This window comes from Vibrio ezurae NBRC 102218 (assembly GCF_000467185.1).
Taxonomy (GTDB): Bacteria; Pseudomonadota; Gammaproteobacteria; order Enterobacterales; family Vibrionaceae; genus Vibrio; species Vibrio ezurae.
In genome coordinates this window covers 57,672-104,940 of sequence record NZ_BATM01000009.1, presented here as the reverse complement: position 1 = coordinate 104,940, position 47,269 = coordinate 57,672, and the positions used below count along the sequence as shown (strand labels likewise).

Below are 47,269 nucleotides of genomic sequence, written 5' to 3'. Positions count from 1 at the left end.
GAGTGCGATGGGTATAACTCGATTTTCTAATTTAATTTGAAAGTGTATTGCCGAAAAGGTTCTTTATTCAAAAAGTCTATTCACGTAACCTAACATGGACTTGAACAACATCGCTAACAAGCCACCCTCTGCGAGTGGCAACACTGTATAAGGATTTATCATGACTCACGCTATCATTACCGATTTAGCAAATCGATATACCGCTAAACGTTACGATGCTACAAAACGTATTTCTCAAGACGATCTCGATGTTATTTACGAAGCCATTCGTTTATCCGCTTCTTCTATCAACTCCCAACCTTGGAAATTTATTGTTATCGAAAGCGATGCCGCTAAACAGCGTATGCATGATACTTTTGCCAACAAATTTCAGTTTAATCAGCCTCATATCAAATCGGCGTCGCACATTGTTCTATTTGCTCACAACCCTCATTACACAAGAGACGATTACGCCAAAGTAGTCGATAAAGGAATTGAAGACGGACGTACTCCTAAAGAACAACGTGAAGCGGCGTTTGGTGGATTTGCGTTTGTTGATCTCAATACTGATGAAACGGGTGACAACTCTAAGTGGACGAAATCTCAAACCTATCTGGCACTGGGCAATACCCTGCACGTGCTCGCTCGACTGGGCATTGACTCTACGACAATGGAAGGCATAGATAGCGAACTTATTGGCGAGATCTTCAAAGATGAGCTAGACGGCTATGAATGCAATGTGGCGTTAGCGATGGGTTATCACCATCAAGAAGAAGACTACAATGCTAGCCTACCGAAATCACGCTTAGCGTTAGAAGACGTATTGAAAGTACTGTAATGACTTGAAAGCAGTTACTTGCGCATGGCTCACCACTTTTGGTGGGCCATTTTTATTTGGACGGTATAAAGGTTCGTTATCAGATTACTGGCTTGCAAAACGTCGCTGATCTAAGTAATTCACAATTAAGTCCGTCACGAGTGGATCACTACGCAGGCTATCATGAGTAATATTCACCGCGATAAAGTCCTGCATCCCTTCTAATTGAGTCGACTCCACCGACACTAAGCCATCATTTGAATTATCAAACATGTACTTCAAAATAGGATAACTGTCTGTGCCTGCAATCACGCCGAACGCATAATTAGGTTCGGGTAAGGAATTAGGTAAACTCTCCGAACTAGTTGTTAATGAGGCCGCCGTGCCCCCTGCTAACGGTAATAACCATAAGTTAGAAAAAAAGTCTGCGACATCACTGCCTTTATTCGGGGTTCCGACAAATACCACCTCCCCAAAATGCGGTGAATGAGTCATGCTATTGTTTTGAGCCAAATAATTACGGATCACCAGTCCACCCAGAGAGTGGCCAACAAAATGTACCTTACTCCCCTTCGTTTGTGACAATTCGCGATTAAATTTATCAATACACTGGTCGATTTGCGCACTACTTTCATGCAGTGTTGTGTCTACTGCTCGCCCCAACGTAGAATAATCAACCACACATACTTGATAACCACTAGACGATACTCGGTCCGACATTTTTTCCATTGAAGAGGCACTGCGCGCAAGGCCATGCACAATAATAACTTGCTGTTTTTGATGCGTTGAATAATTGCTATCGTTGATGGGTAATTCTGATTGGCTACAACCGAATAATAACGGTGCCGATAGCAGTGCTAGGCCGATTTTGTTTTTCATAAACAATGTTGTTCGTTGTACTTCTTTGGTCATTATCTATTGCATCGCCTATCACCCTTAAACCATAACATCATGATAACAAAGCAAGACCCTTGTCTCATCTGCTTTTCATCAATAAATACAATTCTCCACAAATATACACAAAACAACTCAAGTTCAATGTCAGCCAATTGCGTTTGTACGCATTATTCACAACTTTACCGATCAACATTGGAATAATAGTTTTAATTATAAGACTCGATTTCTGCTACTTATTCATAGGCGCTTCAGTATAATTTTGCACCTTTCGAGCGGCTTAACTCTATCAAGTCTTTTATTAAGATTTGTAGCCTGTTTAAGTCAGACATTTTGACGGTATTATACGGTCGATAAATCGGTTTTAATAAACATGAATAAAACAAATTCAGTGGGCCTCATTGGCTTAATTGCCATCGTATTTGGCTCAATGATTGGAAGTGGCATATTCAGTATCCCACAAAACATGGCGGAACAAGCCTCAATTGGTGCGGTCGCTCTTGCGTGGGTGATTACCGGTTTCGGTATGCTGTTGCTGGTGAAAACCTTCAAACTGCTAGCTGAACACAAGCCCCACCTAAACTCAGGTATCTTTACTTACGCCAAAGACGGTTTCGGCGAATACATTGGTTTTCAGTCCGCTTGGGGCTATTGGCTAATGAGTTGTATGGGAAATGTCGCACTCTGCGTGATGATCAACGACTCACTTGGTCTGTTTTTCCCTGTATTATTACAACACGGTATTGAAACGGTTATTCTTTGCTCCGCTCTATTGTGGGGAATGAACAGCATTGCGCTAAAAGGTGCGGCCAGTTCATCATTCATTAATGTCATCTCAACCGCAGGTAAACTACTTGGCTTAGTGGTAATCATTGGCATCATTCTATACAGCTTCGAGCCAGAAAAACTGTCTATCGATGTATGGGGTCAACAACAGCACTTAGGTTCTGTCATGGGACAAATCCAAAGTACAATGATGGTGACCTTATGGTGCTTTGTCGGTATTGAAGGTGCTGTCGTACTTTCCGGTCGTGCAAGAAACCGTTCCGATGTAGAAAAAGCCACACTTATTGGCTTTTTAGTTGCTCTTAGCATGTACACTCTCATTGCCGTATTGTCGTTTGGTATTCTTCCTCAGCAAGAACTGGCGCAATTGTCTAACCCTTCAACAGCGTCGCTACTTGAAGTTGCCATTGGCCCATTTGGTCAAATCATTGTTAACATTTGTGTGTTGGTGTCTGTTTTTGGGGCATTAATTGCTTGGACTATGCTGGTTGCAGAAGTCCCTTATGAAGCAGGTAAAACCGGAGAGTTCCCTAAATTCTTTAGCCGAACCAATAGCAATGGCGCACCAATCATTGCATTGCGCATTTCAACTATTTTCATGCAGCTGTGTGTATTGCTGGTTGTGATGTTTGAAAACGTCTACTTGGCTGCAATTAACATTGCCTCAGTGATGGTGCTACCTTGCTACCTACTGAGCTGCTTGTATTTATTGAAGCTATCATGGAACTACAAAGCACTAGGTCAAGAAAAACGTAACAACGGTCATGTTTTATTGGCTACGGTTGCTGCACTGTTTTGTGCATGGTTAATTACAGCCGCAGGTCTAGAGTATCAACTTATGGCCACTATCTTGTACACAATCGGTATTCCCTTTTTCCGCTACACCCACGCCGCGCGCATTAAAGCCGGTGAGAAAGTGTATTCAACAGCGGATAAATGGATTGAACGCATCCTGATTGTGCTAGCAATTGTCTCTATCTATCTAATGGTGACAGGTCAATTGCAGGCTTGATAAATCGCGTCGAAGTGTATTCATAGCCATCGTAGTCAATCAATGACGCGCTAGCTTGTTAAAGCACTCGATAACTGCGTTAGAGTTTTTGATTGTAAAATAAAACAAAAAAGCCGAGCTATGATTAGCTCGGCTTTGTGTTTATTGAAGCAAATTATACGTTATCGATGATCTGATTTAGAGTTGCACTTGGACGCATCAGTTTCGAGGCAATTGCATCAACTGGCGCATAGTAACCTCCTAGCTCCCCTGCTACGCCCTGCGCTTCATTAAGCTCAGCAACAATGCGTGCTTCATTTTCCGCTAGAGCGTTAGCGATTGGCGCAAACTGCTCAGCCAATTCAGCACTCTTGTTTTGGCTTGCTAATGCTTCAGCCCAATAACGCGCTAGGAAATAATGACTGCCACGGTTATCCAGTTCACCGACGCGACGCGATGGTGATTTGTTTTCGTCTAAGAATTGACCTGTTGCAGCATCCAACGTCTGCGCTAGTACGCGTGCATTTTGGTTGCCAGTCACTTCGCTTAAGTGCTCTAGTGAAGCAGACAGTGCCAAGAACTCACCTAAAGAATCCCAACGTAGGTGGTTTTCTTTTTCTACTTGCTGAACGTGTTTTGGCGCAGAGCCGCCGGCACCAGTTTCAAATAAGCCGCCGCCGTTCATAAGAGGAACAATAGACAACATCTTAGCGGAAGTACCTAGCTCTAGAATTGGGAACAAGTCCGTTAGGTAATCACGCAGTACGTTACCTGTGACTGAAATGGTATCTTCGCCTTTAGCAATGCGCTCTAGAGTAAACAAAGTCGCCGCCACAGGAGACAGGATGCGCAGATCCAAACCTTGCGTATCGTGCTGTGGTAAATACGCTTCTACCTTCTTAATAAGCTCTGCATCGTGCGCACGGTTCGCATCTAGCCAGAATACCGCTGGAGTATTCGATAAACGAGAGCGGTTTACCGCAAGTTTCACCCAATCTTGAATTGGCGCATCTTTTACCTGACACATGCGGAAGATATCGCCTTGTTCGACGTCTTGCTCAAGAAGCACTTTGTCGTCGGCATCAACCACTACCACACTGCCCGCTTGAGCAAGAATAAAGGTTTTATCGTGTGAACCGTATTCTTCTGCTTTTTGCGCCATTAGGCCAACGTTTGGCACGCTACCCATAGTGGTAGGATCAAACGCGCCATTTTCTTTACAAAATTCAATCACCGCTTGATAAACACCCGCATAACAACGATCAGGAATCATCGCTTTGCTGTCTTTTGGCTTGCCATCCGGTCCCCACATTTGACCGGAAGTACGAATCATTGCAGGCATAGACGCATCAACAATGACGTCTGATGGTACGTGTAAGTTAGTGATCCCGCGATCAGAATCGACCATTGCCAGCTCAGGACGTGTCTCATAGACCGCATTTAAATCCGCGATAATTTCCGCTTTTTGCGCTTCTGGCAAAGATTCAATCTTGGCATACACATCACCAAGACCGTTATTCACATCCACCCCTAACTCATCAAACAGCGCACCGTGTTTAGCAAACACATCTTTGTAGTACACTTTAACTGCATGCCCAAAGATCACCGGATCGGATACTTTCATCATGGTGGCTTTTAGGTGTAACGAGAGCAATACATCTTGCTCTTTTGCTTCTGCAATTTCTTTTTCAAAGAAAGCCACAAGTGCATTTTTGTTCAACACTGAGGTATCAATAATTTCTTTATCTTGCAGAGCAAACGCCGATTTTAGCTCAGTAACACTGCCATCTTGCCCGCGCAATTCAATGCGTACTTGCGTTGCTTTGTCTAACGTCAGTGATTTTTCACTACCAAAGAAATCATTGCCGTCCATGCTCGCCACATGCGATTTAGACTCTTTTGACCAAGCCCCCATTGAATGTGGGTTTTTCTTAGCGTAGTTTTTCACTGATGCAGGGGCACGGCGATCGGAGTTACCTTCACGCAATACAGGGTTTACTGCGCTGCCTTTAATTTTGCCGTAGATAGATTGAATGGCTTTTTCTTCATCGGTGGTTGCGTCTTCTGGATAGTCAGGAAGATCGTACCCTTTATCTTGCAACTCTTTAATCACGGCCTTTAGCTGAGGTATTGATGCTGAGATGTTCGGTAATTTAATGATATTTGCTTCTGGCGTCTTAGCCAATTCACCAAGCTCGGAAAGTGCATCGTTAATGCGTTGCTCTGGCTTTAAATATTCTGCGAAATTGGCAATGACGCGCCCGGCCAATGAAATATCTCTTGTGTCTACTGCGATATCAGAAGATGCAGTAAATGCTTGAACCATCGGCAAAAATGAGTAAGTTGCCAATGCTGGAGCTTCATCGGTAATTGTATAAATAATGGTGGGCTTTTGTGCAGACATGAAATTTCCCTATCGTTATTTGGTTTCACTGGCGATTCAGCGACAGTGTCCATCAAGATGATTACATTCGCTTCGTGCGAATCTGTGGTCGTTAATCTGTTTTGAACGGTTCTTAGTTGCCTCGTTTGGCCTAAAACGCCATTAATCATACAAGGCATACTGACTAACCTATCAAATAAATGGCGGTGATCGCAATCGTGTTATTGTTGCCCTAACGTGTTTGCTGCGCGTATCATAAAGCAAATGTTGTTTATAGAGAACGAACTCACACAGTTTGTTTACAAAAATGCAAGGTAGTTAACATGTCTAGCGACAATCGTCGACCAAGGAACTCTTCAAGAACGTCAGGTAGAGATTCTACATCCAATAGTCAGCCAAATAAAAAACGTTCAAATGCGCCTATTCGAAAAAAAACCAGCAGACAGGTTAAACGCGTATCAGCAAAAGACCGAAAAATAGTGTTGTTTAACAAGCCATTCGACGTTTTAAGCCAATTTACCGATGGTGATGGAAGACAAACTTTAGCCGACTTTATCACTATCAAAGAAGTCTATGCTGCGGGACGTTTAGATAGAGACAGTGAAGGACTGCTACTGCTGACCAATGATGGTATTTTACAAGCCAAGCTCACTCAGCCAGATTCCAAATCACCGAAAACGTATTGGGTGCAAGTTGAGGGGGCTCCGAGCGAAGAAGACCTAGATAAACTACGTCAAGGCGTTGCGCTTAAAGATGGCATGACATTGCCTGCAAAAGTTGAGGTCATGGCAGAGCCAAACGTGTGGGAGCGCAACCCTCCTGTACGATTTCGCGCTGCCATTCCAACCACATGGTTGTCCATTACCATCATCGAAGGGCGTAACCGTCAAGTACGTCGTATGACCGCCAATATCGGCTTTCCTACCTTGCGCTTAATTCGTTATTCTATCGGTGAATACCGCTTAGGCGATCTTGGCAATGGACAGTGGAAACTGGCCGATTAACGTAAAAATCGCTCATTACATCAATAAAAACCCCAGTGAAAGACTCACTCGGTCTAGTTCACACTGGGGTTCATCACGTTATTGGTATTACTCGCCTTCCATAAAGCCTAAATCAGGTAAGCGCTCAAGATGCTCAGCATAACGCTTTTCGTTGAACGTAGCGCCGTTATTCACCACATCAAATACTTCGATTGCCACCGCACACCCCATCATTGCGATAGAATCTTCTCGGCTGTTACCTGTCATCATCAAACGCATTAAGGTTTCTTTTACTTTTTTAGGTTCGCCTGATTCAATTTGGTTTTCAACGATCTCCAAGAGTTGATCTTGCATTTCTTGTTCGTCTTGCATGCCTATAGCCTTTTATCTGAAACTGAAAATAATTGCGCACAGTATGCCAGAATTTGTTTACATTTTTCAGTCAATTTAAAGTGTGATTGATATCGCTGAACTGTCACACTCGCTTTGTTTCTGGTAGAATGTGCGACCGTGTTTATTTAGTGGTATTTTTGAATGTCTGACAACAGCCAAAAGAAAGTCATCGTCGGCATGTCCGGTGGCGTTGACTCATCTGTCTCTGCGTATCTTCTTCAACAACAAGGCTATCAAGTTGAAGGCCTGTTTATGAAAAACTGGGAAGAAGACGACAACGAAGAGTATTGTACAGCCGCAGAAGATCTTGCCGATGCGCAAGCGGTCTGTGACAAACTAGGCATTCATCTGCATACCATTAACTTTGCTGCCGAATACTGGGACAATGTTTTTGAGTACTTCTTAGAAGAATACAAAGCCGGTCGCACCCCTAATCCAGACATCCTTTGTAATAAAGAAATCAAATTTAAAGCTTTCTTGGAATTTGCCGATGAAGTGCTCGATGCTGATTACATTGCAATGGGTCACTATGTGCGTCGCACGTTCCCAAGCGCCGAAGAAATCGCAGCCGGTGAAAAACCTCGCATGCTACGTGGACTTGATGGCAACAAAGACCAAAGCTATTTCCTCTACACGTTAAGCCATGAGCAAGTGGGTCGTAGCCTATTCCCTGTGGGCGATATCGAAAAACCAGAAGTTCGCCGCATCGCGGAAGAGCAAGGGTTAGTCACTGCCAAGAAGAAAGACTCAACCGGTATCTGCTTTATTGGTGAGCGCAAATTTACCGACTTCCTATCTCGCTATTTGCCAGCACAGCCGGGCAACATTGAAACGCCGGAAGGTAAAGTCATTGGCGAACACATGGGCTTGATGTACCACACTCTTGGTCAACGTAAAGGCCTACACATTGGCGGCCAAAAAGGCGGCGGTGGTAACGAAGACCCGTGGTATGTTGCTGAAAAAGATCTAAAACGTAATGTGTTGATTGCGGTGCAAGGTGCTGATCATCCACTATTGAAGTCTGAAGGGCTATTTGCTTCGCAACTTCACTGGGTAAATCGCCAGCCAATTAGTGAACCTATGACCTGTACGGTAAAAACAAGATATCGCCAAACCGATATTCCATGTACCATTATTCCTGTGGACGATGAAAACATTAAAGTGATTTTTGATGAGCCACAAGTCGCTGTTACACCAGGACAATCTGCGGTCTTTTATTTAGGAGACGACTGTCTAGGTGGCGGTATTATTGAGAAAAGAATCAAAGCATAAGATAAAGGAGTTCTTAAGTGGCAAACACAAATTATGACCGTACCATCGCTTTTGCTGGCATTTGCCAAGCTGTCGCTTTAGTTCAACAAGTGGCAAAAGACGGACATTGTAATTCTGCTGCTTTTGAAACATCTATAGCAGCAATCACTAACACCAGCCCTGCGGACACTATCGGTGTCTTTGGTCATGAGCGAGATCTTAAACTCGGTCTTGAATGCTTAGCCAAAGGGTTGGATAGCTCAGTCACTGGCAACGAATTAACTCGCTATATCATTAGCCTTATGGCACTAGAGCGTAAGCTAAGTCAACGTCGTGATGCCATGTCTCAGCTAGGTGACCGCATTCATCAAATTGAGCGACAATCAGAGCACTTTGATCTTTTTGAAGAGCAAATGATCAGTAACCTTGCCAGCGTATATTTGGATGTCATTAGCCCGATTGGACCTCGCATTCAAGTCACTGGCAACCCAGCTATGCTTCAACAACCTGCAGTACAAAGCAAAGTGCGCGCCCTACTTCTTTCTGGTATTCGTAGCGCAGTACTTTGGCGTCAAGTCGGTGGTAAACGTCGCCACTTAGTCTTCGGTCGCAAGAAAATGGTACAGCAAGCCGAAATACTTTTAGCACGAATTTAATGATGAGCTCGCGCATTGTCGCGAGCTCATTTTTTTGATTAAAGAAAATTAACGCAAACGTTTGCGCAATACTAGTGACAATTCGGTTTGTTACTGGTATAAACCTCACAAAATTTAGAAACTCAACTCGGGAGAACAACATGGATCTGTCAGCATTGACTGCTGTTTCACCAGTAGACGGCCGTTACGGAAGTAAAACCATTGCACTACGTAGCATCTTTAGTGAATATGGCCTCCTAAAGTACCGTACTATCGTTGAAATTCGCTGGCTACAAAAGCTTGCAGCAACTGATGCAATTGCAGAAGTACCTGCGTTTAGCGCAGAAGCGAACCAATTCCTTGATGATGTAGCGGCAAACTTTAATGAAGAAGACGCACAGCGCATCAAAGATATCGAGCGCACCACCAACCACGACGTTAAAGCGGTTGAATACTTCCTTAAAGAGAAAGTAGCGGGTGTACCTGAGCTTCACGCTGTAAACGAGTTCATCCACTTCGCTTGTACTTCAGAAGATATCAACAACACTTCTCACGCTCTAATGCTTAAAGAAGCACGTGAAACTGTGATTCTTCCTGAAATCAAAAACATCATCGATGCCATCAAAGCACTTGCTGTTGAATACCGCGACATCCCTCTTCTATCTCGTACACACGGTCAGCCAGCTTCTCCATCTACTATGGGTAAAGAAATGGCCAACGTGGCGTACCGTATGGAGCGTCAATACAAGCAAATCGAAAGCGTTGAAATTTTAGGTAAAGTAAATGGCGCAGTAGGTAACTACAATGCTCACCTTTCTGCTTACCCAAGTGTTGATTGGCATCAGTTCGCACAAGAGTTCATCACTGAATCTCTAGGCGTAACTTGGAACCCATACACCACACAAATCGAACCTCATGATTACATCGCTGAGTTGTTTGACGCGATTGCTCGTTTTAACACCATTTTGATCGACTTTGATCGTGACGTTTGGGGCTACATCGCGCTAGGTCACTTTAAGCAAAAAACCATTGCTGGCGAAATTGGTTCTTCAACCATGCCGCATAAAGTGAACCCTATCGACTTTGAAAACTCTGAAGGTAACCTTGGTCTTGCCAACGCTGTGTTCGGTCACTTAGCACAAAAACTGCCTGTCTCTCGCTGGCAGCGCGATCTAACAGACTCAACTGTACTTCGTAACCTAGGTGTGGGTGTTGGCTATGCAATCATCGCTTATACGTCTACCCTAAAAGGTATTAGCAAACTAGAAATTAACGCTGATGCACTGCTGACTGAGCTAGACAAGAACTGGGAAGTATTAGCAGAACCTGTACAAACGGTGATGCGTCGTTACGGCATCGAAAAGCCATACGAGAAGCTAAAAGAGCTGACTCGTGGTAAACGTGTTGATGGCGAAGCTATGCGCAACTTTATTGACGGTCTTGAACTTCCAGAAGAAGAAAAAGCACGCCTTAAAGAGATGACGCCAGCGAACTACATCGGTCAAGCTGTAGAGCTAACGGACAAGCTATAATTTAATTTGTTATAGCCTCTAAAAACAAAAAACCTGAATCTTTTACAGATTCAGGTTTTTTTTCATCTATTGAAATGACGCCTAAAAAGCGCTCTTGAACATCTCAATATATTTACCTGCTGCAATATCCCAACCAAAATCTTGATTCATTGCGCGCAGTTGTACTTCAGCAAACTCTTTTGGCTGTTGCAGATACATGATCAATGCACGCTGCATACAAATCAGTAGCTCTTCAGCTGTTGGTTCGCGGAAGGCAAAACCAGTACCGGTACTTGGATCAGTGTCGTAATCGTTCACGGTATCTTTTAGTCCGCCGACGCTACGTACAATCGGTAGTGTGCCGTATGCCATCGAGTAGATCTGATTCAAGCCACAGGCTTCAAATTCAGACGGCATTAGGAAGAAGTCCGAACCTGCTTCAACCAAGTGAGCCAAACGGTTGTCGTACGCTTCAATAAAGGCAAATTTATCGCGGTATTGCTCAGACACTTCACGAAGCTGAGCGGCAATTGACGGATCACCCGTACCGATAATGACCAACTGTACGTCATTTCTTAAGAAACGCTCAAGAATCGGCAGAATATAGTGGAAGCCCTTTTGATGAGTTAAGCGACACACCATACCAAACATCGGCAGTTTTGCTTCAGGAAGGCTAAACTCTTGCTGTAGTGCCAATTTATTGGCCGCTTTACCCGCTTTAAAACTGGCTTTAGTTGGTTTGAACTTCTTAACCAAATATTGATCAGTGGCAGGATCCCACTCACTGTAATCACAGCCATTAACGATGCCACAAAAATCAGCCGAACGGGAGACAAAATCATTGACCAGTCCGTGTGAGCCTAGCGGAGTCTTTAGCTCTTCTGCGTAATTAGGGCTCACCGCATTGACTTTGTCAGCGTATTGAATGCCGGCACGTAGCATACTGATGCAATCGTCACCGTAGTTCACAGAACTGCTATCCACTTGAGTCAATTCAGGAATAATGCTCACTTCATTGTACGAGTAGATACCTTTAAACAACGCATTGTGCACAGTAAGCGCACTCTTAATGTCTTTATAAAACTCGTTATTCGCAAAACGCGTTTTTAACAGAAAAGGGACTAAACCCGTGTGCCAATCGTTGGCATGAATGACATCAGGTTTGATGTTTAACTTTGGCAGCGCATCTAAACTGGCCGCAGCAAAGAAAGCAAAGCGCTCACCATTGTCGGCATACGCTTCGTTGCGCTCAGCGTATAATTCGGGACGATCGTAATATTTCGCACATTCAAACGCATAGACAGGAACGCCATCTAATTCAAGTTGGCGAACTTGATACGGTGTGTGCGGGAAGTGATCTAATGTCGTGGAAAGTACCACTGGGCTCTGCTCAAAGTTAGGCAACTTTGTATAACCCGGAATCGCAATCGCGATGTCCGAACCTAAATTTTGTAGCGCTTTGGGTAGCGCCTTACCTACGTCAGCCAAGCCTCCGCTTTTTACTAATCCTTCAGCTTCGGAGACGGTAAACCAAACTTTTAATTGTGACATTGTGGGGGAAATCCTATTCTTCATTTGAGCTGTTCACAGCTTCTGGTTTTGGTCGATTTGATTCGCATCATTTCTAGGCAACTTTAACATAAAAAACAATCGATTGCGCGAATATGAAGGACTATTGGAGGGTGAATTTTACTCAAATTATTATTGAATAGTTAAATAATGAAAAACCTTTAAGTCATTGAATTTTATTAAATAAATAATAATAAAACCGATAAACCTACCACGCGACCAACAATATGGAACACCTTGATACAAAAATGCCCAGCACTAGGCTGGGCATTGGAAATAAAGTGTTTTGCTACTAGTGATTACCAGTAGAAACGAGCACCGATAGCGAAGTTGCTAGCGCCGTCAGCTTGAGTTGCTGCAACAGTAGTGTTTGAACCTTGGTTGTTGTAGCCAAGAGTTGTGCCGTCGCCGTAACCGTACTCAGCGTATACGCGAGACCAAGAGTTGAACTTGTGCTCAACACCAGCGTAGATAACAGTACCGCTTTCATCGAAGTCAGCTACGTCAGCTTCTTGCATTGTGTATTCGTAACCAGCGTATAGTGCTGTTTTCTCAACTAGTTGGTACTTAGCAGCCAAAGAGATTGAGTTCTCGTTGATTTTCTCAGAACCTTGCTCAGCTTTAAGTTGAGCCCAGTAGTACGTACCACCTAGTAACAAGTCGCCAAGAGTGTATTCTGCTGTGAATTCAGCGTACGTGTTTGAAAGGTCTGTATCAGTACCATCTACGTCATGGTTGCGGTCACGGTTGTAACCAGCACCTGCGTGTAGAGCTAGGTCGCCAAACGCTGTACCAGCAAATACTTCGTATAGATCTTGGTTAGAGTCACTCTCGTTTAGACCCCAAGCAGCTTTAAACCAAACTGCGTCGCCGTCGAACTTGTATTGGATTTGAGAATCGTGTCCTGCACCAGAAAGAGTACCGTAACGAAGACCAGAACCACCGAAGAAGTAAGAGTAATCAGCACCGTATACATCATCAGAGATAGTCCACTGCTTACCAAATTCTAATGTACCGAAGTCACCAGAAAGACCAACATAGTGTTGACGGTTAGTGATATCGCTATCGCCCACACCTAGCTCAACTAGACCAATAACGTCTAGTGAATCAGTTACAGCGTAGTGACCTTGAACACCAGCGCGTGAAGAGCCTGAGCTTAGAGTTGCGTCGTGATCATTGCCATCTAGGAACTTAAGCTCTTGACGAAGTTGACCGTAAAAGTCTACAGCGCCATCTTCAGACTTATAGATTTCTGCAGCGTTAACAGAAGTTGCAGCTAGAGAAGCAACTGTTAGTGCTAATAGTGTTTTTTTCATGTTAATTTACGTCCTTATTCCTTTAACTCGAACCCTATGCGATTCTTTAAGTTTATTTAGTTATTTTTATAATCATCCAAAAGGCGAGATATCTTCGTATCTGCTTCCCCTTTGAAAGTGTTGCTACATTGCAATGTTTGTAAAGCAGTGTCAACACAACCTAAATCAATAACAAAAAACATAAAACCTCTTTAAAATCATATAGATGTGAACTTTCAACCTATTAATTCACATTTTTGCGGGCTTGGAACGCACAGACTTAACAACTCTTTAAATATTGATTTTCGCAATATTAACTTTCAAATATAATGCAATTTATGGGATTTTATATTAATGAGTAGCCATTAAGTTTCACATCGAAAGTACTTATTACTGCAAGGCAACAATTAAAACTTAAAATATGAAGTTTTTAAGACTGCCATCTCTATTGATATTTTTGTGACAAAGATCACTAACATTCTTTATCACTCGACACTCATTGAGAGCGTTTTCCCCTTCTATAGTTGTGCTATTATGGCGCTAGCATGTCACTGTCTGAACAAAAATGAATCATAAAATCCAAGAAGCAATACGCCACAGTTACAAAAATCTGCATCATCAACTGGACAACTTTATTCCCCGTAGAGCACAAAATTACTTGGTCGCAGAGATCACAAAAACCCTCTGTGGTGATTACCATAAAAGTAACCGTTTAATCGTTGCCGAAGCAGGTACTGGTATCGGGAAATCACTGGCCTATTTAATGGCCGCTATTCCGGTCGCCAAATTTAATAACCGCAAAGTAGTCATTTCCACGGCGACGGTTGCCCTACAAGAGCAGCTCATCAACAAAGATTTACCTTTGTATCGCCGATTGGTGGATTTTGAGTTTTCCTTTATTTTGGCAAAGGGTCGTCAGCGCTACTGCTGCGCCGAAAAACTGGCGGCGGCTTCCGGCGCTGATGATGGACAAATCGCTATGTTTGAAACAAAGCCTAAGAAGTCCGATATACAGCTGCTTGAACGAATGTATAAAGCATTGTGCGAAAACAAATGGGATGGCGACCGTGATTCATGGCCAAAACCCATTAAAGATGACGTTTGGCAAAGTATCGTCAGCGATAAACACAGCTGCAACAATGGCTTACCAGCGCATCGTGGCTGTCCATTTCAAAAAGCTCGCTCGGAGTTAGATAAAGCCGATGTGGTGATTGCTAATCATAGTTTAGTCATGGCTGATCTAGACCTTGGGGGCGGTGTCATTCTTTCTGAGCCGGAAAATACCATCTATGTATTTGATGAAGCTCATCATTTACCGAAAGTAGCTCGAGACCATTCCTCCGCTTCTGCCAGTCTTAAAGGCGCAGCTGCATGGCTGGAAACACTAAATAAAAACAGCAACAAAATATCTTCACTGGCAGATCCAAAACGCGTCGACCGCTTTCTTACCGAATTACAAAACGGCATTAGTGAAATTATTCCCAGCTTGAATAACGTAGCACGTCAGCTTGACCCGGCCGGTTTTAAAGAAAATAGACTTCGTTTTGAGCATGGCGAATTGCCACAGTGGCTAGTTGAACAAAGTAAAGAACTGAAAACCGTGTGTACCAAAGCCGCGCAAGCACTGGCCAAAATCACGGATCTTATCAGTGAAAGAGTAAAAGAAGGTGAAGTTTCCCCTCGCTTAGCCGAACCCGCCCTTGCGGAAGCTGGCTTTTTCTTACAACGATTGGAAAACCTAGCGAAAGTCTGGAATTTGATGGCTGAGCCTTCACGAGATAAAGGGGCTCCCCTAGCCCGCTGGATTGAAACTAACCCTGAAAGAGAGCTTGATTTTGTCGTCAGTGTGTCACCGTTAGAAGTGGGTTGGTCCCTTGATCAGCAGTTATGGAGCAAATGCGTAGGCGCGGTTTTAACGTCCGCTACGCTCCGAGCACTCAATTCATTTAACTTCTTTTGTCAGCAAAGTGGGGTTAGCTACAATAAAGACGAAGGCACTCAATTTTTGGCATTGGCTTCTCCGTTTGATTATCAGGAAAATGCAGAGCTTATTGTGCCAAAGACCAAGTATGAGCCTCAGGCGCCCGAATTTACCGATTATTTAAGCAAAGAACTGATTCATTGGCTGGTTCCTGATAAAGCCAATTTAGTGTTATTCGCCTCTTATTGGCAAATGAACCAAGTCGCGGATGCGATGCAAACTGAACTCACCAAAAAAGGCTGGCAGTTACAGGTTCAAGGGGATAGTTCTCGCATAGAAATTATAAAAAACCATAAAAAGGCCATTGAAAACGGTAAAACCAGTATTTTATTTGGTACAGGCAGCTTTTCAGAAGGACTCGACCTACCCGGTAATCTCTTAGAGAACTTAATTATTACTAAAATTCCCTTTGCTGTTCCTACCTCTCCGGTAGAAGAAGCGCATGCTGAATATATTGAAAGCCGCGGTGGAAATCCGTTTATGCAAATCGCCGTGCCTGAGGCCAGCAAAAAGCTCATTCAATCCGTCGGTAGGTTACTGCGAAAAGAGCAAGATTCTGGTAAAGTGGTCATCTTTGATCGCCGTCTTGTGACCAAGCGCTACGGAAAAGCACTGTTAGATTCATTGCCTCCCTTTAAACGACGTATCGACTAGGATTAATTCAATACTCAATGGAATACATAGAACCAAGCATGTTGCTCGTGTTAGCAATCGTCGCATTTGTTGCGGGCTTTATTGATGCAGTCGCAGGTGGCGGCGGTATGCTGACCGTACCGGCCCTACTCTCTATTGGACTGCCTCCGCATATTGCACTGGGTACCAATAAACTTGCAGCGTCATTTGCCTCTTCGACCGCAGCGTTTACTTATTACAAAAAGAAGCTGTTTAAACCAAGACTTTGGTTGCCCACTTTCATTGCAACCTTGGTTGGCGCCACCTGTGGCACTCTATTTGTTGACTCAATATCGACCGAATGGCTTGAAAAAGGTCTGCCGTTAATTATTTTGGGGGCAGCCTTATATACTATTTTTTATAAAACGCCGGACGCCAATAACAATCTGTTGCCTAAACCCAGTACCAAACACAACCTGACTCAAGTCACGCAAGGTTTTAGTTTAGGTTTCTACGATGGCATGGCGGGCCCTGGTACAGGCGCATTTTGGACGGTGAGCAGCATGGCACTGTACCGTCTAAACATTTTATTGGCGTCAGGTCTCGCAAAAGCCATGAATTTCACCAGTAACTTTACTTCACTCATCATGTTCGCTTATTTAGGCCATATTGATTGGTTGCTGGGGTTAACTATGGGATTTTGTTTAATGCTAGGCGCCTACTTTGGTGCTCACTCTGCCATTCGTTTTGGTGCGAAGTTTATTCGACCAGTATTCATCACTGTCGTCACAATCCTTGCTGTCAAACTGGCTTATAACGCTTGGTTTGTCGCCCTATAAGGTTATATCAATGAGTCAATTCTCACAGTTAACCGAAAAACTTGCTCAGATGTCACACAGCGCTACACAACTTGATAAACAGCGCGGTGAACATCATCAAGCCTTATTTGATAGTAGCTTATTTAACTGTCGCTCTAAGTTATTACACCCTTGTGTACTAGAAGCGACTTCTACCTATGAGTCTATCGTAAGAGAACAGCAACACGGACGATTGACTAAAGAGCGAGCTGAATATTTATCAGAGCGTTTGCTTTCCCAAATCAGCGCGATTACTCGTGAGCTCTCTACTGCACACTTTAGGAAAGATGAGCCAAAGCACAAAAGTTATTATCGAAAACCCATCAACGCGTTTTACCAAGATTTAGCGAAACATAAAGAATGGGAAAGACAGTTAATGGAAATGGTCATTGATCGGCAGCGTGCGTTAGACAATGCCCTTGGGTTTAACCAAGGACAAGCTCAGCAAGCACTATTGACCGCAGAGCAACGTTTGCAGCGCTGTCGCGATGCCATCATAAAAATTGAAAAACAAATCACCTATAAAGAGCAACATCAGTAATGAGTGAACCAACTTCTCCTTTAGACGATGCACCCGATGATATTAAGCTTGCGGTTGACCTTATCTATTTATTTGAGTCGAACGAGGTTGATATCGACACTGCATTGTCAGCACTTGAGATAGTCAAAAACGATCTACTTGCAAAACAACGCCAAACCTAATCACCGACCCGCTCCAATGGAATGACAGAATGAAAATCATCAGTTTCAACATTAACGGCCTAAGAGCCCGACTTCACCAACTTCAAGCCATTATCGACAAACATCAACCAGATGTGATCGGTTTACAAGAAATAAAAGTTCACGACGAAGCCTTCCCTATCGAAGACGTGGAAGCCATGGGCTACAAAGTCTATCATCACGGACAAAAAGCACACTATGGTGTCGCGATGCTTTGTAAAAAAGAGCCTATTTCTGTACAAAAAGGCTTTCCAACGGACAACGAAGATCACCAAAAGCGTATGATCATGGTGACTGTAGAAGACGAAGCGGGGCAACCTGTCACTATTCTAAATGGTTACTTCCCACAAGGCGATAACATCGCGCATGAGACTAAATACCCTTATAAACGCCAATTTTATAAAGATCTCATGACCTATTTAACCACTCACCATAATAGCGATGAACAGTTAGTCGTTATGGGCGACATTAATATTAGTCCGATTGATTTAGACATTGGTATCGGAGAGCCAAATCGTAAACGTTGGCTGAAAACCGGCAAGTGTTCTTTCCAGCCAGAAGAGCGCGAGTGGCTGAAGACACTAATGGATTGGGGCTTTGAAGATACCTTTAGAAAGCTACAACCTGAAGTTAACGACCGTTTCTCATGGTTTGATTACCGCTCAAAAGGTTTTCCTGACAACCGCGGATTACGCATTGATGTTGTACTTGCAACGCCAAGCTTGGCCGCTAAGTGCACTGAATCGGAAGTGGATTATGAATTACGTGGCATCGAGAAGCCATCAGATCATGCCCCAATATGGGCAACCTTTCAGTAAGACAATGGTCATTTAGATGGGCTAGATAATAAAAAACCGAATCTCTAGAGATTCGGTTTTTTATTTTACCTTATTTATTTCGACTCAAGGGGACGAAGATACGCCAAGAATCGTTTCTCTAAATTCTTGAAGGTGAATAAAATAATAAAGCTTAGGCACATATAAAATAAGCCAGCCGTTAAAAACGCTTCAAAAGGTGCATAGTAACGAGAGTTTACCAATCGCGCGGCCCCTGTTAAATCAAGAATAGTAATAATACCTGCGACCGCTGAACCATGAAGCATAAAAATCACTTCGTTACTGTATGCAGGTAAAGCGCGACGTAACGCACTCGGTAAGATAATACGACGATAGGTAGCAAATGGGCTCATGCCGTACGCTTTCGCTGCCTCCACTTCCCCTTTCGGTAAGCCATTAATGGCGCCACGAATGATCTCAGATGTGTAGGCCGATGTATTTAATACAAAAGCGATTAAGGCACAAAACCATGCGTTTTCCCACAAGGTATCTTTTACTGGATAAAATTGGTCCATACCGTAATAAATCAGGTAAAGCTGGACCAATAATGGCGTGCCACGGAAGAAGTAAATAAATGACCAAGTTGGAGCCACAAAAAACCAATTTTTACTGTTTCGCGCAATGGCCAAAGGAATGGCGATACAAATCCCCATGATCAAAGACAAGCCGACCAACCACGCTGTGGTATATAACCCTTCGATATAAACATCGATACTATCGAGGATAATTGAAAAATCCACGCTCATTACCTCGCTTGAATGCTGAATTTACGTTCAACAAGTTTCAATAATCCTGTCGACACTGCGGTGAATATTAAGAAAATAATGGAAACGGCCATGTAGAAAGTAAACGGCATCTTTGTTGTGCCTGCCGCCAGTGAACTAACGCGCACCATATCTTCTAAACCGATAATAGAAACCAAAGCTGTGGTCTTTAACAGTACTAACCAGTTATTACCAAAACCGGGCAGCGCGTGTCTAATCATCTGTGGCAAAAGAATGCGTCGAAATGATAATACTGGGCTCATGCCGTACGCTTTACCCGCTTCTAACTCTCCGCTGTCTACCGCCATGATAGCGCCACGGAAGGTTTCGGCCATGTACGCGCCAAAGATAAACCCTATCGTCAATATACCCGCAACATAAGGGCTAACATCTATATAATCCGGAAGGTATGACACCCATTCATGACTAGGATCGCTAGCCGTAAAATAGTTATTTATCCATTCGTTGACCGCATATAAACTGTTGTTGAGTAGGATTTGGCCGCCGAAGAAAATCAGCATCATTAATACAAGATCAGGAATACCACGTATGATGGTGGTATAGAGGGTGGCTATACCGCGTAAAACACGAAACGAAGACAATTTCGCTAATGCCCCAAGCATGCCCAATACAACGGCGAACAATAACGATAGCAAAGCTACCTGCAATGTTAGCCAAGCTCCGTTTAAAATTGAGGCTTCATAACCCTGCAAATCAAACATAATTCTTTTTAAACTCTATCATGGTTATCTCATCACCTCATTGATGACATGTTTTTGTGCATAATGCTTTAACGATTCATGTTTATACAAAACATTATGAACAAAATTAATGTCAATAGCCCAAGAGAAAGGATCTCTCGGGCTATTGTTTTTTAACGAACTAAACTTGCTTATTCGCCGTATACATCGAACTTGAAGTACTTGTCTTGAACTTTCTTATAAGTACCGTCTGCACGTATTGCAAGGATAGCTTTATTTAGCATTTCAGTAAGATCTTTATCTTGCTTACGAGTTGCAATGCCAAAACCTTCACCGAACCATTTAGGATCGGTCATTGTTGGACCTACAAACTCATACTTGTCACCATCAGCTGAATTAAGTACACCTTCTTCCAGTGCCGTGGCATCCCCTAATACTGCAGAGATACGACCATTTGCAAGGTCTAGATATGCTTCATCAAAAGAACCATAACGGACAACTTCAACTTCACCTGCGTAGTTCTCAGTTAAGTACTTGTCATGCGTAGTCGCGCGTTGCACACCAATTTTCACCCCTTTAAGACCGTCTTTCGAGAAGTCTAGGTGAGCGCCTTTTTTCGCAACAAACTTGTTAGGAACAAGGGCATATTTATTAGTGAAATCGATTTTTTTCTTGCGTTCTTCTGTAATAGACATTCCCGAGACGATTGCATCGTACTTACGCGCTAGAAGAGAAGGAATCATGCCATCCCAGTCTTGAGCAACTAGCACACATTTTACTTCCATCTCTTTACAAAGTGCGTGGGCGATATCGACATCAAAACCACTTAAAGTACCGTCACTTTCTGTTTTGTTAAATGGAGGATAAGCACCTTCAACCGCAAAACGAATTTGTTTCCAATCCTTGGCTTGTGCAAAACCTGAAAGTGCTGTGGCCGCTAATGTTGCGGCTAGTAACCACTTTTTCATATCCATACTCCTGTGATTTTGGTGTTTTTTGTTGTGTTTAAATGAGCGCTTAAAAGCACTTCGTTAGTAAATTGATGAAATAAATTGCTTTAGTCGTTCAGACTCTGGGTGAGTAAACAGCTTAGCAGGGTCCCCTTGCTCTTCAACCAGACCTTGATGCAAAAACATCACATGGTTGGATACGTCTCGAGCAAACGCCATTTCGTGAGTAACCACTAGCATGGTACGTCCTTCTTCAGCAAGATCACGCATTACGCCAAGAACTTCACCGACTAATTCAGGGTCAAGTGCCGAGGTCGGTTCATCGAACAACATCACTTCTGGATCAACGGCTAACGCACGCGCAATAGCGGCACGTTGTTGTTGTCCACCCGATAAATGACCGGGATAGTAGTCTTTCCTTTCGTAGAGCCCTACTTTTTGTAACAACTGCTTGGCTTTTTCAATCGCCTGCGCTTTTGGAACACCTAATACGTGTACTGGCGCTTCTATTACGTTTTCTAAAACCGTTAAGTGTGACCACAGGTTAAAACCTTGGAACACCATTGCTAGACGTGAACGAATACGCTGAACTTGTTTTGCGTTACAAGGAATGGCATCACCAAGACGATTGTTTTTCATCTCAATAAGTTCGCCATTAACCCAAATCTCACCTTTTGTCGGAGTTTCGAGTAAATTAATGCACCGTAAAAAAGTACTTTTTCCAGAACCAGAGCTGCCGATTATAGAAATTACATCACCTTTGTAAGCTTCTAGTGAGATACCTTTTAGTACTTCATTTTGCCCAAAAGTTTTATGCAAATTGTTGATAGTGAGCGCGGATACTTCCGTCATGCGCTTAGTTCTCCCCGTAATCCTAATGTCAGCCTGTGTTGATGGAAGAAAGGTATCATTTGCAAAACGGATTAGCAATGACCTAACTGAGTGACTTTTTGGGATATTTAGTCACGACCCATGCCTATATATTTACCTTGTATTATATAAATCAAATAAATGTACAAATAACAGCATCTTATCCACCTATAAATGTAAATGAAAATACACAAAAGTCACCTTATATTTACACCAAGATAACAAGCGTTCACTTTTACTCCCCTTACGTTACCGCACACTTTTTTTACGGTTTCGCTCAATCAAATAGACAGAAAATGGATGCAAGTTAATGAATAGTAAATTACATATTCTGCCTAATCTAAACCCTATAAATCTTTTGTATCAGTAGTTTTCATTAACTGATCAAGATCAATTGCTCAACGTGATAGCCTTGTTACACTCAGCCAACAAATTCAAATTTAATCAGTACTTTTCAAATTTTCGCCTAATTTATTTCCTATATTTACGTGCTACATCGCAATAAATATGCGAAATTAGCGCGGCGCAGAATAATGCGCGCGAAATATTTGACTACACTAGATTAATTTTTACTTCCACCTAACGAGGATACTATGTCCGACGCTGCCAACAACAAGCCGTCTGATGCTGAAGAAAAAAGCTATTCAGAACTGCATAAACCAGCCTCAGAATTCGCCACTCGATCTGATTACTTAGATCATGAACTTCAAATCATGAAGCCACGTCGCTTTGGTTTAAACTTACCTGGTCGTGATTTTCGCTTCGAACTAGAAGACTTAGTTCCAGCTCTAGCGGGTACTATCGGCATTATTGCAATGTACTCTGCTGTTATGATGTCTTGGGCTGATGGTCTAACACACGCATGGGACCACGTACATTTAGGTAAAGAGTTCGCGATTGAAGTCGCACGTGTTGAGATGCTAATCCCTGCCCTTCTATTTTGTGTACTCGCTTCTGGGTTTGTGAATCCACGTGCCAACTTGGCCGGTAACCACGGTCCAATGATCCCATTGATCGGTTCTATTGCACTAGCGGGTGCTCACCCACTAGCTCTGGCTATCTTAATTGGTGTGTTCGGTCTTATTCTGAGCTTCCTTAAAGGGGGTTCCAAACTGGTCAATCTGACCTCGGAAGGTACCGCTGGCGGCTTATTAATGTTCCTTGGCTTCTCCGGGACCATGAGTCAGATTGGTGATATCCAATCTTGGGCTGTCGGTCTTGAGTCAGCAAACGTTGCTGCAGGTAGCCTAGGTTACGTTGGTTTAGTGGTTCTAGGTATCAACATTGCGATTTATGCATACCTTGCAAAAATTGGCATGCGTTGGTTAGCGATTCCTGTTTGTGCCATTGCTGGTCTATTAATTGCGCTTGGACTTGGTGCTGGCTTCGACCTCACTTTCGAAACACATATGGGTCTACCAAATCTAAACCCTGTTTACTGGTGGGGCAGCACTGAACAAGGTTGGCAATTAGGTCTTCCTAATGTAGAACACTTTATTGCGTCACTACCGTTTGCGATTCTAGCGGTTGCTATGTGGTCTCCAGATTTCCTAGGTCACCGTATCTTCCAAGAACTCAACTATCCTAAGAAAACTGAAAAAGTACTTATGGACGTTGATGACACTATGACTATGTGTTCTATCCGTCAGATGGTAGGTACTGCTGTTGGTGGTGGTAACATCACTTCTTCTTGGGGTACGTACATGATTCCTGCGGCTATCGCAAAACGCCCTATCCCAGGTGGTGCAATCCTACTTGGTCTAATGTGTATTGTGGTTGCAATCCTAGGTTTCCCTATGGATATCGCAGTATGGCCTCCAGTAATGCGTATCGCTCTGCTAGTAGGTGTATTCCTACCGCTACTTGAAGCAGGTATGCAAATGGTTCGTGAAACAAAAGATTCACAAGCTGCAGGTATCTGTATCTTTGCTGCTATCGTAACGAACCCTGTACTTGCATGGGCACTGACTATGTTCTTAGATAACAATGGTCTAATTGGTGATAAAGAGCGTGCTGAGCGCCTATCATTCCTTGATAAAATCATCATCCCTGTAAGTGTGTTTGTTATCTGTCTAGTGGCAATGCTGGCAGTGGGTATGCTAGAGCCGCAGTACGGTTTGAAAGCGTTCCTATAATTCTATTAAGGGTAGTGCTCAGGCACTGCCCTTTTTTTCACCACGAAATTTGATTACTTCTCTAAACTCGACTACACATCATGAGTACTTTGAGAAAAACGATCGGATTTTGGTTACAAAGATTTCAAAAAAACCCTTTTATTAATTTAGTTTAAAACTTATAATTATTTTTGAGGGTTATAAGTAACAATATGAATAAGCACTAGTCGATAGTGGTTTAATCCACATTGTTATTAATCTTAAGTGTGCTGTGTCAATGACGACACTTAGCTAGCCAATTTTGGGTAGTGGGACGGCACGTATTTTTGCTACTAATAAGGTAGGTACATCATGGCAGAGCAATTTGCTAAAGCTTGGGAAGGTTTCGCTGAAGGTAACTGGCAAACCGAAGTTAACGTTCGTGAATTCATTCAAAAGAACTACGCACCGTTTGAAGGCGACGAGTCTTTTCTTGTAACTGAAGGTACTGAAGCAACTAATACGCTTTGGGCTAAAGTTATGGAAGGCATCAAGCAAGAGAACAGCACCCACGCTCCTGTAGATTTCGATACTTCTGTTATCTCTACCATCACGTCTCATGACGCTGGTTACATCAACAAAGATCTTGAAACAATCGTTGGTCTTCAAACTGAAGCGCCTCTTAAGCGTGCTCTAATCCCGAACGGCGGCATCCGCATGATCGAGGGTTCTTGTAAAGCTTACGATCGCGTTCTAGATCCTGAAGTGAAAAAAATCTACAGCGAATACCGTAAAACACACAATGCTGGTGTTTTCGATATCTACACTCCTTCAATCCTAGCTTGTCGTAAATCTGGCGTTCTAACTGGTCTTCCAGATGCTTACGGCCGTGGTCGTATCATTGGTGACTACCGTCGTATCGCTCTATACGGCATGGACTTCCTAATGAAGGACAAAAAAGCTCAATTCACTTCTCTACAAGAGAAATTTGAAAAGGGCGAAGACCTTCAAATGACTATGCAACTTCGTGAAGAACTTGCAGAGCAACATCGTGCTCTTGGTCAAATCAAAGAAATGGCAGCGTCTTACGGCTTCGATATCTCTGAGCCTGCACAAACTGCACAAGAAGCAATCCAATGGACTTACTTCGGTTACCTAGCAGCTGTTAAATCTCAAAACGGCGCGGCTATGTCTCTTGGTCGTACTTCATCTTTCCTAGATATCTACATCGAACGTGATATCGCGGCTGGTAAAATCACTGAAGCGCAAGCTCAAGAAATGATTGACCACTTCGTAATGAAGCTACGTATGGTTCGTTTCCTACGTACTCCTGAATACGATGAATTGTTCTCTGGTGACCCAATCTGGGCTACAGAATCAATGGGTGGTATGGGTCTTGACGGACGTACACTAGTTACACGTACTAACTTCCGTTTCCTAAACAGCCTATACACTATGGGTCCTTCTCCAGAGCCAAACATCACTGTTCTTTGGTCTGAGCAACTACCTGACGGCTTCAAACGTTTCTGTGCTAAAGTATCTATCGATACTTCTTCTATCCAGTACGAAAACGATGACCTAATGCGTCCTGACCTAGAGTCTGATGACTACGCAATCGCTTGTTGTGTATCTCCAATGGTTGTTGGTAAGCAAATGCAGTTCTTCGGTGCTCGTGCTAACCTTGCTAAAACTATGCTTTACACTATCAACGGTGGTGTTGATGAGAAGTCTAAAGCTCAAGTTGGCCCAGAAATGCCTAAGATCACTGATGAAGTTCTAGACTACGATGACCTAATGGATCGTATGGACCACTTCATGGATTGGTTGGCTACACAATACGTGACTGCACTAAACGCAATTCACTACTCACATGACAAATACAGCTATGAAGCAGCTCTTATGGCTCTTCATGACCGTGACGTTAAACGTACTATGGCATGTGGTATTGCAGGTCTTTCTGTTGCAGCTGACTCACTATCAGCAATCAAATACGCTACAGTTAAACCAGTTCGTGACGAAAATGGCGTAGCTATCGATTTCGAAATCGAAGGCGACTACCCTAAATTTGGTAACAACGACGCACGCGTTGATGACATCGCATGTGAACTTGTTTCTACATTCATGAACAAAATCCGTAAGCTTAGCACTTACCGTGATGCTATCCCTACTCAGTCTATTCTTACTATCACTTCAAACGTGGTATACGGTAAGAAAACTGGTAACACTCCAGATGGTCGTCAAGCAGGTGCTCCTTTTGCTCCTGGTGCTAACCCAATGCACGGTCGTGACGAGAAAGGTGCTGTAGCGTCTCTAACTTCAGTTGGTAAACTACCATTTGCTGATGCACAAGACGGTATCTCTTACACTTTCTCTATCGTTCCTAACGCTCTAGGTAAAGAAGAAAGCAGCCAACGTGCTAACCTTGCTGGTCTAATGGATGGTTACTTCCACCATGAAACTGCTGTTGAAGGTGGTCAACACCTTAACGTTAACGTTCTTAACCGCGAAACTCTACAAGACGCAGTTAAGCACCCAGAGAAATACCCTCAGCTAACTATCCGTGTATCGGGTTACGCTGTACGTTTTAACTCTCTAACAGCTGAACAACAAGCAGACGTTATCGCTCGTACATTTACTGAGTCTCTATAAGTTAACTCTTATATAGTCAGTAACGTGTAATATAAAAACCTCGCTTCGGCGAGGTTTTTTTTGTCTATACTTCCCTACTAACTAGGCAGTAATAAAACGTGTATTTCTGCCGTGTAGAAAGTTCGCTCTCGAGCCCTAACTTCTTTACCATCATTTACAATTTACTTACAAAATACACACCAATAACACCTATCTTTAACAAGCAGATATCCGATATAATAGCCTGAATTCTTTCATAAAATTGGTACTGTGCAACGAACAGACTTGCTCTGTTAAATACCCATTAACCGCTTAACAATCGATTCAAATGGGTTTTGTTGCTTCAACAGGATGTTGATACAGATATGGAGTTATATGGCCAATTACTCACTGATTAAATATTTCGTGGTTCCTACGCTACTTGTGGCCAGCCCACATTTATCCGCAGCATCCCCCAATAGGTCGATTAATTTCGGCATCGATAACGACAGCATACTGACCACAGACAAGGACTATACGAACGGTCTATTCCTCTCATATTCGGATTCATTCGATATTCAGCCCAACGGCTTTTTCGACTCTCTTCCTGGTCGCCATTTTAGTGCGACTTCAAGTCACGGAAAGGTGCATAAGTTCAACATCAAAATCGGGCAAAAAATGTGGACGCCAGAAGATATTGAAAACCCAAACCCTATCTTAGATGAACGACCTTATGCAGGATTGCTCTACCTATCGTCGAGTTTGTATTCCATTTCTCCCTCGGTGATCAATCACTACAGTTTATTGCTCGGCACTGTCGGTCCTAATGCTTATGCCGAAGAGTCGCAAAAATACGTTCATGGGTTAATAAAATCCGCCGAGCCAAAGGGATGGCACAATCAAATAAGTAATCAATTGGTGTTCAACCTTGGCTACCACAGAACCGATAAATGGTATCAATCCCCTTTTAATAACTCGACCTCTCATGAAATCACCACGCCGGTTCGCGTACTTGCAGGTACCTACAAAAGTGAAGTGGCAGCGGGCGCTATGTGGCGCTGGGGAACAGAGTTGCAAGATAGCTTTGGCAGCGCCCGAGTCAGCAACGAGTCCACCTTAGACCCAAGCCTTATCATTCGTGGCAACCGCGGTTGGTATCTGTTCTCGGGAATAGAAGGACGATTGAGATTTAATGACATCACCATTGATGGCAAACGTCCCGACGACGGAATTACCGCGGACGAAGTTCAACCTATTCAAGGTACTGCAACGATCGGACTCACCGGATATTATCAAGGCTGGGGGGCGAGTTTAGCCATATCAAGCAAAACCCCTGACTACAAAGAAGATCAAAACCCACTGCATACCAATGGGTCATTGGCTTTTTTCTGGTTGTTTTAATTCCCCATTGCTGTCATTTCATACAGTTCGACGAATTAGAAAGCCAATATCTCAACTCTAGTCTAGGTTATACCCTGTGTTTGTAATACACTTATCTGAGTCTTGAAACGTTAGAATTGAGAACATCTATGAAAGGTAAAATTCACTCATTCGAGTCATGTGGCACAGTTGATGGTCCTGGAATTCGTTTTATCGTATTCCTACAAGGTTGTATGATGCGCTGCATGTACTGCCACAACCGTGACACATGGGATACTCATGGTGGCAAAGAAATATCTGTAGAGGAACTCATCACAGAAGCAAAATCTTATCGTCACTTTATGAATGCATCTGGTGGTGGTATTACCTGCTCTGGCGGTGAAGCGATGCTACAACCTGAGTTTGTACGTGATATTTTCCGTGCAGCTAAAGCAGAAGGTATTCACACTTGCTTGGATACGAATGGATTTGTTCGTAAGCACACGGACTTAATTGACGAAGTGCTCGATGCAACAGACCTCGTTATGCTTGATATCAAACATATGAAAGATGAAATACACCATGACTTTATTGGTGTATCAAACAAGCGTACCCTAGATTTTGCTCGCTACCTTCACAAAATCGGTAAGAAAACATGGATCCGCTATGTTGTGGTTCCAGGTTATACCGATGATATCGAAGCGGTTCATATGCTCGGCGACTTTATCAAGGATATGGACAACATCGAAAAAGTAGAGCTATTGCCCTATCACAAGCTCGGCGCTCATAAGTGGGAAGCATTGGGCTACGACTACCCATTAGAAGGGACACAACCGCCTTCTAAAGAAACAATGGACAACATTGTTAGCATTCTAGAAACATATACCGACGTAGTTAAATACTAATCTTGCGACTGTCCAGCAAACTGCGGTTTGTTGGACAAACTTACGCAAACATCAAAAAGATAAGGGAAACTATTTATGGAAATGACCAACGCACAGCGTTTGATCCTTTCGAACCAATACTACTTAATGTCAAAGCTTTCTCCTGAAAACCAAGACAAATACGAAAGACTACAAACCATCGTAGAGCGTGGCTACGGCTTGCAAATGCGTGAACTAGACAAAGACTTTGGTTCTATCAGCGAAACTGAATGTCGTGAAGTGATCGACATCATGGAGATGTACCATGCAATGCAAGAATCGTTCAACGTACTGCAAGCGTCTGAGCAAGCAAATGTAGACAAGCGTCGCTTGATGTTCCTAGGCTTTGATATCGCTACAGAAGCAAGCCTTGTAAATTACGTTCGCTTCTTGACTGAGTCTGAAGGCCTATACCCGCAATTTGATAAAGCGAATCACCACTTCAACAGTCAAATGCCAATGCTGGACAAATACCGCCGTATGCTGACAACATGGCGCAACTGCCCTCGTCAGTATCACCTATGTGCAACGGAAATCACTCAGATTTTCAACGCATAAGAGACGGTTTGGCTCTGGCATCTAAAATAACGTTCTTATTTAGATACCAAAGCCCAAAGGCTAAGCCTTAAAAGGTATACACAAGTCCAGTCATGAAACTAAAAGAGTCCGTGCTATGCAGTATTGGGCTCTTTTCTAAATCCCCTTCCAAATTCGTGTAACGTCCACTCGCCATGGCCACAATATGTCTGCTTAGGTAAAACATACCACTTAAGCCAACAAAGAATTGTCCGTCACCATCAGGAGAAAAAGCGTCTATTCCGGAGATACGGTTAGCTTCTTCTTGTGATACGCCGTAGAGGTGATTATTCAACTTCGATGAGTTCCATGCATAACCAATAGACGGTGTCAGTTGCCATCTTGTGCTTTGGAATGGCTTTTTATACACGGTTTCTGCATATAAACCATCGTGTACCCCCATCACATCTCCCGCTAGCGTAAATTCAACCTTACCCAGCTCTTGGTTGATGTATTGATACGTTATTCCGCCAAGGGCAGTACTTTTACGTCGATCAAGCTGACGAATAATAGGGTCGTCAGAATCAGACGGTTTCAGCGTTCTTGGGTCATAGGCTAAGCGGAAAACTAAGTTATGTGGCGAATCCTGCTTCCAGATACTGTATCCGGCATCGTACCCTCTAAGGTATAAGTGATCGCCTTCATACCCAATAATCGGAATCACTACTTTATTCGCGCGGGTATCTTTATAAACCTCAGGCGAATAAGACGCTCCCACCCCCAATGACCATCTTGCCATTGCTACACTGGGTGTCGCTATAACTGCCGCTGCCAAAGCCAACTTCAACCACTTCACTGACCATCTCCCCCTACATTAAGGTATTACTAACTGTCGAATCTCGCGCCATCATACACACATATGAATACTTATTTTAGCCATCAAATACAAAAACCACTGATATTTCAAGCAAACCTATTTTTCATGACTAATCTTATAAAAGGGTAAGCGTATTGAAACACGTGAATCTTATAACATTTTAAAGGGGATTTTTGTTATGAGTATTTTTGAACATTTTCAGCACAGATACGAAGCTGCAAAGGAAGAAGAGCTTTCCATCCAAGCGTTTTTATCTTTATGTCGTGAAGATAAAATGGCCTATGCCAACTCTGCTGAGCGCCTATTACATGCCATTGGCACACCTGAACTTGTCGATACCGCGCTTGACCCTCATTTAAGTCGTATCTTCTCCAACAGAGTTATCGCCCGATATGAAACATTCAAAGACTTCTATGGTATGGAAGATGCCATAGAGCAAATCGTTTCTTATCTGAAACACGCAGCGCAAGGCTTGGAAGAACGAAAACAAATCCTTTACCTCCTTGGTCCTGTCGGAGGGGGTAAATCGTCCATTGCAGAGAAACTCAAAGCATTAATGCAACAACAGCCAATCTATGTTCTCTCTGCAAACGGTGAACGAAGCCCGGTTAACGACCACCCCTTCTGCCTGTTTGATCCTAGCGAAGACGCCGAGGTGTTACGCAGCGAGTATGGCATTGATAGACGTTATTTGCGTTCCATTATGTCTCCGTGGGCGGCAAAACGTTTGCATGAATTTGGCGGTGATATTTCGCAATTTAAAGTCATCAAATTACGCCCCTCTATATTAGATCAAACCGGTATTGCCAAAACCGAACCCGGTGATGAGAACAACCAAGATATATCTTCATTAGTCGGTAAAGTTGATATCCGTAAGCTTGAGCATTATTCACAAGACGATCCCGATGCTTACAGTTACTCTGGCGCACTCTGTAAAGCAAACCAAGGTCTAATGGAATTTGTAGAGATGTTTAAAGCGCCAATCAAGGTGTTGCACCCCTTACTTACCGCGACACAAGAAGGGAATTTTAACGGTACGGAAGGTCTTTCTGCCCTACCCTTTGACGGCATGATTCTCGCTCACTCCAATGAATCTGAATGGCAAACCTTCCGCAACAATAAAAACAACGAGGCGTTTCTTGATAGGGTTTACATCGTTAAAGTTCCTTATTGTCTGCGCGTGTCCGAAGAAGTGAAAATCTACGATAAGCTATTAGAAAACAGTGAACTGTCCAATGCACCTTGCGCGCCAAGCACGTTAGATATGCTGGCACAATTTAGTATTTTATCTCGTCTAAAAGAGCCAGAGAACTCCTCTATTTTTAGTAAGATGCGCGTGTATGACGGTGAGACGCTCAAAGACACCGATCCTAAAGCCAAAAGCCATCAGGAATATAAAGACTTTGCCGGGATGGACGAAGGCATGTCCGGACTTTCCACCCGTTTCGCGTTCAAAATTTTATCGCGCGTCTTTAACTTTGACCAAACCGAAGTGGCTGCAAACCCTGTCCATCTATTTTATGTGATAGAACAGCAAGTAGAACGTGAGCAATTTCCAGCTGAACAAGCTGAACGCTACCTAGAGTTTTTAAAAGGCTTCTTAGTGCCGCGCTACGTAGAGTTTATTGGTAAAGAAATTCAAACTGCCTATTTAGAGTCCTACTCTGAATATGGACAGAACATCTTTGACCGCTATGTCACCTATGCCGACTTTTGGATTCAAGATCAAGAATATCGAGACCCAGAAACCGGACAACTATTTGACCGCTCTTCTCTAAACGGAGAACTGGAGAAGATAGAGAAAACAGCAGGTATCAGTAATCCAAAAGATTTTCGTAACGAAATCGTTAATTTTGTTCTGCGCGCCAGAGCAAATAATGGAGGTACTAACCCGCTGTGGACCAGTTACGAGAAGTTGCGCACCGTGATTGAGAAAAAGATGTTCTCTAATACCGAAGAGTTACTGCCCGTTATCTCATTCAATGCCAAGACATCCACCGATGATCAGAAAAAGCACGACGATTTTGTGGCAAGGATGATGGAAAAAGGCTATACCGAAAAACAAGTTCGTTTGCTTTCAGAGTGGTATTTACGAGTTCGCAAGTCCTCATAACCACTCATAGCGATACCTGTGCACAAACATTACGAGTAGCACAGCAAACAAATACAGTAGCAGGCTGTAGCCCAGGGAAGTTCGTATGCCAAGCGTCATACGAACATCACCCTAACAGGAGTGATAGGGGTAGCGAATGGCTCAATTTATTGACCGAAGACTCAATGGTAAGAACAAAAGCACTGTCAATCGACAACGCTTTATTCGCCGCCATAAACAAAAAATAAAAGAAGCGGTATCAGACGCTGTCAATCATCGTTCGATCACAGATACTGAGAGTGGCGAAGATATCACACTGCCAAAACGGGATATATCAGAACCGGCCTTCCATCAAGGACAAGGGGGGTTAAGAGAAAAAGTACACCCAGGAAATGACCAGTTTGTCCGCGGTGATAAAGTAGAGCGTCCACCTAATGGCAGTGGCAGCGGAGGCTCAGGTGAAGGCGATGCCAGCGCTGACGGTGAAGGCCAAGACGAGTTTATTTTCCAAATTTCTAAAGATGAGTATTTGGATATTTTATTTGAAGACTTAGCACTGCCCAATCTGCAAAAAAAACAAGTGAATCGAATTACCGAGTGGAAAACTCATCGTGCGGGCTATCAAACCGCAGGTATACCTTCCAATATTTCAGTCATTCGCTCATTAAGACAATCTTTAGCAAGACGCACCGCAATGTCTGCTGGCAAAAAACGTCTACTCAATGAGCTAGAGCAACAACTTGCCGAATTAAAAGAGCATGAACCCGCCAAACCTTTGGCTGAAAAAGACATTAAACTGCAAATCGAAGAGCTTCGTCAAAACCTACGACGCGTGCCGTTTATTGATACCTTTGATCTAAGATACAAAAACTACGAGAAGCGCCCAATCCCTTCTAGCCAAGCCATTATTTTTTGCTTGATGGATGTGTCAGGATCGATGGATCAAGCCACAAAAGACATCGCAAAACGCTTTTATGTCTTGTTGTATATGTTCTTAAACCGCACTTATGAAAACGTTGAAGTGGTGTTTATTCGCCATCACACTCAAGCAAAGGAAGTGGATGAGCAAGAGTTTTTCTACTCACAGGAGACCGGTGGTACGATTGTGTCGAGTGCTTTGAAACTGATGGACGATATCGTCAAAGAGCGCTACCCCACCCATCAATGGAATATCTACGCCGCGCAAGCATCTGACGGTGATAATTGGGCTGATGATTCACCACGCTGTAAAAAACTCCTTTCCGAGGAACTACTGCCCATCTGCCAATACTACTCGTATATTGAAATCACTCGTAGAAGCCATCAATCGTTGTGGCATGAATATGAAAAATTAGAACAAGAATACGATAACTTTGCGATGAAGAATATTCGAACGGTAGAGGACATTTTCCCTGTATTTAGAGAGCTGTTTCAAAAAGAGCGCAGTTAAGGGAATACAAGTAAGGATACGTTATGCCAGTACAAACACAGTCAAAAATACTACCAGACGGTCCAGACTGGACATTTAACTTATTAGAACAGTACCACCAGCAAATAAAACGCGTCGCTAAGCACTACCAACTTGATACCTATCCAAATCAAATAGAAGTGATCACTGCGGAACAAATGATGGATGCTTACTCAAGCATTGGCATGCCTATCAATTATCACCATTGGTCTTTTGGTAAAAAGTTCATACAGACCGAACAAAATTATAAACATGGACAAATGGGACTTGCCTACGAAATCGTCATCAATTCAGACCCATGTATTGCCTATTTAATGGAAGAAAATACCGTCACCATGCAAGCCTTGGTGATGGCTCACGCCAGCTATGGACATAACTCATTTTTTAAAGGCAATTACCTATTTAAGACATGGACCGACGCAAACTCTATCATTGACTATCTGATCTTCGCTCGTAGTTACATTAGCCAATGTGAAGAAAAACATGGCGTTGATGAGGTGGAGCAATTGTTGGATTCATGTCATGCATTAATGAATTATGGTGTCGATCGATACAAACGACCCGAAAAAATCTCCATAGCAGAAGAGACCATTCGCCAGCAAGAGCGTGAACACTATCTCCAATCTCAAGTGAATGAACTGTGGCGTACGGTTCCGCAAAACAGCGAACATGCTGCTACGCAAAAAACACGCTTTCCCTCCGAACCACAAGAAAACATTTTATACTTCATCGAAAAGCATGCGCCACTTTTAGAATCATGGCAACGAGAGATAGTGCGCATTGTACGCAAAGTCAGTCAGTATTTTTATCCACAAAAACAAACCCAAGTGATGAATGAAGGCTGGGCAACATTTTGGCACTACACCATTCTTAATCACCTATACGACGAGGGAATCGTCTCAGATAAGTTTATGCTTGAGTTTCTGCACAGCCACACCAGTGTTGTCGCTCAGCCAGCCTATAACAGCCCATATTTCAATGGTATTAACCCGTACGCTTTAGGCTTTGCCATGTTCCAAGATATTCGTCGCATCTGTGAAGAACCTACCGACGAAGACAGAGAATGGTTTCCCGATCTTGCAGGCAGTGATTGGTTACCTGCCCTGCATTTTGCGATGCAAAACTTTAAAGATGAAAGCTTCATTAGCCAATACTTATCGCCTAGGCTCATTCGGGAATTTAAGCTGTTTGCCGTCAAAGACGATGACCGAAAAAACTACATTGAAATTGATGCCATTCACGATGAAAGTGGTTACAAGGAAATTAGAGAGAAATTGGCAGCGCAATATAATCTCAGCAATTTAGAGCCAAACATTCAAGTATGGAACGTGGACGTTAAAGGCGACCGTTCACTCACACTACAACACATCCCGCATCAGCGTATCCCACTCGATAAAAGCTATGATGACGTCCTCAAGCATCTGTACCGTTTGTGGGGATTTGATGTCATTTTAGAAGAGCTGAAAGAGTCAGGGCATCGCGATATCCTAGCCACTTGCCCTAAACGCAGTGACTATGGCAAAAGCATCTAAGCGTTTTTTCGCGGCTAAGAATTTTCTGCAGCCAAGAATAAGGGAAGCTCACATCGCTTCCCTTATATATTGATCGTAGTATTAAAAGTCGTATTTAGCGCTGGGTTAGCAATGCTCTCACCGCTTCTAAATCTTCTAAGGTATCCACGCCCGGTGGTGGCGTTTGTTTTGCTAAAGCCACATGGATTTTCTCGCCATACCAAAGCACTCGTAACTGCTCTAAGCTTTCGATTTTCTCAAGGGCGGTGGGTGCCCAGTTAATATAACGGTTTATAAAACCGGCTCGATAAGCATAAATACCAATGTGCCTCATTAAAGGCTGTTTGAGCACAGATTGATCACGAGCAAACTGATCACGATCCCAAGGAATGCTTGCGCGGCTAAAATACAGCGCATAACCTTGTTGATCCGTCACCACTTTCACAGCATTAGGATTAAAGGCTTCGTGGGCATCTTCAATAGCAACGCCTAACGTCGCCATAGGCGCGCTAGAAGCGGCTAAATTATCGGCTACTTGAGTGATCACAGAAGGTGGAATCAACGGCTCATCACCTTGAACATTGACCACGATGTGATCGTCGGCAATACCCATTTTATCCACCACTTCAGCAAGACGCTCAGTACCCGACTCATGGGCAGATGAGGTCATGCATACTTGACCACCAAAATCTGTTACCACTTTTGCAACTCGCTCGTCATCGGTTGCAACAATGACTTGCTCAGCGCCAGCTTGAATCGCTTGTTGGTAAACATGCTCAATCATAGGTTTACCACAGATATCCGCAAGAGGCTTACCCGGAAGACGAGTGGATTGATAACGCGCCGGAATGATAACAGTAAACGCCATGTTAACGTCCCTCTTCCATAGACATGGTGCGCGCTTCTGGCTCAAGAAGCACTGGGATCCCTTCTTTGATAGGGTAAGCTAATCGATCCAATTTACACACTAGCTCATTCTTATCTTTGTCAAAAGTCAGCTTTCCCTTGCACACTGGGCAGGCAACGATCTCTAACAATCTATGATCCATATTCCTTTAATACCTCTTGAATTTTATTCATGATTTTATGACGATGTTCATCGCTGATTTGCGCCGACACGGGTAAATACCACCAATTATCGTCTGCAAACTCACGGCATTTCACCGCATCTTTTTCTGTCATTATCAATTGCTCGCCATCGGCCAACAAAGACTCTAAATCTGATTTCAATAACGCTTTATGATCAGCAAACCCAGTACAGGTATTTAGCTGAGCCTGCATGCTTTTTAGCGTATCGAAAAATCGAGGGGGATGACCAATACCTGCGATAGCACTTAATGGCCCTAATTCTTTAACAGCCTTTTGCTCTCCGGTGACTAAGTTAATGGCCAACGACGGTTGTAAGGTCATTGCGATTTCATTGGCTTTGGCATCGCCGCCATTAGTTATCAAGAAATCAACCTCATTTAAACGTTGCATACCTTCACGCAATGGTCCCAACGGAATTAAGTTCTGATTGCCAAAACGGCGTTTGCCATCAATAACAATAAACTCAATATCTCGCTGCAATGCGTAATGCTGTAAACCGTCGTCCGTCACCACGATATCAATATCGTGTTGCAATAAATGCTGCACTGCATGCGCTCTTACGGGATCAACAGCAACCAGTGCTCCCGTGCGTTGGGCGATGAGTTTCGGTTCATCGCCACAATACTGAACAGGAGTGTCGTGCTTAACCAATAAAGGATAAGAAGGTGCTTTAGCGCCGTAGCCACGAGAGACAACGCCCACCTTAAGATCTAAGGCTTGCAAGCTTTCCACCAGCCACACCACCACCGGGGTTTTACCGTTTCCGCCTGCCGTAATATTTCCTACAACAATAACGGGAATTGGCGCTTTATAGCTAGGTTTTTCACCTTCTATATAGGCCCGTTTACGGCTTTGGCTAACCCACGCAAATAACCGGCTCAATGGCCACAATAGTGGCCAGAATAACCAGCGTAATGGGTGGCTACTAAACCATAATATGTGTATCAAGTTCTAGTCACCAAACTGGATTTTATGAAGCTGAGCATACGCTTCACCCAGAGCAAGTAGCTCAGAGTGCGTGCCACGCTCAATAATCTCACCGTTATCGACCACTAAAATTTCATCGGCATTTTCGATGGTAGAGAGTCGGTGTGCGATAACCAATACCGTTTTATCTTTTTGTAACTCATCCAGAGCTGACTGAATCGCTCGCTCAGATTCCGTATCCAAAGCAGAAGTAGCTTCATCCAAAATCAGTACCGGCGCATCACGCAACAGAGCACGTGCAATCGCTACCCTCTGACGTTGACCACCCGAAAGACTGGCACCGTTTTCACCAATCATGGTGTCTAAACCATCGGGCATATTCTTGGTAAATTCTAAAGCGTGAGCCAGTTTTGCCGCATGCTCAATTTGTTCACGAGTATATTCGCCTTCAGCCGCATAGGCGATGTTATTGGCAATCGTGTCATTAAACAGGTGCACATTTTGCGACACTAAACCAAACTGCTCACGTAAATTGGTCAGCTTGTACTGCTTGATGTTTTCACCATCTAAACAAATTTCACCGTCATCCACCTCATAAAAGCGGGTAAACAAGCTGGCAATCGTACTTTTACCTGAACCAGAACGCCCAACCAAGGCCACAGTTTTACCTTTTGGAATACTAAAGCTCACGTTTGATAACGCCGCTTTTTCTTTTCCTTGATAGGTAAAGGTCACATCTTTTACTTCTACTAAACCTTTAGCACGAGTGATCTCTTTATTGCCAGTATCTTGCTCTGTTTTCAAATCCATTAACGAGAATAAAGTCTGCGCAGCAGCCATACCTCGTTGGAAGTCAGAGGTTACATTGGTCAATGATTTTAACGGTCTCATCATGCCAAACATCGCAGTAAAGATAACCGTAAACGCACCGGGCGTTAAATCGGCTCTAACTTGATCAAAGCTGGCAAGATACAACACTGTGACTAACGCAAAAGAGGCAATCAACTGCACAATAGGGTTAGCGGCGGCTTGAGCCGTTACCATTTTCATCGTTTGTTGACGCATCTTGTTACTGACTTGGTCAAAACGTTCTTCTTCGAGTTTTTGACCACCATAGCTAAGAACAACTTTATGCCCTTTTAGCATTTGCTCCGCTGACGAGGTCACTCGACCCATTGCCGTTTGCATGTTCTTACTGATTTTACGAAAACGCTTTGATACCACGCGAATGGCAAATGCCACCAGTGGTGCAACGACTAATAAAACCAATGACAACTGCCAACTGTTCCAGAACATCAACACGAGCAAACCCACAATGCTTGCACCTTCTCGGACAAGGCTTACCAAAGCTTTACTGGTTGCTGCGGCCACTTGTTCACTGTCGTAGGTAATTCGAGACAGTAAGCCACCGGTAGATTCACGGTCAAAAAACGGCACAGGCATGTGCATAAAGTGATTGAATATCGCTCGTCTCATTAACATCACGACATTGCCAGAGACCCAACTCAAGCAATAAGTGGAAACAAAGCCAGACAGACCCCGCACGATAATCATGCCAAAAATAATAAACGGCAGGATTTTTAAGAAATTAGACTCTACATCACCAAAACCTTCATCGAGCAAAGGTTTAAGCAAAGAGATCATATAAGTATCCGCTGCCGCATTAACCACTAAGGCAACGGCTGCAATTACCAGTCCCAGTTTATATAAGCGAACGTACTTCCACAGTCGCTTAAAGGTTTTCCATGTCGACTCATCTTCTAGTTGTGTCATAAGAATTGCTATATTTTTTATTCAGTTAATTACTATTCTACTCTGTTACGCAAAATCTGCCTATACCAAGCATCAGTTTGTCGGTGACGTATTGTACTGACACCCACTTTATCACTCAAAAAATGTACAGTTACCTGTCCATGGTTTCCTGTTTCGAACCATTTTGTTCCCAAGGTTTTATATCTGTTGATAACTTTTTGGCTAGGAAGCGACCAGCGCCCCTGCTTAGCCGTCGATACTATCGCAATATCAGCTGCCACATTTTTAATAAAAGGCGTCGTAGAAGAGGTATTGCTGCCATGATGAGGCACAATGATGACATCCGATTTTAATCTCTGATGCGCTAAGTGATATTCGGCGACGGCATCTATATCACCAGTCAACAAAATCGAATGTCGACCATCGGAGACTCTAACCACACAAGAATGAGGGTTAAATGCGCGCGTCACCAACTTTGGTGGCCACAAAATTTGAAAGTGCAATCCCTGCCACCACCAAAATTGTCCCTGTATACAAGGTAAGGTGTGAATAGCCTGCTGTGGCGTAAACACAAAGCGTGGCGAGAACTGTTCGATAAGCACGTCCATACCGCCTTGATGATCATTGTCCCAATGACTGATGAACAGCGCATCAATACCTAAGCCACGTCGCCGCAAAATTGGCGCAATGACAGACTCAGCCATACTACCCTCTTGCCAACGACTTCCAGTATCGTAAAGCACGACTTTACCTTCCGACTCAATCAATACCGCAAGCCCATGCCCTACATCCAATACATCCACTTGCCAGTTGGGCGTCTGCGTTGGCATTGGAAGAGACGCGCTACTGACAACGCCATATCCCAGCACAGTACACAGTGCCACTATACGAATCACGCCGCGTAGGCATCCAACACAAAACACCATCAGCATACAAAAAATCTGCGCACTGGATGCCTCGACCCACAATACCGAATACGGCTGAGCACTGGAGATTAAAAGCTGTAATATGCCCAAGCCCTTATCCGCCATCACAAACAGTGTATGGGCTATCGATACGGAAACGGGGTTAATCACAATGCCTGCGAGCAATAGCGGAACCACGTAAAAGGAAACTAAAGGAATGGCAAATGCATTAAACACAAACGATAGCCACGCTACTCCGCCTAAAAATAGCGCGGAAATAGGGGCTAAACCTAAACTCAAATACAGTTGGACGCGTAGCCATGTCTGCCATCGCCTATTGATAGTGTCAGTACGCATTAGCGGTGGATTATTTGCCGCTTTGGCATGATCTAAGGCTAATAAAATAACCGACACTGCACCTACGCTAAGCCAAAGACTACTCGACACCGCTGACATAGGAGAAATAGCCAATACAATGGCAAGGGTTAACCACAACACCCGCCAATGACTAATACGTAAACTCAGTAATAGCATTAGCGACGCAATCAGGCACATCACCAACGCACGCTGAGTGGGCAAACTAAACCCAGCTAACCAGGCGTAAAAACACGCAACAGTAACCGCACACAGCACAGGTAGCCATATCAGATTTGGCATAGCGATGCGTATCCCATGCCCTAACCACCAACCCACTATATAGGCCAATCCAATGTGTAAACCTGAGATCGCAATGAGATGAGCAAGCCCAGTCTGCTTTAAATTTTGCCATTGCTGTTTGTCTATTAATGAACGTTCACCAAACAACAGCGCCAACATTAATGGCTGTGACTTAAAATTCACGGTCTGTCGATAAATATCGTGAAACCAACGCCCCCTTAAATCGGCTAAATTTATCCGCTCGACGACCTCGGTCACTTTAGCTTGTGCAAGTACCCGCTGAGAAAAGTAATGTTTTTCAGCATCAAACCCAGCCTCATTTAACAAGCCATAGATCGGCTTTATGTCCGCAGATACACGCCATGTTTCCCCAAGTTTCATCGGTAGCGCTAAATCTAGGGGGACTTTAAGCAAAACTCGTCCCGAAAAATCACCATCACAGCCGTGTATTTTTGTTACGTTAACTACTGAATTTGCAAAATAAAGATTTGATCTAAGCGTGCTGTCTATCTGAATATCTATGGTAAGATTCTTACTGCAATCAAACAACGTGTTGACGTCTCGTACAAAAGCATCACTCTGTACTAGACTAATCATGAATGCCAACAAAATGCCCAGAGTTCCTCTGTATATTTTGAATCGACAACAGAGCAACACCGTTGTAAGTATTGGAACAAGCCAGGCTAATTCATAATGAGAATGCCAGTGCATTGCCGCGACAATCGTCGCTGAAAACGAAATTAGATTCCAGTTACCTAGTAAGAGAGCCATTTTCCCTCATGCCTAGAAAATTTATTCAACGCTTCATGCCAGACCATGAACTGATTAAACGTCAAAAAGCGCTTAGGATATTTGGAAATGTTCTCTACAACCCAAACCTTTGGGTATTGAATCGCCGCTCAGCATCTGGTGCATTTGCTGTGGGCCTATTCATGTGCTTTGTGCCACTTCCAAGCCAAATGATCATGGCCGCTGGTTTAGCCATTGCTTTTGGAGTGAACCTTCCTTTGTCGGTCGCCTTAGTGTGGATCAGTAACCCTATTACCATGCCAATTATGTTTTACTTGGCATATAAATTAGGGGCTTGGGTCATGCAATTGCCAACCCAATCCTTCCACTTCGAGCTGTCGTGGAACTACCTGATTTCACAAATGTCGACCATTGGTCCTCCATTTTTGCTCGGTTGTGCTATTTGCTCTGTCGTTCTTTCTATTACTGGGTACTTTGGTATTCGCGCCTTGTGGCGATACTCCGTGGTTCGCAGTTGGCAAAAAAGAAAGCTAAAGCTGAGCCTATTTAGCAAAGCCAAATAATCACCACAACAAGCCATATACCAAACATAGACATAAAAAAAGCGTTGCTCATTGAGCAACGCTTTTTTGGTTCTTTATTCATACTCGCTATTCATACTCGTTAGAGTCATTAAAGCCCTTTCTATTTGGCACTGAGTACACTTGCAGGATTTAACTTACTCGCTTTACTTGCGGGATACCATGTGGCTAATAAGCTCAATACAATCGCAGTACTCGATACGATCAGCACATCCATAAAGTTAACTTGAGAAGGCAAAAAGTTCACAAAATACACATCTCCAGACAAGAATTTATGTCCAATCAATCGCTCGATGATCTGCACCAGTGAAGTCAAGTTTAACGCCACCAATAAACCTAGTGCGCTACCGGCTACAGAGCCTAATACGCCAGATAATACCCCTTGCCACATGAATATGGCTTTAATTAGCGAGTCAGGCGCGCCCATAGTGCGCAAAATCGCCACCTCAGCGGCGCGATCTTTTACCGCCATCATCAAAGTCGACACGATATTAAAGCAAGCAACACCAATCACTAACACCATCACCAAGTACATAATCGTTCGCACCATCTGAATGTCACGGTAAATGAAACCAAACTCTTGCTTCCAACTATTAATATACACGTACACTGGTAAGCGATTACCGATAGCGCGCATCAAGTTTGAAGCGTTAAATACATCAGTTGTTTTCACCGAGATGCCACTAACGCGATCTCCCATGGCTAAGTAAGACTGGGCATCTTGCAGCGGAATTAACGCCAATCCATGATCAAGCTGCCCACCTAACGCGAATATGCCACTGACGGTTAAACGCACTCGCTTTGGTGCTTGAGTACGACCGTTTTTCGCCGCTACGGGAATCATCAACGAAATACCGTCCCCCACATCCACACCCAATTGCTTCGCGATACCTTGCCCCAAGATCACTTGTTTTGATCCTGGTGTGAAATGCTGCCACGCATCACCTTGAATAAAGTGAGATAATTGAGTGACTTGGCTTTCCAATTTAGGGTCTACTCCTCGAACTTGCAGGGCTTTTAAATGCTGGCCTTTTTCCCCTAGGGCGGTAAAAGTAACAAAAGGAGCCGCAGCGATGCTTTGCGGCTGTTTTTCTATCAGATCAATCAGTTGTGGCCAATCCTCTAAAGGCGCATTTACCGAAGTAAAATCGCCATGAGGCACTACCGACAAGACGCGATTTTCCAACTCACGCTCAAAACCATTCATTGCCGATAAGCCAATAATAATCACCGCCACACCAACCATAATGCCAAGTGTTGAGGACAATGAGATAAAAGAGACCATCTTATTGCGCTGTTTCGCGCGGCTAAAACGACCGCCAATAAAAAGCGATAAAGAGTTAATCACTCGCCTACCTCTGCATTTACCTGCACCAAAAGTCCGTCTTTCATGTGCATTTGTCGATCCATTTTCTCAGCTAATTCACTATCGTGAGTGACCACCAAAAATGCAGTACCCGAATTTTGATTGAGTTCACGCATTAAGTCATAGATCCCCAGCGCTGTGGTATGGTCAAGGTTACCCGTAGGCTCATCGGCCAGCACTAGAGAAGGTTTATTGACCAAAGCTCGTGCAATGGCAACGCGCTGCCTTTCCCCGCCAGATAACTCGGATGGGCGGTGCAAAAGGCGATGTTCCAAGCCAACACGAGTCAACAACTCTCTGGCCGCTTGCTTTGCTTTCTCTGGTTTCTCTCCACCGATTAATAGTGGCATTGCCACGTTTTCAAGCGCTGAAAAGTCCGCTAATAGATGATGGAATTGATAAACAAAACCTAAATGCTGATTACGTAACTTCGCTTGCTGATTACTGCTTAACGCGCCAAGATCTTGTCCGTTAAATTGCACATCGCCTACCGTGGCATCATCTAATGCCCCTAAGATATGCAGTAACGTACTTTTACCCGAACCTGAGCTGCCCACAATTGACACTAATTCATTGTGAGCAATAGTAAAGCTCACACCTCGAAGAACTTGAGTATCAACGTTCCCTTCAATATAGGTTTTTTGTAGATTATGACACTCTAATAAATTACTCATATCTTAACGCCTCAGCGGGTTTAACAGATGCAGCTCGGTAAGAAGGATATAGGGTTGCCACGACGCTCAAACAAACAGCTAAGCCAACCACCAATAAAACTTGTTGATACTCAATTAAAATAGGCAGCGAGCCACCATAGGTATAAAGTGATACGCCTATCGCTTGCAGTAAGCTGTTTAAATGACTGGCTAAGGTTACCCCAAGAACGCCGCCAAAAACGGCGCCAACAACACCACTACTGGCACCCTGCACCACAAAAATTCCCATCACTTGCTGCTTACTCATGCCTTGGGTTTTCAAAATGGCGACTTCGGCTTGTTTTTCCATCACAACCATAATAAGTGCGGAAATAATATTAAACGCCGCCACGCCTACAATCAGACCTAACATCAAGCCCATCATGCTTTTTTCCATTTTTACCGCTTGGAATAGCTCACCTCGTTGAGCACGCCAATCTTGCCATACCCAACCTTCTTTTAAAGGCTGATTAGCCAATTGACTGACCGCAAAAGGATCATCTAAATAAAGACGCCAACCGCTCATTTGTGTGCTGTTCATTTTGAGCAAACGCCCTGCGTCTTCAATATTGGCAACCATCAGCTGTCCATCCACATCCGAGCCCGTATTAAAAATACCCGCAATGGTGAAATTCCTCTGACTTGGGATACGACCAAGCGGTGAGTATTGGCTAGTGCTGGTCACCATCAAGCGAACTTTATCGCCCTTTTTCACTTTCAGCGTTCGCGCTAAAGAGTGTCCGATCAATAAGCGGTATTTCCCTTGCTCAAGAGCATCGACACTCCCTGATAACATAAACTGACGCAAGGGTTCATCACGGCTACCTTCAATGCCAACCAATTGCCCAGCAGCAAGGTGGTCAGGACTTTGCAAAACCGCTTCGCTAGACACTACAGGCACACTTTTAGCCAAGTGTGGCAAATTGGCAATAAACTGCGGAGGCTGCTCAGTGCGGGCGGTTTTACCCGATGCATCACTGACAATCGCTTGTGGCAAAACGCCTAAAATTCGCCCTTTTAACTGCCCTTCAAAACCATTCATCACCGACAATACAGTGATCAAGGATAACACGCCGATAGTGATACCCGCGGTCGACATATAGGACACAAACCGACTAAATCGATCGCCCGAGCGTCCTCTTAAATAGCGTAAACCAACATAAAGTGAAATGGGTCGAAACATAACCAACCGAATAATAATGACAGTGTCATTAATGTAACCACTAATTGTGGCTTCGAGTAGTGTTTGATTCTCTTTTTAAGCAGAATCATTCCCAAAACGTCAATATTTAACCAATCGCACCACAAATCGGCATTTTTTAGTCAGTTATTCATAGATAAACGCTCTAGGGTTTACGATAATCAGGTACATTACTACGCAGATCATTTTATCTTGGAATCTCACACTCTTATGGATAACCACTCGCTTTTTGCTTTACCTATAGCGTCCACATCGGGCGATAGAAAACAGCTAGGTAACCTACAAGGTGCATCACTTTCAATTGCTGTGGCGCAACTCGCCAAACAACACAACAGCCCAATATTATTGGTAGTCAGTGACCCTCAAACTGCAATAAAGCTGCAGATGGAACTTGAGCAATTTAGCTCAGTGCCTATTTCGGTATTTCCAGACTGGGAAACCTTGCCCTACGACAATTTTTCTCCGCACCAAGATATTATTTCCGATCGCATCTCGACCTTGTATCAACTGCCCACACTAAGCCAAGGGGTGGTCATTGTACCGATCGCCACCTTGCTACAACGACAGTCACCACGAGAATATTTACTGCAACACACCTTGATGGTGAAAACTGGTGACTTATTTTCGTTAGATAAGCTAAGGTTGCAGCTTGAAAAGTCAGGATATCGCAACGTAGACCAAGTCTTTGGTCCCGGAGAATACGCCAGTCGCGGCTCTATTTTAGATCTCTTCCCTATGGGCAGCAGTGACCCATTTCGCGTTGATTTTTTTGATGACGAGATTGATACAATCCGCACTTTCGATCCGGAAAACCAACGTTCAATCTCTGATGTCACCGAAATCAGGCTTTTACCTGCGCATGAGTTTCCTACTGACGAAGAAGCCATTGAAGACTTTCGTATTCGCTGGCGTCAAAAATTTGACGCGCGACGTGAACCAGAATCTGTGTATATGCAAGTGTCAAAAGGCACATGGCCCGCGGGTATAGAATATTGGCAACCTCTGTTCTTTGAGCGTACCGAAACCTTATTTGACTATTTACCACAACACACGTTGCTGTTGTCTGTCGGTGATATTGAGTCGGCCATTGATACCTTCTTAAATGACGTCGACTATCGCTACGATCAGCGAAAAGTCGACCCTTTGCGCCCACTGCTCGAGCCTTCCGAGCTTTGGATGAAAAAAGACGAGCTGTTCTCAGCCATTAAACAATGGCCTCAAGTTAAATTAGATAAAGACGCCATTGAGCAAAAAGCCGGACGCGTCAATTTACCCATCCAAGCTCTGCCGCCACTGGCTGCGGCGAAGCAAGCCAAAGAACCCATGTCGGCATTGCGACAGTTTAGTGAAAGCTATACGGGTAAAGTGGTATTTTCAGTAGAATCTGAAGGTCGTCGTGAAGCCTTGATTGAATTATTGGCTCCAGTCAAAATACTGCCCAAAGCGGTGAACAACTTAGAAGATGCCTTAGCCAGCAAAGACAAGTTCAACCTTATTTTAGGTTCCTCAGAACATGGATTTATTCACACCGAGCCAAATTTTGCCTTAGTGTGTGAAAGCGATCTCTTAGGCGACAGAGTCATACAGAGACGCAAAAAAGACAAACGAGCGGTCAACAGTGACACCGTTATTCGCCACCTTGCCGAGCTAAAGCCTGGCCAACCTGTGGTGCACTTAGATCACGGCATCGGGCGCTATTTGGGGCTGCAAACCCTAGAAGCCGGAGGCATCACCACTGAATATGTGACCCTTGAGTACCTCAACGAGTCTAAGCTGTACGTTCCGGTTTCGTCATTAAATCTGATCAGTCGCTATTCTGGCGGCGCAGAAGAAACAGCGCCACTGCATAAACTCGGTAGTGAATCATGGACGAAAGCACGCCGTAAAGCCGCTGAAAAAGTGCGTGACGTGGCCGCCGAGCTATTGGATGTCTACGCCAAACGGGAAATCAAACCTGGCTTTAGGTTTAAGCTCGACCGAGAGCAATACGCACAGTTTAAAGCGGGCTTCCCTTTTGAAGAGACGGACGATCAAAACCAAGCCATTAATGCTGTACTCTCGGACATGTGCCAAGCCAAAGCCATGGATCGCTTAGTGTGTGGTGATGTTGGTTTTGGTAAAACCGAAGTGGCAATGCGCGCGGCCT

39 protein-coding genes (1 of these 39 running past the window's edge) are annotated in these 47,269 nt (G+C 43.7%); 21 read left to right on the top strand and 18 right to left on the bottom strand.

Going from position 1 to position 47,269, the window contains the following annotated elements; all coding sequences use genetic code 11:
- The first annotated feature begins 160 nt into the window (after positions 1-160).
- On the top strand, positions 161-817 hold the full coding sequence (locus VEZ01S_RS05550; protein WP_021713033.1) for an NAD(P)H-dependent oxidoreductase: 657 nt from the start codon (positions 161-163) through the stop codon (positions 815-817).
- 84 nt (positions 818-901) lie between these two features.
- Here VEZ01S_RS05550 and VEZ01S_RS05545 read toward each other — a convergent pair whose 3' ends face one another.
- Positions 902-1,708, bottom strand: a complete 807-nt coding sequence (locus VEZ01S_RS05545) for an alpha/beta fold hydrolase (RefSeq protein WP_021713032.1) — start codon at positions 1,706-1,708, stop codon at positions 902-904.
- A gap of 355 nt (positions 1,709-2,063) precedes the next feature.
- Here VEZ01S_RS05545 and VEZ01S_RS05540 point away from each other — a divergent pair, with 355 nt between their 5' ends.
- Entirely contained in the window at positions 2,064-3,488 is a 1,425-nt protein-coding gene (locus VEZ01S_RS05540; RefSeq protein ID WP_021713031.1) for a basic amino acid/polyamine antiporter, read from the top strand.
- 154 nt (positions 3,489-3,642) lie between these two features.
- On the opposite strand, the gene VEZ01S_RS05535 is transcribed toward VEZ01S_RS05540, so the two are convergent.
- The gene (locus VEZ01S_RS05535) at positions 3,643-5,871 is read right to left on the bottom strand and encodes an NADP-dependent isocitrate dehydrogenase (protein WP_021713030.1); all 2,229 of its coding nucleotides are present in this window, start codon (positions 5,869-5,871) and stop codon (positions 3,643-3,645) included.
- Between the two features lie 302 nt (positions 5,872-6,173).
- On the opposite strand from VEZ01S_RS05535, the gene VEZ01S_RS05530 reads away from it, so the two are divergent.
- The gene (locus VEZ01S_RS05530) at positions 6,174-6,854 is read left to right on the top strand and encodes a pseudouridine synthase (protein ID WP_021713029.1); all 681 of its coding nucleotides are present in this window, start codon (positions 6,174-6,176) and stop codon (positions 6,852-6,854) included.
- Positions 6,855-6,941: 87 nt separating this feature from the next.
- Here the strand turns inward: VEZ01S_RS05530 and VEZ01S_RS05525 are convergent, their stop codons facing one another.
- Entirely contained in the window at positions 6,942-7,205 is a 264-nt protein-coding gene (locus tag VEZ01S_RS05525; RefSeq protein WP_021713028.1) for a hypothetical protein, read from the bottom strand.
- Positions 7,206-7,367: 162 nt separating this feature from the next.
- Here VEZ01S_RS05525 and mnmA point away from each other — a divergent pair, with 162 nt between their 5' ends.
- The 3 genes from mnmA (at position 7,368) to purB (ending at position 10,644) form a co-directional block, all read left to right on the top strand.
- A complete protein-coding gene (gene mnmA, locus VEZ01S_RS05520) occupies positions 7,368-8,498 on the top strand; it encodes a tRNA 2-thiouridine(34) synthase MnmA (protein ID WP_021713027.1) in 1,131 nt (376 codons plus the stop codon).
- A gap of 17 nt (positions 8,499-8,515) precedes the next feature.
- Entirely contained in the window at positions 8,516-9,133 is a 618-nt protein-coding gene (gene hflD, locus VEZ01S_RS05515) for a high frequency lysogenization protein HflD (protein WP_021713026.1), read from the top strand.
- A gap of 140 nt (positions 9,134-9,273) precedes the next feature.
- Positions 9,274-10,644 carry an adenylosuccinate lyase gene (purB, locus tag VEZ01S_RS05510; protein WP_021713025.1) on the top strand — a complete coding sequence of 457 codons (1,371 nt, stop codon included), beginning with the start codon at positions 9,274-9,276 and terminating at the stop codon, positions 10,642-10,644.
- An 81-nt stretch (positions 10,645-10,725) separates the two neighbouring features.
- Here the strand turns inward: purB and glgA are convergent, their stop codons facing one another.
- The gene (gene glgA / locus VEZ01S_RS05505; protein ID WP_021713024.1) at positions 10,726-12,174 is read right to left on the bottom strand and encodes a glycogen synthase GlgA; all 1,449 of its coding nucleotides are present in this window, start codon (positions 12,172-12,174) and stop codon (positions 10,726-10,728) included.
- A 317-nt stretch (positions 12,175-12,491) separates the two neighbouring features.
- Positions 12,492-13,508: a porin gene (locus VEZ01S_RS05500; protein ID WP_021713023.1), complete on the bottom strand. Its 1,017-nt coding sequence runs from the start codon at positions 13,506-13,508 to the stop codon at positions 12,492-12,494.
- A gap of 544 nt (positions 13,509-14,052) precedes the next feature.
- Between VEZ01S_RS05500 and dinG the strand changes: the two genes are divergently transcribed.
- Genes dinG through xthA form a run of 5 tightly spaced genes read left to right on the top strand, consistent with a single transcriptional unit; the run spans position 14,053 to position 18,475 of the window.
- Positions 14,053-16,122, top strand: coding sequence for an ATP-dependent DNA helicase DinG (gene dinG / locus VEZ01S_RS05495; protein WP_021713022.1), 2,070 nt, complete (start codon positions 14,053-14,055; stop codon positions 16,120-16,122).
- 17 nt (positions 16,123-16,139) lie between these two features.
- Positions 16,140-16,919 carry a sulfite exporter TauE/SafE family protein gene (locus tag VEZ01S_RS05490; RefSeq protein WP_021713021.1) on the top strand — a complete coding sequence of 260 codons (780 nt, stop codon included), beginning with the start codon at positions 16,140-16,142 and terminating at the stop codon, positions 16,917-16,919.
- Between the two features lie 10 nt (positions 16,920-16,929).
- Entirely contained in the window at positions 16,930-17,478 is a 549-nt protein-coding gene (locus tag VEZ01S_RS05485) for a primosomal replication protein (RefSeq protein WP_021713020.1), read from the top strand.
- Complete coding sequence (gene rsmS / locus VEZ01S_RS05480) at positions 17,478-17,639, top strand: pleiotropic regulatory protein RsmS (RefSeq protein WP_021713019.1); 162 nt, start codon at positions 17,478-17,480, stop codon at positions 17,637-17,639. Before VEZ01S_RS05485 ends, rsmS begins: the two co-directional genes overlap by 1 nt.
- A 29-nt stretch (positions 17,640-17,668) precedes the next feature.
- On the top strand, positions 17,669-18,475 hold the full coding sequence (gene xthA / locus VEZ01S_RS05475) for an exodeoxyribonuclease III (protein ID WP_021713018.1): 807 nt from the start codon (positions 17,669-17,671) through the stop codon (positions 18,473-18,475).
- Positions 18,476-18,549: 74 nt separating this feature from the next.
- Here xthA and VEZ01S_RS05470 read toward each other — a convergent pair whose 3' ends face one another.
- The 4 genes from VEZ01S_RS05470 to VEZ01S_RS05455 all read right to left on the bottom strand — a co-directional run bounded on the left by VEZ01S_RS05470 (position 18,550) and on the right by VEZ01S_RS05455 (position 21,760).
- The gene (locus VEZ01S_RS05470) at positions 18,550-19,233 is read right to left on the bottom strand and encodes an ABC transporter permease (protein ID WP_040890255.1); all 684 of its coding nucleotides are present in this window, start codon (positions 19,231-19,233) and stop codon (positions 18,550-18,552) included.
- 5 nt (positions 19,234-19,238) lie between these two features.
- Entirely contained in the window at positions 19,239-19,979 is a 741-nt protein-coding gene (locus tag VEZ01S_RS05465; RefSeq protein WP_021713016.1) for an ABC transporter permease, read from the bottom strand.
- Between the two features lie 170 nt (positions 19,980-20,149).
- A complete protein-coding gene (locus tag VEZ01S_RS05460) occupies positions 20,150-20,926 on the bottom strand; it encodes an ABC transporter substrate-binding protein (RefSeq protein ID WP_021713015.1) in 777 nt (258 codons plus the stop codon).
- A 63-nt stretch (positions 20,927-20,989) separates the two neighbouring features.
- The gene (locus VEZ01S_RS05455) at positions 20,990-21,760 is read right to left on the bottom strand and encodes an ABC transporter ATP-binding protein (protein ID WP_021713014.1); all 771 of its coding nucleotides are present in this window, start codon (positions 21,758-21,760) and stop codon (positions 20,990-20,992) included.
- A 611-nt stretch (positions 21,761-22,371) separates the two neighbouring features.
- Here VEZ01S_RS05455 and VEZ01S_RS05450 point away from each other — a divergent pair.
- The 5 genes from VEZ01S_RS05450 to VEZ01S_RS05430 all read left to right on the top strand — a co-directional run bounded on the left by VEZ01S_RS05450 (position 22,372) and on the right by VEZ01S_RS05430 (position 29,318).
- Positions 22,372-23,913, top strand: coding sequence for a DUF3360 family protein (locus VEZ01S_RS05450; protein ID WP_021713012.1), 1,542 nt, complete (start codon positions 22,372-22,374; stop codon positions 23,911-23,913).
- 330 nt (positions 23,914-24,243) lie between these two features.
- Positions 24,244-26,520: a formate C-acetyltransferase gene (gene pflB / locus VEZ01S_RS05445; protein WP_021713011.1), complete on the top strand. Its 2,277-nt coding sequence runs from the start codon at positions 24,244-24,246 to the stop codon at positions 26,518-26,520.
- Between the two features lie 354 nt (positions 26,521-26,874).
- A complete protein-coding gene (locus VEZ01S_RS05440; protein WP_021713010.1) occupies positions 26,875-27,879 on the top strand; it encodes a lipid A deacylase LpxR family protein in 1,005 nt (334 codons plus the stop codon).
- 128 nt (positions 27,880-28,007) lie between these two features.
- Positions 28,008-28,742: a pyruvate formate lyase 1-activating protein gene (pflA, locus tag VEZ01S_RS05435; protein ID WP_021713009.1), complete on the top strand. Its 735-nt coding sequence runs from the start codon at positions 28,008-28,010 to the stop codon at positions 28,740-28,742.
- A 75-nt stretch (positions 28,743-28,817) separates the two neighbouring features.
- The gene (locus tag VEZ01S_RS05430; protein WP_021713008.1) at positions 28,818-29,318 is read left to right on the top strand and encodes a YfbU family protein; all 501 of its coding nucleotides are present in this window, start codon (positions 28,818-28,820) and stop codon (positions 29,316-29,318) included.
- Between the two features lie 67 nt (positions 29,319-29,385).
- On the opposite strand, the gene VEZ01S_RS05425 is transcribed toward VEZ01S_RS05430, so the two are convergent.
- Positions 29,386-30,075, bottom strand: coding sequence for a MipA/OmpV family protein (locus tag VEZ01S_RS05425; protein WP_439654004.1), 690 nt, complete (start codon positions 30,073-30,075; stop codon positions 29,386-29,388).
- A 256-nt stretch (positions 30,076-30,331) separates the two neighbouring features.
- Here VEZ01S_RS05425 and VEZ01S_RS05420 point away from each other — a divergent pair, with 256 nt between their 5' ends.
- The 3 genes from VEZ01S_RS05420 (at position 30,332) to VEZ01S_RS05410 (ending at position 35,224) form a co-directional block, all read left to right on the top strand.
- Positions 30,332-32,266: a PrkA family serine protein kinase gene (locus tag VEZ01S_RS05420; RefSeq protein ID WP_021713006.1), complete on the top strand. Its 1,935-nt coding sequence runs from the start codon at positions 30,332-30,334 to the stop codon at positions 32,264-32,266.
- A 136-nt stretch (positions 32,267-32,402) separates the two neighbouring features.
- Positions 32,403-33,674 (top strand): YeaH/YhbH family protein, encoded by a 1,272-nt coding sequence (locus VEZ01S_RS05415; RefSeq protein ID WP_021713005.1) that lies wholly within the window; start codon positions 32,403-32,405, stop codon positions 33,672-33,674.
- Between the two features lie 23 nt (positions 33,675-33,697).
- Positions 33,698-35,224 carry a SpoVR family protein gene (locus VEZ01S_RS05410; RefSeq protein ID WP_021713004.1) on the top strand — a complete coding sequence of 509 codons (1,527 nt, stop codon included), beginning with the start codon at positions 33,698-33,700 and terminating at the stop codon, positions 35,222-35,224.
- Positions 35,225-35,318: 94 nt separating this feature from the next.
- Here the strand turns inward: VEZ01S_RS05410 and kdsB are convergent, their stop codons facing one another.
- Genes kdsB through VEZ01S_RS05385 form a run of 5 tightly spaced genes read right to left on the bottom strand, consistent with a single transcriptional unit; the run spans position 35,319 to position 41,244 of the window.
- A complete protein-coding gene (gene kdsB, locus VEZ01S_RS05405; RefSeq protein WP_021713003.1) occupies positions 35,319-36,071 on the bottom strand; it encodes a 3-deoxy-manno-octulosonate cytidylyltransferase in 753 nt (250 codons plus the stop codon).
- Between the two features lies 1 nt (position 36,072).
- Positions 36,073-36,252 carry a Trm112 family protein gene (locus VEZ01S_RS05400; RefSeq protein ID WP_021713002.1) on the bottom strand — a complete coding sequence of 60 codons (180 nt, stop codon included), beginning with the start codon at positions 36,250-36,252 and terminating at the stop codon, positions 36,073-36,075.
- Positions 36,242-37,240, bottom strand: a complete 999-nt coding sequence (gene lpxK, locus VEZ01S_RS05395) for a tetraacyldisaccharide 4'-kinase (RefSeq protein ID WP_021713001.1) — start codon at positions 37,238-37,240, stop codon at positions 36,242-36,244. The genes VEZ01S_RS05400 and lpxK overlap by 11 nt, the downstream gene beginning before the upstream one ends.
- 3 nt (positions 37,241-37,243) lie before the next feature.
- Complete coding sequence (gene msbA, locus VEZ01S_RS05390) at positions 37,244-38,992, bottom strand: lipid A ABC transporter ATP-binding protein/permease MsbA (RefSeq protein ID WP_021713000.1); 1,749 nt, start codon at positions 38,990-38,992, stop codon at positions 37,244-37,246.
- 32 nt (positions 38,993-39,024) lie between these two features.
- The gene (locus VEZ01S_RS05385; protein WP_084621672.1) at positions 39,025-41,244 is read right to left on the bottom strand and encodes a DNA internalization-related competence protein ComEC/Rec2; all 2,220 of its coding nucleotides are present in this window, start codon (positions 41,242-41,244) and stop codon (positions 39,025-39,027) included.
- Between the two features lie 68 nt (positions 41,245-41,312).
- On the opposite strand from VEZ01S_RS05385, the gene VEZ01S_RS05380 reads away from it, so the two are divergent.
- A complete protein-coding gene (locus VEZ01S_RS05380) occupies positions 41,313-41,846 on the top strand; it encodes a DUF2062 domain-containing protein (protein ID WP_021712998.1) in 534 nt (177 codons plus the stop codon).
- Between the two features lie 121 nt (positions 41,847-41,967).
- Here the strand turns inward: VEZ01S_RS05380 and lolE are convergent, their stop codons facing one another.
- From lolE to lolC, 3 genes are read right to left on the bottom strand one after another with little or no spacing between them, the layout of a single operon-like run.
- Positions 41,968-43,212, bottom strand: a complete 1,245-nt coding sequence (gene lolE, locus VEZ01S_RS05375; protein ID WP_021712997.1) for a lipoprotein-releasing ABC transporter permease subunit LolE — start codon at positions 43,210-43,212, stop codon at positions 41,968-41,970.
- A complete protein-coding gene (lolD, locus tag VEZ01S_RS05370; protein ID WP_021712996.1) occupies positions 43,209-43,904 on the bottom strand; it encodes a lipoprotein-releasing ABC transporter ATP-binding protein LolD in 696 nt (231 codons plus the stop codon). Before lolD ends, lolE begins: the two co-directional genes overlap by 4 nt.
- On the bottom strand, positions 43,897-45,105 hold the full coding sequence (gene lolC / locus VEZ01S_RS05365) for a lipoprotein-releasing ABC transporter permease subunit LolC (RefSeq protein WP_021712995.1): 1,209 nt from the start codon (positions 45,103-45,105) through the stop codon (positions 43,897-43,899). Before lolC ends, lolD begins: the two co-directional genes overlap by 8 nt.
- Before the next feature lie 228 nt (positions 45,106-45,333).
- Here lolC and mfd point away from each other — a divergent pair, with 228 nt between their 5' ends.
- Positions 45,334-47,269, top strand: the 5' portion of a protein-coding gene (gene mfd, locus VEZ01S_RS05360; RefSeq protein ID WP_021712994.1) for a transcription-repair coupling factor. 1,520 nt of this gene lie beyond the right edge of the window; only the first 1,936 of its 3,456 coding nucleotides appear in the window; it begins with the start codon at positions 45,334-45,336; its stop codon lies beyond the right edge, outside the window.

Excerpts from the sequence above, each read along its gene's own strand:
- rsmS (WP_021713019.1), top strand. The coding sequence starts at position 17,478 with ATGAGTGAACCAACTTCTCCTTTAGACGATGCACCCGATGATATTAAG.
- VEZ01S_RS05540 (WP_021713031.1), top strand. The coding sequence starts at position 2,064 with ATGAATAAAACAAATTCAGTGGGCCTCATTGGCTTAATTGCCATCGTA.
- kdsB (WP_021713003.1), bottom strand. The coding sequence starts at position 36,071 with ATGGCGTTTACTGTTATCATTCCGGCGCGTTATCAATCCACTCGTCTT.
- lolD (WP_021712996.1), bottom strand. The coding sequence starts at position 43,904 with ATGAGTAATTTATTAGAGTGTCATAATCTACAAAAAACCTATATTGAA.
- VEZ01S_RS05525 (WP_021713028.1), bottom strand. The coding sequence starts at position 7,205 with ATGCAAGACGAACAAGAAATGCAAGATCAACTCTTGGAGATCGTTGAA.
- VEZ01S_RS05450 (WP_021713012.1), top strand. The coding sequence starts at position 22,372 with ATGTCCGACGCTGCCAACAACAAGCCGTCTGATGCTGAAGAAAAAAGC.
- VEZ01S_RS05535 (WP_021713030.1), bottom strand. The coding sequence starts at position 5,871 with ATGTCTGCACAAAAGCCCACCATTATTTATACAATTACCGATGAAGCT.
- VEZ01S_RS05455 (WP_021713014.1), bottom strand. The coding sequence starts at position 21,760 with ATGACGGAAGTATCCGCGCTCACTATCAACAATTTGCATAAAACTTTT.
- VEZ01S_RS05380 (WP_021712998.1), top strand. The coding sequence starts at position 41,313 with ATGCCTAGAAAATTTATTCAACGCTTCATGCCAGACCATGAACTGATT.
- VEZ01S_RS05415 (WP_021713005.1), top strand. The coding sequence starts at position 32,403 with ATGGCTCAATTTATTGACCGAAGACTCAATGGTAAGAACAAAAGCACT.
- dinG (WP_021713022.1), top strand. The coding sequence starts at position 14,053 with ATGAATCATAAAATCCAAGAAGCAATACGCCACAGTTACAAAAATCTG.
- VEZ01S_RS05420 (WP_021713006.1), top strand. The coding sequence starts at position 30,332 with ATGAGTATTTTTGAACATTTTCAGCACAGATACGAAGCTGCAAAGGAA.
- VEZ01S_RS05410 (WP_021713004.1), top strand. The coding sequence starts at position 33,698 with ATGCCAGTACAAACACAGTCAAAAATACTACCAGACGGTCCAGACTGG.
- xthA (WP_021713018.1), top strand. The coding sequence starts at position 17,669 with ATGAAAATCATCAGTTTCAACATTAACGGCCTAAGAGCCCGACTTCAC.
- pflA (WP_021713009.1), top strand. The coding sequence starts at position 28,008 with ATGAAAGGTAAAATTCACTCATTCGAGTCATGTGGCACAGTTGATGGT.
- VEZ01S_RS05400 (WP_021713002.1), bottom strand. The coding sequence starts at position 36,252 with ATGGATCATAGATTGTTAGAGATCGTTGCCTGCCCAGTGTGCAAGGGA.
- VEZ01S_RS05545 (WP_021713032.1), bottom strand. The coding sequence starts at position 1,708 with ATGACCAAAGAAGTACAACGAACAACATTGTTTATGAAAAACAAAATC.
- purB (WP_021713025.1), top strand. The coding sequence starts at position 9,274 with ATGGATCTGTCAGCATTGACTGCTGTTTCACCAGTAGACGGCCGTTAC.
- lolC (WP_021712995.1), bottom strand. The coding sequence starts at position 45,105 with ATGTTTCGACCCATTTCACTTTATGTTGGTTTACGCTATTTAAGAGGA.
- glgA (WP_021713024.1), bottom strand. The coding sequence starts at position 12,174 with ATGTCACAATTAAAAGTTTGGTTTACCGTCTCCGAAGCTGAAGGATTA.
- msbA (WP_021713000.1), bottom strand. The coding sequence starts at position 38,992 with ATGACACAACTAGAAGATGAGTCGACATGGAAAACCTTTAAGCGACTG.
- VEZ01S_RS05550 (WP_021713033.1), top strand. The coding sequence starts at position 161 with ATGACTCACGCTATCATTACCGATTTAGCAAATCGATATACCGCTAAA.
- pflB (WP_021713011.1), top strand. The coding sequence starts at position 24,244 with ATGGCAGAGCAATTTGCTAAAGCTTGGGAAGGTTTCGCTGAAGGTAAC.
- VEZ01S_RS05385 (WP_084621672.1), bottom strand. The coding sequence starts at position 41,244 with ATGCACTGGCATTCTCATTATGAATTAGCCTGGCTTGTTCCAATACTT.
- VEZ01S_RS05440 (WP_021713010.1), top strand. The coding sequence starts at position 26,875 with ATGGCCAATTACTCACTGATTAAATATTTCGTGGTTCCTACGCTACTT.
- VEZ01S_RS05425 (WP_439654004.1), bottom strand. The coding sequence starts at position 30,075 with ATGGCAAGATGGTCATTGGGGGTGGGAGCGTCTTATTCGCCTGAGGTT.
- VEZ01S_RS05465 (WP_021713016.1), bottom strand. The coding sequence starts at position 19,979 with ATGTTTGATTTGCAGGGTTATGAAGCCTCAATTTTAAACGGAGCTTGG.
- VEZ01S_RS05530 (WP_021713029.1), top strand. The coding sequence starts at position 6,174 with ATGTCTAGCGACAATCGTCGACCAAGGAACTCTTCAAGAACGTCAGGT.
- VEZ01S_RS05490 (WP_021713021.1), top strand. The coding sequence starts at position 16,140 with ATGGAATACATAGAACCAAGCATGTTGCTCGTGTTAGCAATCGTCGCA.
- VEZ01S_RS05430 (WP_021713008.1), top strand. The coding sequence starts at position 28,818 with ATGGAAATGACCAACGCACAGCGTTTGATCCTTTCGAACCAATACTAC.
- VEZ01S_RS05500 (WP_021713023.1), bottom strand. The coding sequence starts at position 13,508 with ATGAAAAAAACACTATTAGCACTAACAGTTGCTTCTCTAGCTGCAACT.
- mnmA (WP_021713027.1), top strand. The coding sequence starts at position 7,368 with ATGTCTGACAACAGCCAAAAGAAAGTCATCGTCGGCATGTCCGGTGGC.
- VEZ01S_RS05485 (WP_021713020.1), top strand. The coding sequence starts at position 16,930 with ATGAGTCAATTCTCACAGTTAACCGAAAAACTTGCTCAGATGTCACAC.
- VEZ01S_RS05460 (WP_021713015.1), bottom strand. The coding sequence starts at position 20,926 with ATGAAAAAGTGGTTACTAGCCGCAACATTAGCGGCCACAGCACTTTCA.